Origin of the sequence: Mesorhizobium sp. LSHC412B00 (assembly GCF_000503035.1) — a bacterium.
Lineage (GTDB): Bacteria > Pseudomonadota > Alphaproteobacteria > Rhizobiales > Rhizobiaceae > Mesorhizobium.
This window is the reverse complement of the sequence record NZ_AYWB01000002.1, coordinates 399,263-455,428: the sequence shown is the minus strand read 5'-3', so window position 1 is coordinate 455,428 and position 56,166 is coordinate 399,263. Positions and strand designations below refer to the sequence as shown.

Here is a 56,166-nt window from a genome sequence, read left to right as displayed (position 1 = left end):
AAATCTTGTCGACGCCGGCCTGCACCATGCGCCGTACCAGATACTCGCTCACGGCGCAGGGACGCTCGGTCTGTCCATCGATCCGGCTACCGACCGGCAGCAGCTCTTTCGAGAAGCCGAGCGGCTGAATGCGGCTGCCGCGCCCGGCAGCGGGTACGATGCCCAACATCAGACCGCTTCCCTCATCGGTTCGCCGGGAGATCTTTGAAAGGCATCGTTCAGGATGCGATCCAGTTCCGCCGCGCGCCGTGCGGAAGTGTGTTCGCCCAAGACCCGGTCGCGGGCACGCCTTCGAATGCCGTCGAGCTCGCGCTCCGGCAATCGCAATGCGGCGACCACATCATCGGTGTCATGCGCCAACAAGATTTCGCGGCCGGGTTCGAAAAATTCGGCCAGGCCCGGCCATGCATCGGTGACGATGGCAGCCCCACACGCGGCCGCTTCGAAGAGCCGTCCCGACGGGCACCAGCCCTTTTGCGCCATCGCCTCCCGGGTGACGTTCAATGTAAGGCGAGATGATGAGAAGAAAGCCGGATGATCGGCGGGCGGAAGATGCCTGACAAAGAAGATATTGTCGCTCCATGGGAATTCCTGCGGATATTGCGCGCCGCCAATGATGAAGCGGTGGTCAGGCAGGCGCGCGGCCGGGCGGACCAGCAGCTTTTCGACGCCGGCCTGGCGATCCGCCGCGTAGGTTCCGAGATAGGACAGATCACCGGCGAATTCCGCCCGCTTCTCTGCCGGCCGGTGTTGGTCGGGATCGACATGCCCATAGAGCGGCACCACGTGACGCGCGCCCAAAACCGACTTAAGCGCCTCGATCGCAGAGCCGCCGGTGTAACTCAAAACGAGGTCGAAATCGGCGAGACCCTCAGGTCCGAAATAGGGCGGACGCTCGCCTTGCTCGATGCGGGCAAGCGTGACCGGAGTGTCGAGATCGTAGAAGACACGCAATCCGCGACCTGTCTGCTGCGCCAGCCGCGAGGCCTCCACGGCGTCGGCACAGTAGGAGGTGACGACGACGACATCCGCTTGCTTCATTGCCCGCTCCGCAACGCGACGGATGTCCTCCCAGTCCGGATAAATGACGACGTTGCCGCCATCGAGCCGATCGAGATCACGCGTCCCGGCATAGTAGGGGGTATCGCGTTCGAAGAAGGTGATGGACCATCCCAGCCGACCCAGGGCGCGGATCAGTCCCCGCCAGAGCGTGGCATGGCCGTTGCCCCATGATGATGTAACGGTGAGACCGAAAATGACCATCTGCATCCGGAAAGTCCTCGTCAGGCAGCTTCGTTCATTCGCAGGAGCTTGGAGCCCCAGTCACCCGACACGATCGTCGTGATCGAGGCTGGATCGATGTCGAAGCGGAAGCAGTCGCCGACCGGCAAGCCAAGCACCTTGCAGACGGCGGCTTTGATCACGTCGGCGTGGCTGACCAGGGCGACACACTGATTCGGATGCCGCTCGCGCACTGCGTTCATCAGTGCGACGATCCGCTCCTGGACATCCAGCATGGTCTCGCCGCTCGGTGTCCTGGCCTCCTGCCGCTGGTCGTTCCACGCCCGCCAACCGGCATCTCCATTCAACTCGTCGAAAGTCTTTCCCGACCAATCGCCGAAATCGATCTCGTCGAGTTCGGCGCAGATCGCGATTTCACCGACGCCGCAGGCAAGCGCGATCGGCACGGCCGTCTCTTGCGTACGCTCACGCGGGCTGCACAAGATGGCTTCAATTGGCTCCCGGGCCATGCGGCCACCAAGATGCGCGGCCTGCGCCTTCCCAGCCTCGCCAAGGCAAACGCCATCCATCCGTCCTGCAAGATAGGAGCCGACATTGTCGTGCGCTGCATGACGGATCAAAAAGAACGTTGTCGTCATTCCGCGGCATCCAGCAAAGGCTCGTCCTTGCCGGCGATGAAAGCGAGCGTGCGCTGCCGCGCTTCGGCGTCGGTGAACTGTTCGGGAGGCGACTTCATGAAATAGCTGCAGGGACCGGTCAGTGCTCCCGCTATGCCGCGATCGAGCGCAAGCTTGGCGCAGCGTATCGCATCGATCACCACGCCGGCTGAATTTGGAGAATCCCAGACTTCCAGCTTGAGCTCGGCGTTGAGCGGCACGCCGCCGAAGGTCGTCCCTTCCACCCGGATATAGGCCCATTTGCGATCGGTCAGCCACGGTACGTGGTCGCTGGGTCCGACATGAATATTGCCCGGCTCCAGGGGAACATCGAACTGGCTGGCCACGGACTGGGTCTTGGAAATTTTCTTTGATTCCAGCCGCTCGCGTTCCAGCATGTTGAGGAAGTCGGTGTTGCCGCCGAAATTCAGCTGATAAGTGCGATCGATGCGCACGCCGCGCTCGCGGAAGAGATTGGCCAGCAGGCGGTGAACGATGGTCGCCCCGACCTGGCTCTTGATATCATCGCCGACCAGCGGCAGCCCTCGCTGCTCGAAGCGCCGGCGCCATTCCGGACGTGAGGCGATGAAAACGGGTATGCAGTTGACGAAGGCGCAGCCGGCCTCAAGCGCGCATTCGGCGTAGAAGCGCGTCGCCTCCTCGGAGCCCACCGGCAGGTAAGAGACCAGCACGTCGGCGCCGCTGTTGCGCAGGATTTCGCTGACGTCGGCAACCGGCTCCGGCGCCTCCTCGATTTCGTCGCGCAAGTATTTTCCGATGCCGTCAAGTGTCGGTCCGCGCTCGACGCGAACGCCGTTTGCCGCCGCATCGGCAAAGCGGAACGTGTTGTTCGGGGCGGCGTAGATTGCTTCAGCGACGTCGAGGCCAACCTTGCTCCTGGCGACGTCGAATGCGCAGACAATCTCGATGTCGTCGACATGGTAACCGCCGAGGTCGGCATGCATCAGCCCTGGGATTGGTTCGTTGCTTTTTGCGTGACGATAATAGGAGAGGCCCTGCACCAGGGAGGATGCGCAATTGCCGACCCCGACGATACCGACACGAACCTTTTTCGATCCCACGAAACTGCCGCCCTATGCTGTTCAAAGGTAAGTTCCTGCCGCCGAACCACCAGCGTGCCGGAATGTTCCTTGGCCTGCCGAAAAATTGCGCAAGACAGCATGGATCGAAGCAGCGCTCGCTGCGTTGCCGCAAGGCAAAGCATTGGAAAACCGATCGATGATCGTTTATGGCGACCAGAAGCGGAGGCAGAGCGCAGAACGGCTTCGCGAAGCTGCCAGCGAGATTGCTCAAAGTCTGGACCGCATGGCTCATGGCATCCGACGCCATGCCGCGTTGGTCGGCCTATTCATCAGCGTATCGGAACTGGTTCGCGCGCTTGCCGATGTCGATTTCGAGAACAGGGGCATCGACATCTTTTCGCCGCGGCAACAGCAAGGCGCCAGATTGCTGGTTGGTCTTGCGGCAGAGGTGGCGAAGTCGTGGCGAAGCGGTTTCGCCGTGGGCGGTGGCATCGAGCCGGGACTTCTCCAACTGCTGGACGGGTTGGATTGCGAGGCTGAGGTTCTGACCGGTTCTGCCGAGGGTTACGCGCATTACGCGCTTTATCCCGAAAGCTATATGGGAGCGGCGCAGGAGTCAGGTCTCGATGCGAACACATGCGTGATCGGCATCCGCAGCATCGGCCTGGGGCTTGCCGCCATAGTGGCTGCCGCGATTGGCGCGCCGGCGCCGTTCAGCGTTCGTCCGGTCGGCCATCCTTTCCGCAGGCACATCAATGCCGATCCGCGCTCGATCGCTTCCTGGAAGAACAATCCATCGGCACGCTTCGCCGTTGTAGACGAAGGTCCCGGTCTGTCCGGCAGTTCGATGCACGCCGTCGTCGCGTGGCTGCGGGAACTGGGTATTGGTATGGACCGCATTCACCTGTTTCCCAGCCATCCTGGCAACCCGGGCATCGAAGCGTCACGGGAGGCCAGGGAGACATGGTCGCGCTGTCCGAAACATGTGGCGACGGCGCTCGAATGCACCTTCCCCGAAAGCTCGAACATTCCCACGCTTAGCGAATGGGTGGCCGAGGCGGTCGGCAGCCCCGAATTACGCCTGACCGAACTGTCTGGTGGCGAATGGAGGAGCGTCCACTACGTCGACGAAAAGCATTGGCCGCCGAGCCCGCGCGGCATCGAGCGGCGTAAATTCCTGGCGTCCGCGGGGTGTGGTCGCTGGCTCGTCAAATTCGCCGGCCTCGGCGAAACCGGACGGCGTAAGAGACGAGCCGCGGAAATGTTGGGGAAAGCCGGGTTCGGATCGCAAGTGGTCGGGCTTTGCCACGGCTTTCTGGTCGAACGGTGGATTGACGGCACCACGATGGACCAGGCGCCGCTGCCAAGAGGAAGGCTGGTCGCGGAGTTGGCGCGCTATCTAACCTGGCGGGCGCTCAATCTCCGAACCTGCGAACCGGGTGCATCATTGCTCGCACTCACGGAAATGGCTGTTTCCAATACATCTGAAGCCCTGGGCGAGAACCGAGCGGCGACGTTGCGCGGCTGGCTCTCGAAAAAAACCCCTGCGCATGTTCTGCAGCCGGTGGAAATCGACGGAAAGCTTCACGCGTGGGAGTTTCTCGTTTGTGCCGACGGCTCGGTGGTCAAGACAGATGCCGTCGACCATTGCCGGGCACACGATTTGATTGGCTGCCAGCCGATAGAGTGGGACATTGCCGGCGCCCGTGTCGAATATGGACTGTCCGACAGCGATGTGACGACATTGGTCGAGGGGATGGGGCTCGATATTGACAATGGCCACATCGATTTTTTCGAACCCTGCTATTTGGCGTTCCAAATCGGGCTCTGGAGCACGGCTGCGCAATCCGAAAATGGCCAGGAAAAAGCAAGGCTGGCCGCGACCGCAGACCGATACAGGGCGGGGCTGATACGGTTCCTGGACGACTCTCAGGTGTAGCGTTTCGATCAATCCAGCCTTCGTAGCATGTCTGCTTCCTGCTCGAGAATAGCGGCCACTTCCTCGCGCTGCAGATGCGTCATCATCAGGCTGACGCAGCACTCGAGATAGGTGATCGAGGAGCGCCGCAGATAGGCAGCCGCCTCGCGTTCGGCAATCTTGTCGACATCCTTCGCGGGTCGCTTGGGTTGCATGAGGATGATCCTCCGTATCGGGTCCCTCCCGCCAAACTACAAGGTTGGATGGATGTTCCGCACGATCTCCGGGCAGGTCCGGCCGCGGCCCACGTCATGCAGGAAGGTTCTGCAGCCCGCCTGCGGGTCTCCTTTTGGCAAGGCCTGTCATCTGATCGCCCATGCCGGTGCCTTCGAGCGCCGCGAAATAATCGATCGTCAGCTTGAGCCCTTCGTTGAGCGGCACTCTCGGCGACCAGCCGAGCAGCGTTTTCGCACGCGAAATATCAGGCTGCCTGCGCCGAGGATCGTCTTGCGGCAGGGGCAGAAATTTCAGATCCGACTTGGTGCCGGTCATCGCCTTCACCAATGCCGCCAGTCGCACGATGGTGAATTCTCCGGGATTGCCCAGATTGACCGGCTTGCCCGGATTGGGGTCGATGTTCATCAGGCGCATCAATCCATCAATCAAGTCGGAGACATAGCAGAAGGATCGCGTTTGCTGGCCGTCGCCGAATATCGTCAGCGGACGCTTCTCGAGCGCCTGCATGATCAAATTCGAGACGATGCGACCGTCGGCCGGATCCATTCTCGGACCGTAGGTGTTGAAGATGCGCGCGACGCGGACGTCGGCCTTGCCGGCCCTTAGATAGTCGAAGCAAAGCGTTTCGGCGGTGCGCTTTCCCTCGTCGTAGCAGGCGCGTGGGCCGGTGCAGTTCACATGACCGACATAATCCTCCCTTTGCGGGTGTTGTTCCGGATCGCCATACACTTCGCTCGTCGAGGCCTGCAGCAGTCGCGCGTCATTGCGGACAGCGAGTTCGAGCAGGTTGAGGGTTCCGATCACGCAGGTACGCGTGGTGTGTATCGGGTCGGCCTGATAACGCGGCGGTGAGGCGGCGCAGGCCAGGTTGAAGATGTGATCCACGGGCTCGCCGAGATCCAATGGCCGGCAGATGTCCTGCTCGATCAATCGGAAACCCGGCCGGTCCATGATCGAGATGATGTTTTCCATGCGCCCGGTCAGAAAATTGTCGACGCAGATCACGCGCCAGCCGTTGCGGAGCAATACTTCGCAAAGATGCGAACCGAGGAAACCCGCGCCGCCGGCAACAAGCACCGTCTTTGCCCTGTGCGCCTTTCTTGTCTGTCGCATCGCTGTTTTCTCCTGTCTGCCGTTCATGCTGCACTTCCAATGTCGAGATCGAGGGCCGTCGCCCTTGGTTGGGTCAGCGCCGCCACGAATTCGCGAGCCCTGGCCCCACCGGTGTGGGAAGCGAGGACGAGTTTGCGAGCCCGGCCGGCCATGGCCAGGCGTGCGCGCTCGGACTCGCCAACGAGGATATCGATGACTTCGTCCGTCTCCGCGGCGGTGTGGATCGCCGATGCGGGAAAGAAGCTGTCGAGCCCTGGCCAGTGGTCGCTGACGATGGGCGTGCCGCAAGCCGCCGCTTCGAACAGGCGCACGCTGGGCGACCATCCTGCGGTGATCATGGAACTGCGTGTGACATTCAGCGTGTAGCGCTGACGGCTATAGAACGCGGCGTGATCGGCTGGCGGCAAATGTTCGATGCGTTCGACATTGTCCGGCCAGATGATGTCGGATGGATATTGGGAGCCGGCCACGACGAAACGGAGGTTCGGCATATGCCGTGCGGGCTCGAGCAGCAGAGCGTTCAGCGTTGTCTGCCGGTCCATGCTGTAGGTGCCGAGATAGCCGAGATCCCAGCGGATCGGATCTCCTGTCGGGTGATGCCGTTCTGGATCGACCGAACAATAGAGAGGTTCGGCATGACGCGCGCCGAAGTCTTGCGCCAGATGGTTGAGCGTTGGTCCGCCAGTGAAGGAGAAATAGACATCGAAATACGGAATTTGCCGCGAACTCAGATAATCGCAATCGTCGGCTGAAAGCTTGGCCAGGGTCACCGGGGTGTCGATGTCGTAAAAGCAGAGCTGCCCCTTGCAAAGCGAGGCGACGATGTCGATGACCTGGCGTCCTTCTGGAACAAAGGATCCGATGACGATGATGTCGGCCTGCTCCAGGCACTGTGCGTAGTCGCGTTGCAGCTCCGCAGTGGTTTCGTAGTAGCGCAAGGCGCAGAACTCCGGATCGCGCAGATCGCGGTGATTGGCGTACCAGGGCACGTTGCGCTCCAGAAAAGTCACCCGGTGACCGAGTCCGTGCAAGCCTTTCAAAAGACCCCGGAAAGTCGTGGCGTGGCCGTTTCCCCAGGATGAGGACAGCGACAGGCCGAGAAAGACGATGTCCAGTTTCTTGGTCATTCCGCTGCCTCCACGGCCCCGTGCTCGAAATGACGTTTGAAGACGGCATCCGCCACATCCGCCCGAAGCGCGTAGGTATGGTCCGCCAGCACGCGGTGAAGTGCGGCTTGGCCGATTGCCTTGGCCCGCCCGGGGGTCAGCGAGCGCATTATTTCGGCGACATCGCCGCCGTCACGCGCGACCAGGATCTCCTCGCCTGGTTTCAGGAACAGTTCCACGCCCAGCCATGCATCCGTGATGAGACAGGCGCCCGCGCCGGCCGCCTCGAACACTCGCGTGGCCGGTGAAAAACCGTTGGCGGCCATGCTGTCGCGGCTGATGTTCAACACGGCTTTTGGGGTGACATTGAAGGCGTTGTGATCGCGGGTGCCGACATGGCCGAGCCAGCCTACATTGGTGGGGAGCGGCTTGTCGCCCCAACCCGAGCCTCCGAGCAGGAAACGCTGTTTCGGCAGCTGGCTGGCGGGATCGAGGAAAAACGATTCGACACGCGCTTCACGGTCCGGCAGCCGGTTTCCGAGGAACGCCAGGTCGCAGGCAAAACGCGCTTTGCTGGCGACCGGATGGTGCGTTTCGGGATCGAGCGCATTGTAGATGGGCACGCACTCCTTGGCGCCCATGGCACGATAGGCCCAGACAACGGGATCGCCGCCACCATAGGTCAGCACGAGGTCGATCTCCTGCAGTGCACGATGGAGCGGGTGGTCCGGCTCGTCGCGCAACTGGGCAAGCGTGGCTGGCGCATCCACGTCCCAGAATACGACAAGCGCGTCGCTGCGGGCGTGGTCGAGAACGGCGCGAAGCAGCGCCTCGTCTTCGAAACCGACGCCACTCGCCTTGACGACGATGTCGGCGCCGGCGGCACGTGCCGCGACCTGCATCAGCGCATGCTGGGTCGCCTCGTAAACGACGACAGTGCACCAGTCGGGAGCTTCGATGTCGCGGTTCTTCTGCCGGTCGTAGACATCGGGTTCGTAGAACGTGATCTCGTAACCCAATTGCGAAAGTGCCTTGAGCAAACCGCGATAGTACGTCGCGGCACCGTTCCAGTAGGACGACAAAAGGCTCGATCCATAGAATGCGATCTTCATGCGACGGCTTCCTTTGCGGCTGTCGGGACGGCGGTGTGTCGGTTCGCGCATTGCGTGAGCACGCCGAGCAACTCGTCGACGCGGTGGCGGCAGGTGTGCCGCGAGCGGATGGTCTCGAGACCCGAGGTCACCAGGGAGGCCGCAAAGTCCTCGTCGGACAACACCGTCCGAAGCTGTTGCCGCATTTGCGAGCCATTCTCGGCAAACAGGAAGTCGACACCGGGCCTGAAAAGCTGCTCGACATCGGACCATGGCGCTGAAATCAGCGGAATGCCGCAGGCGAGTGCCTCGAACATGCGGATCGTCGGGATTCCGGGCAACCTCTCGCGATAGGGGCGCCGTGGAACGTGAACGGTGACACGATGCGCGGCGAAGGCCTTCGGCACGTCGGCATTGGCGATCCACCCCTCATAGCGCAGTCCTGCGGTGGCCAGATCCGCAAGTGCGGTCTTGGGGTAGCGTACGCCGTGAACAGCGGCATCAAGGCCGAGATCGTGCACCGGCTCGATCAGAAACTCCTTGAGTTCGGCGGTCCGCTCATCATCGCCCCAGTTGCCGATCCAGACCAGATCGGAGGTGGGGTGGATCTCCGGGTGCGGCTTGAACAGGCGATCGTCCGCCGCTTCATGCCAAGTGAAGACGCGCTTGCCCCAGCCGGCGCGCAGATAGCTCTCGCGCAAGGTTTCGCCAAAGGCGAGAACGCCGTCATAGTGCTCCAGCCGGAGCGCCGAGAGTGCCTCGGTCGCAGACACGGCCCGGTGGTGGGTGTCGTGAAAAAGAAGGATGAAGTTGCCGCCGGCGGCCCGGGCACGGCCAATACGTGCGACAAGCTCCGGATCCGTCCACTCATGAACGATCACAACGTCGGCCTCGGCAATCCAGGCTTCGTGATCAAATCCGGCGTCGTAGGTCACCGGCATCAGTTCGGGAAAATCCTTGCGGAAGCGTTCGATGGCGAACGACCCCTTCTCAGCCAGCAGATTCGACCGGCTCCAGCCATTCGCCGGCTCCAGCGCAATAGTCTGATGCCGGCGCTGGACCAGCTCTCGCATGACGCCGCGCAGGAAATGGGCATTGCCATGGTTCCAGTCGGAAACGACCGAGTGGGTGTAGAACACAAAGCGCATGATCAGCGCTCCGCCATCGCTAAGGCCGCTTTGTCGTAGACGCCGCGCATAGCCGCTGTCTGCTTTGTCAGCCTAAACCTGCGGCTGCGTCGGATGGCTGCCTGGCCAAGCTCTCGCCGGAGCTCGGCATCGCTGGAGAGACGGTTGAGGCAGGCAGCGAGATCGTGCGGATCGCGCGCGTCAAAGAATATCGCGGCCCCGTCCCATAGTTCGCGATAGGTGGCGATATCGGAAAGCACCAGGGGCGTAGCCGACATGGCGGCTTCCAGCGCGGCCAGGCCGAATGGCTCGTAGAGCGATGGCGATACGAAAATACCCGCGCGAGCCATCAACGAACGCACCTCATCGGACGGCACTGCTCCCAGAGGAACAGCATGGCTGAAGCTGACATGCTCGCCGTTTGGGCCGTTCGTCGAACCGGCGGCAAACAGAGGCCATCGCGTCAGGGACGCCGCCTGATCGACCACCGCCGCATTTTTGCCCTCGTCCCACCAGCGGGCAGCGGCGAAGACGAGCGGTTGATGCTTTTCGGCCTTCGGCAGAGGACGGGCACCATTTCTGACCACACTCAAGCGCGCGATCGGGCCGTAGCAGGTCTCTAGCATGTCGGCGTGGCTGCGGCTCGGCGCGATGACCGCGTCGGCCCGATCCATGCCGCGTCTGTTGCGCTCCTTCTGCCAGGCCCATGCGCCATCCGCCGCCTGTCCTCTGACCGCATGGAACCAGGTCGTCACGCAGGAATGGGAGACCACCACGACCGGGCATGGCGCGTCGAATCCCGCTGCCTGCGAAGGCGCGTTGAAATGGACAAGGTCGATGGCGTGGTCGCGCATGGGCGCATGCAACTCCCGCGGCAGCGCGTCGAGATCACCGCCGTTGCGGGTCATCCAATCCGGCGGCGTGTTCAGCCAGATCAGCTTCGCGAAAGCCTCCGCCTCGTCGGCCTGCTGCCTGGACGGTGGCGGACCGAGGCCGGCAAGCACCACGCTATCGCCGCCGTTGACAAGTTCCCTGGCCAGGTCGAGCGCATAGCGCCACACGCCGCCCACGGCGTCGACCGTCATCAGGATGCGCCGCGAGCGCGGCGTCAGTGTCCGCAACATGTCGCCTCCAGTTCCGCCAGCGGACGCGGGCGCCTTTCCTGGATGTCGCTGAACTTCTGGAATGATGCGAGATAGTGATCATGGGCGCGCTCCCAGGCGAGGTCGTCGGGTTCGCCCCAAAGCTCGCGATAGCTTGGCGAACTCGGATATGGATAAAGCGGTACGGGTTCATTGGCCCACACGCCGTTGTCGATGAGGTGCGTTCGCCAGTAGTCCACAAGGGCAGGGTCATCCTCGACGACGCCGATCAGATTGGCCTGTACGAACGGAACGTGACGCCTGGCATTGACGAGCAGCGCGGCAAGTTCCTCGGTACCCAGCCGGCAGCGCTTCGCCAGCATCGCACGACCTTCCACGGTCAGGCTTTCGAGGCCGGCCTCGATGGAGACGCAGCCGGCCGCACCAAGCAGTTCCAGCAGCTCGGGCTTCCAAAGGTCGATGCGGGTCTGCACACCGAACTTCACGTCGCGATGGATCAACGCTTCCAGCAGCGCTTTTTGCGGCAGGAAGATTTCATCGATGAAATAAATGTAGCCGACCCCCTGGGCAATCAGCCCATCGATTTCCGCTATGACAGCCTCGTGGTTTCGGCGGCGATAGGCATCGCGGAAATCGATCTTGGCGCAGAAGCTGCAATTGTAGGGGCAGCCGCGCGATGCTTCGACCTCCGCGCCGAACCCAACCTGCTTGTCATCGAACCTGTGATGGTGATGCGAATGGGCTGCGATCCAGTCTGATGGCCATTGGAGTGGCGGATGATCGACAAACGAGCTGGCGTGGACGCCGCCGTTCAAAACCACCTTGGCGTCGCGCAGGTAAGCGGTCGAGGGGACCGCGCTCCAGTCGTCGCGCCGGGCAAGTTCCGCGACGATTTCCTCGCATTCGCCGCGCACAACAATGTCGACGCCAAGCTTGCGCAAGGTTGGCGCGGGCGTAGCCGAGCCATGCGGCCCGACCGCGACTGTGCGTCCACCGCGCCCGGCGAGACGGTTGAGGAAATCGGCCGGCACGCGCAACTCGGGTGGTGCGCAGCGCCAGAACAGATAAGTCGGGGCGGTACTGACGACCGTCATTGCAGGCGCGAAATCAGCCACACGCTCGGAGAGGTCCGAGTTGTCGAGCTTCTGCAATTGCCCATCCAGCATCAACACCTCATGGCCGGCTGTTTCGAGGAGGGATTTCGAATAGCCGAGTTCCAGCGGGAGATGTGGTTGGCGGCAGCCGAAATAAATGCTGTCGTCATAGGTCCAGAACGGGTTTACCAGGGCAATTTTCATGCGACGTACCTCACGACTTCGGGGCGAGGCTGGAGCCGGTGTTGTTGCAGCCAGTCTGCGAGATCGCGAATGCCTTCGCGCCATGAAACACGAGCTTTCCAGCCAAGCATCGCTTTGATCTTGCGGGTGTCGGCGACGAAGAAGGGCTGATCGCCGGTGCGTTCGTCATCATGGCGGATCGAAAGCTCATGGCCGGTCAAGCTACGGATCTCGCTCAACAGCATGCGCAGGCTGATCGCATTATCGGGGCCGCCGCCAAGATTGAATGCCTGGCCTTTGGTCGTCTCGATACGATCGAGCGTGGCCCTGTAGGCGGCGACCGCATCGGAGACATGCAGTATATCGCGCACTTGTCTGCCGTCGCCGTAAATGGTGATTGGACGTCCCGTCAGCGCACTCAGCAGGAAGTGCGCGACCCAGCCTTGATCCTCGGTTCCGAACTGGCGCGGCCCGTAGATGCAGCTCATCCGCAGCACCGCCGTGGGCATGCCGTAGGATTTGGCATAGTCGAGCACATATTGGTCCGCCGCGCCTTTGGAGCAGCCATAGGGCGTGCAGAAATCCAGGCCGTGGGTCTCGTCGATGCCATTCGCTTGGATGATGCCGTCGCAAGGCAGGTAACGATCGCCGTCCTCGCGCACCGCGACGTCGGGCAGGCTGCCATAGACCTTGTTGGTGCTGGCGAAGACCACCGGAACAAACTCACTGCTCAGCCGCGCCGCCTCGAGGACATTGAACGTTCCTCGAAGGTTGATGTCGAAATCCTCGTCCGGTTGGACCAGGCTCGTTGTGACGGCGGTTTGCGCGGCCAGGTGGAAGATCGCCTTGGAACTCTTCAGAACGGGCGCAAGCGCGTTGGCGTCGCGCACGTCAATCGTTTCGACCATGAGGCGGCTTCCGTGTTTCTGCGCCAGCCATTCAAGGTTCTGTTCGACGCCGGGGCGGCTGAGATTGTCGATCACCAGCACCGGCTCGCCATCCGACAACAGGCTGTCGGCCAGGTTCGATCCTATGAAGCCGCTGCCGCCGACAATGGCGACGGGCGCGTCGCGTCGATTGCGCGTATTCATGACACCAGCCCACGTTCTTCAAGCTCGCGTTTCATGTCGGCGCCGCGGTCGATGGCGGACGAGTTGCGCACCCAGGAAACGAAATCGGCGAGCGAATTCTCCAGTTGTTGCCTCGGCTCGAAACCGAGCAGCTCACGGGCCTTGGAAATATCGGCGAAGCAGTTGCGGATATCCCCGGAGCGCGCCTTGCCGAGCAACTCTGGCGAGCGGTCCGGCGTTCCCATGGCCTCGGCAAGTACCCGCGCGACGTCGCTGATAGCATAGGCTCGGCCGCTGCCGATGTTGATGACGTGACCCCTTGCCTGGCGTTGCTGCAGCGCAAGACGAAAGGCGCGGGCGACGTCATCCACATGGACGAAATCGCGTTTCTGTTCGCCATCCTCGAAGATCATTGGACGTTGGCCGTTGGCGAGACGCGAAGCAAAATTGGCCAACACGCCGGTATAGGGGTTCGATAACGCCTGGCCGGCGCCGAAGACGTTGAACAGGCGCAGCGCGACCGCATCGATGCCATAGGCTTCGCCGAAGATCAGCACGGCGCGTTCCTGGGCGTATTTCGTCAGTGCATAGATAGAGGCGAGATCGACCGGCTTTTCCTCGTCCGTCGGCAGGGGGGAGAGGGGTTCGCCTTCCGGCGACAGCGGATTCCACTGTCCGTTTTTGATGTCGCTCGCCTTGCGCCGGGCATTGTCGATGCGCCGGCCGTCCGATGTAGCATAGAGGCCCTCGCCATAGACACTCATCGATGAGGCGACGACAATGCGCTCGACCGGGTGTTTGATCAGCGCCTCAAGCAGCGTCGCGGTGCCGAGATCGTTGGTGCCGACATAGCGCGCGATCTCGTACATCGACTGTCCGACGCCGACTTCCGCGGCTAGATGAATGACCGCGTCAACGCCTTCCAGCGCCTTGGCGACCGCCTCCCGGTCCCGAATGTCGCCCTTGATCAGCTCGGCCCCGGCGGGAAGGGCGACTGTTTCGCCTGCGTGCACCTGCTCCAGCAGCACATCCAAAATGCGAACCGAATAATCCTGCTCGATGAGTTCCTGGGCGACATGCCGGCCGATGAAGCCGCAGCCCCCTGTAACCAATATCCGTTTCACGACCACTCCTCAGACAGGTAATCTTGGCGACCCGAACTTTTCGGCAAAAGGTTTGTTCCCTTGGCTTCAACAAAGTTCCTTTGGCCGGCTTCGTTCGGAAGCAGCCACATCGCGCTCGCCGCGCCGTGCCGGAACATTGCCGCCCTTGTGCTGTTAGGACGCCGGCAGCCCCGACGATGCCCGATGTTGGCAACGCCGATGATCAAAGGAGATTTCAATGTCCCAGTCGCAAACGACCACCAATCACGACGAAATCCGCAAATGGGCGGAGGAGCGGGATGGACGGCCGGCAGTGGTTCGCACCAAAGGCGCGGGCGGCATCCTGCGGATCGACTTCGGCAAACCCGAGGAAGCATTCGAGCCGGTCGAATGGGATGAGTTCTTCCGCATATTCGACGAGAACGATCTGGCCTTTCTTTACCAGTCCAAGACTGGTGACGGACAAACCAGCCGTTTCAACAAGTTCGTCGAGCGCAACCAGAAGGGCGAATGACGCACTTCGAGCCGGCCGATTTGCCTGACCTGGTTCTCGGGCAAATTTTTCTGGATGCGGTGGAACAATAGGGGCTCCGATCCTTCCGTCGCTGAACCACAGCCGCAGCAAGGATCGAAGGCCTTGGCCCTGAGCGCAGGAGGCGGCGGGGCTGGATAGGCGTCAAAAGCCGGAAACCCGCTACTCGTCCTGCCGTGAAACCAAAACGCCGCTCATCAGTCGTCCTGCTGCCTGCGGTGGCGGTGTTTTTCGATTTCCTCGGGCTCTTCATCGTCGATCCGCGTGATGTTCGAGGCATTGTGGTCTGATCGCAGGATCTCATCCAGTTTGGCGTGAATGGCCTGAGTGTCGCGGTGCTCGGCACGCTGGATGAACAGCGTCATGGCCCACGTAAACAAGGTAGCCGCTCCATGCCAGTCCAGGGTCTGTCGCTCGAAGATCATCCAAAGGATTGCGTAGACCAACAGGATCAGGAATGCCGCGGGGCGGGAGGTTAATGTGCCGATTGAGGTAAGCACGCCGGTGACGGGATGATTGGCCATGCGAAAGAACTCGCGGCAGTGACCGTGGTTCCCGACCGCAGTGCATCGCGCCGGCACGAGCCAGCTAGGCGCGACGGATGAATTCACGGCGCAGTGCTTGCCGATCGCAGCTACAACGATGACCACTCGATTGCCGGGCGCGCAATCATCAGCCAGAAAATGGCGAGCACGGCGCCGAAAGCTGGGAAGCCGAAGACAAACCAGCGTCTGAACAGCTGATGGTAGCGCTCGGGAGGAGGTTGGTTGGAGAGTGCGGCCTGTGTGGCTAGATTTCGCATCTCGATCTGCATCCACACGACAGGCAGCCAGAACAGGCCCGTTAAGATGTAGAGCAGGATCGAGAGAACGATCCATCCTTCGGACAGCGAATACCCCGCAACCCTAGCGAGGCCCAGTCCGGTCAGAGGTTGTGCGACAACGGCCGTAGCCGTGAACAGGAAATCAGCCAGCACGACAATTCGGGCGATGGCTGCGATCGTCGCGGCATTCCCGGTCCGGTGTGCCAAAAGCATGAAAAAAGCAATGCCGGCACCAGTTCCGAGCAGCACAGCAGCGCCGATCACGTGCAGGTATTTAAGCACGAAGTACATCATCAGCGTTCCTCCAGAATGGCCAGCGCTGCAAAATGCAGAACGAGGATCGGGAGGATTTTGATCAGCGGCCCGAGTGGCTCAAGCCAAAGATCCGGCCGCAGAATGCTCCCAGCGGTCGCATAGAAAAGCGATACCGCGATTGCGCCGAAAAGACCAAGCCGGCTGGTTGGGCGCCAGGCGACAAGCGCCCCGACGGCGATGTCAGCCAGCGCGCCGGCGACTACCGCCGGTTCGGCCAAGGGGCCGGCAGCAGTGCCAATCAGCAAGTCAACTCCGCTGCGCCAGCCGGCGGTGAGGGAAATGATGCCGGTCATGATCCAGAAGAGCGGCAAGACGACAAAGAGCGCCGGCTTGACGAAGTAAAGACCGGCGAACCATCGCTCCTGCACGGTCGCAGGATTTAGACGCAGTGCAGATGTAAGACCTGATGGTTGAATGCCGGTCGCCGTCATCCACGGCTGGGGATCGCCGACAGCGCCACGGGCAATCTCTTTTGCTGCATTGCTGCGCATGGGCGGGCGCCAGCCCAGCTGAGCCGCGGCATCCCCGAACCTGTACAAGATAGCTGCGGCCCAATTCGGCAAGATGAACTCCCGAGCACTGCTCCATCCGAACCAGCGGCGATAGCGACCCACGACCTCGCTCATCGAAAGTGCCTCGGGCCCAGCCAGGTCCAGCGTGAGGTGCGATGGGCTGCCGGGTTTGAGGAAGAACAGGACGGTGGAGATGACGTCATCGAGTTGGACGACTTGGAGATGGCCCGTGTCGGGCATCAACGGCAAGAGCGGCAACGCCGCGAGGCCGCGAAACAGTGCACTTGCGCCGAAGGCCGGCCTTCCCAGCACTACGGAGGGGCGCAGGATGACCCAGCTAAGGCTACGTGCCATCAGTGCTTCATCGCCGGCGAGCTTGCTGGCGGAAAAGGCGGACGGCTGCTGGCGATCGACCCCGATGGCAGAAAAGTGAATCACCTTGTTCACACCTGCTTGCTCACACGCGGTGAAGAGAGCCGAGGCGCCGGTAGAATGGACATGCCGGGTGTTTTCCCGGGCACTATCCTGGAGGACGCCGGCACAGTTTACGACGGCGTCCACACCGGCGAGATAGGGGATCCAGTCCTGAGGTCGCAAGGCCCGCGCCATATCCCGGGAAACGGTTTGGATCTCCGGGTGGACGCCAGTGTCTGCGTGGTGAAGCACGCGGACCACTTCATGACTCTCGCCGGCCAGGCGCGCGCAAAGCGCGGCTCCAATCAGACCTGACGCGCCGGTGACGAGAATTTTCATTCCTTCCTCCAGCCGTTCGCCAGCGCGTGCCCGTCCATCAACCCAGCGGCTGCGCCTGGGAGAACTCTAGCAAAGCCGAAGCCGGTAGTCTCACGCCGGGTGGAACAGGTTCCGGGCATCAACGCAGCCAAAGGTGAGCCGGTACGGTGCGTTCGCATCTGCAGGTCAACTTCGCCGGAAGTTCGTCGCCGGCTCGGCGCAATCGCGGAGGTCGTTATGAATGTGAGTTGCAGCCTTGGCGGCGTCTCCGAACGCAACAGCAATTTGATTGAGCCCCTCGGCCACGTCGCCAATGGCATAGAGTCCTGGCGTTGAAGTCTCAAGGTGTCGGTTGACCAGGACATAGCCTTCTGCGTCACAGTTAGCCCCCAGAGCAACCGCGAGTTCGGAGCGTACGTCGCTGCCCATCGAAGGGTACACCACATCGATGTTGCGCATCGGGGCGCCCTCGGCCATGACGACATCGAACCCGGTTCGTCGAGGGATCAGGTCATCGACCGCGTCCCAGATTTCAACTCCGCCTGCCAAGGCGGCGCCGCGGGCAGCTTCGGAAACATCATCCTGGTTATTGGCGAGCAAGGCGACCTGACTGCCATATCCCTTCAGGAACAGAGCCTCCCTGACGGCGAGATGCTCCGGACCAACAACGCCGATGCGGCTACCCCGGGCCTCATATGCATCGCAAACCGGGCACAGTCTGACAATGCCGGTTGCGATCGCCTCCTCCAGTCTTTCAATGGGAGGTGCCTTGTCCACAATGCCCGTTGCCAGAATCACGCGCCTTGCTTGGACAATCCCGCAGGTGGTCGTCAGAACAAAAAACCCCTCGCGTTTTTCGGCGTGGCCTACGCAACCATGGACAAGGCTCGCGCCGTATAGCTGTGCCTGGGCTCGTAGGCGGCCGAGCAGTTCTTCCCCGCTGATGCCGTCGGGGAAGCCGGGACAGTTGCGGGATTTTGGGATGAGCTTGGCACGCGCATGCCCCGCGTCGAGCGAGATCACCGAACGCAGAAACCTGGCTAAATACATGGCTGCAGCGAGCCCCGCGGGGCCGCCGCCGACGATGGCAACGTCAAAAACTAGTGCGCCCGAAAAGCTTGGTTCGCCCGAAAAGCTTGGCATCGGGCCTAACTTCAACTCAACGAGCTTGTTCCACAGGGTCGAAATGGACGCAATCAGGATGCACACTGCACAATAAGAGTGAACTCCAATCGAGTCGTGAAGAGAAAGGCCACTGCCTCATCAAGCCTGCAAAAACCTCGTGGCTCCCAACGCTGTGAGTACAGCACCACTGGGAAAGTGAACGCATCATGGAACTTCGGCTCACCGTCGCGCTTAGTTTGGCGAAAGGGTGGTCTGAGATGAGCGCGACCAGAGAGTTTTTTCAAAACTGGCTACAGGAGAATGTCGGCACACTTCCTGGTCGAGAGGAAGTCAGCGTCGCGGTGCTCGCTCAGCAATTCGAGCAGGATGCCGAGGTGGCTGGTTATGGGCGTGAAGTAAGGGAGGACGAACTCGGAAACATCGAAGATGCTATCGTGCAAGCGATCGAGAACGCCGGGTCCGGGGTGCAGAGCCCGAGCTCCGAAAAGAGCGATCCGGCACCTGTAATGGACGCGTTGGAGGTCGATGATGCCAAGAGCGGACCGTAGCCCCTGACACCTTCTTCTGTTCGCCTGAACAAGCCCCCGGACTGCCGTACGAGCCGAAAAACGGACCTTAGGTGCTTTCCCGTTAGTTCCATGCACCATCGAGGAACATTCCTGCCGCCACCGCGTTAGGAAAGTTCCTTCACACCCGGTGCGCCCGTGCTGACTGCTACCCTTCCAGGCGAATGGCTGACCCGGCATGATCAGGGTCACATCTCGCGGCGGGCCGCTCTTGCGGGTATTTGTTGCTGGCTATTGGGTGCTTCCGCTGAAGCCGCGCCACAGCCATCGCCGCTCGTGCGATTTGGCGTGCTGGGATTTGGCACCGCCGCCTGGGAAGTTGACGTCATGCGGCGACATGCGTTGGACGCTGTGCACGGCGTATCAATCGAGGCTCAGCGGCTTGCCGGGACCGAAGTCGGTAAGACCGCATTGCTGGCGGGCAGCGTCGACGTCATCGTTTCGGACTGGGTGTGGGTCATGCGCCAGCGCAGCGAAGGCGCTGATCTGGTATTCTATCCCTATTCTCGTGCCGTCGGCGCGCTGGAACTGCCGCAAGGCTCGTCCATTCGAACTCTTGCGGACCTCAAGGGCAAAAGGCTGGGGATCGCAGGTGGTCCGCTGGACAAAAGCTGGATCCTGTTGCGCGCGCTCGGCCTCCGTCAGGTGAAGCGCGATCTTGCTGAAGAGGTGGAGCCAGTGTTCGGCGCGCCGCCTTTGTTGGAGCAGGAATTTCTGGCGGGGCGACTGGATGCACTGCTGACGTTCTGGAATTTCGCCGCTCGTCTCGAGTCAGAGGGGGCAAGGCCTCTGCTCAGTGTCGCGCAAATCCTGCAGGGGCTTGGCGTATCCGTGGACTTGCCGATGCTCGGCTACGTCTTCCATGAAAGCTGGGCGCGGGCCAACCCGATAGCCCTCGCGCGATTCACGAGCGCGACCGCGGCAGCGAAGTCGCTGCTCGAGTCTTCGGACGACGAGTGGCGGGTGCTCGCGCCTCAATTGGGCACGGACGATCCTCACCTACAGGCGGCGTTACGCGCCGCCTATCGAGCCGGAATCCCTCGTCGTTTCGGCAAAGACGAACGTGATGGCGCGGCCCGGTTGTTTGCAATCCTGGCCAAATTGGGCGGCGAGGATCTGGTCGGCAAGGCGACGAGCCTCGATCCTGGTGTCTTCCGGGCCATACCGGCTTGAGCTCGCGCCAATGACCGATGTCCCAGCGTTCCCCATCACAATGCAGCGTTGGCAATCGGCTGCGGCATTGCTGACCATGGTGCTCGTCTGGCAGATTGCATCATGGATCGCCGCCGATCGGCTGTTTCCTGGTCCGGTCCAGGTTGTTTCGGTTCTCCTGCACGAAGCGGTTCGGGGCGAGCTGCCATACCATTTGGGCATCTCGCTTGCGCGCGTCGTGGCAAGCCTCGGGTCGGCAATACTCATCGGCGCGGCCCTTGGCTACGCGGCAGGCCGCTCGCACAGAGCCGACATATGGATGAGGCCTTGGATCGTCTTACTCCTCAACATGCCGGCGCTGATCACGGTCATTCTAATTTATATCTGGCTTGGTCTTGCCGAGACCGCGCTTGTCCTTGCGGTCGCGCTCAACAAGATCCCCAATGTCGTGGTGACTATTCGTGAAGGCGCCAGCCGGCTGGACAAGGACTTTGCCGAAATGGCTGAGCTCTATCGCTTCGGGCGTGCTGCAAAGCTGCAGCATGTCGTGCTGCCGCAATTGGCGCCGTTCTTTCTCGTCACCCTGCGCAGCGGGCTGGCATTGACGTGGAAGATCGTGTTGCTCGCCGAACTGCTCGGCCGCTCCAACGGCGTCGGGTTCCAGCTACAGGTCTATTTTCAGAACTTCGACGTCACCCACATCCTTGCCTATGCGATCAGCTTCGGCGTTGTGATGCTTGCCATAGAGTATGGACTGCTTGTGCCGTTGGAACGTCGTTTGTTCGCCTGGCGACGCTGATGCTGAGGATCAGGATCGAGGACAAGACTTTCCCCGGTGACGACGGCCAGCGCCGGACGATCTTTCGCGCGCTGTCGCTTGATATAGCCGACGGACAGGTCTGCGTCCTGACCGGCCCTTCCGGTGTCGGCAAGTCGACGCTGCTGTCGATCGTTTCGGGCGTCGACCGCGAATTTCGCGGCAGCGTGAGCGGACGACCGCTTCCGATAGGCATGCTGTTCCAGACACCGAGGCTGCTGCCCTGGCTCACCGCCTTGCGCAATGTAGAGATGGCCATCCCGGATCGCGCGCCCGATGCGGCCCGGTGGCTTGCCGCTGTCGGCCTGAAAGGCAATGAGAAGAGCTATCCGCAGCGACTCTCGGGCGGCATGGCGCGGCGCGTAGCGCTTGCCCGGGCGCTCGCCGTGGAGCCTGCGCTCCTGCTCCTCGACGAGCCATTCGCTTCACTCGACGAGGCGACCGCGCAAGCCATGCGCCGCCTGCTGCAGGATTGTTTCGCCAGTCGGCGGACTACCACGCTGCTGGTTACGCATGATCTCGCATATGCCTCGTCGCTGGGGGATCGGGTTATTGTTCTGGAGGGATCGCCTGCGCGCATCGTGCGCGATGTCGCAATCTCTGGTGGCGATGAAGCGGGATCGTCGCGGTTTGGGCTGGGGGCGACACAATGAGACTGTTGCTGGGCCTTCTCTTTCTTTTGCTGATCACAGGCCCTGGCGCCACCGAGCAACAGACGATGGTGATCGGGTATATCGGCCAGGAGCGCAAACCGGCTCTGCCCCTTGGACCCCTTGATGAAACCGTCACCGATGACGGCCTGCAAGGCGCACGGCTCGGCATTGCCGACGACGAAAGCACCGGCCGGTTTCTTGGGCAGAAATTTCGGCTGGAGGAAAGAATATTGAAACCAACCGAAACGCCGGACGACGCGGTAAGACAATTCGCCGATGCCGGCATCGCCTTTGTCGTCGCCGATCTCGACGCCAGTCAGCTTCTACAGGCCAGTGCCGCGCCCGGTGCCGAGCAGATGACGTTGCTCAACAGCCGGGCGCCGGACGACGTGCTTCGCCAACAGGACTGCCGTGGGAACGTGCTGCACACGATCCCGAGCCGCGCCATGCTCGCCGACGGGCTGGCGCAATATCTCGCCTGGAAGCGCTGGCAGCGTTGGTTCCTGCTTGTGGGGCCGCATCCGCAGGATCAGGCGATGGCTGCGGCCTTTCGACGGGCGGCGGCTCGCTTCGGAGCCGAGATCACGATCGACCAGCCGTGGACATTCAGGCCCGCCAACGGACGTGCCGATACAGGGCATGTCACGCTGCAGACCGAAATACCCGCGGTCACGCAGGTCAGCGACTATGATGTGCTCGTGGTCGCCGACGAGGCGGATGAATTCGGCGCCTATCTGGAGGGCCGCACTGCGCTGCCGAGAATCGTCGCCGGCACGCAAGGGCTGGTCACCACAGGCTGGAGCGCTGTCAGCGAGGAATGGGGCGCCACGCAACTGCAGGACCGTTTCCACAGGCAGGCAGGGCGCTGGATGTTGCCCAGCGACTACGCGGCCTGGCTCGCTGTGCGCAGTATCGGCGAAGCGGCGACGCGCCTGCACAGTCTCGATCCCGCGGCAATCGGCAGATATATACGCGGCGACGCGTTTCTTCTCGCTGGCTTCAAGGGGCAGGGGCTTAGTTTCCGTCCCTGGGACGGACAGATGCGCCAGCCCATTTTGATCGCCGGGCCTCGCCTCTTGATTTCCAGCTCACCGCAACCGGGCTTCCTGCATCAGCGCACGCCGCTCGACACGCTGGGCATCGACCTGGAGGAGAGCACATGCAAGTTCTGATGACGCTGTTGTTGGCGGCGTTCGCTCTTGCTGCTCCCGCCGCCGCCGAGACCATCTACGTTTCCAATGAGCAGGACAATACCGTCGCGGTCGTCGACGGCGTGACAATGACTTTGCTGGCGACGATCGATGTCGGCCGCCGTCCGCGCGGGCTGGCACTGTCGATCGACAACAAGATGCTGTTCGTCGCGGAAGGCGACGACAACCGCATCGACGTGGTCGACGTCGCGAAGCGGCGGGTCGTCGGCGAATTGCCTTCGGGAGCCGATCCGGAATTCTTCGCAGTCCATCCCGATGGCAAGCGGCTGTTCGTCGCCAACGAGAATGACAATCTGGTGTCGGTGGTGGACATCGCCGCGGCCAAGGTCATCGGCACCGTGGATGTCGGCGTCGAACCGGAAGGAATGGCGGCCAGCGCCGACGGCCGCTATGTCGCCTGCACTTCGGAGACCACCAGCATGGTGCATCTGATCGACGCAGGCACGCTTGAACTCGTCGACAATCTGCTGGTCGATACCCGGCCGCGCGCGGCTTTATTCTCGCCGGACGGTAAGCAATTCTGGGTGTCCTCGGAGATCCGGGGCACCGTCACCGTCTTCGACACGGCAACGCGCGTGCAGACCGGCAAAGTCGAGTTCGAGGTGCCGGGTATACGACGCGAGGGTGTGCAGGCGGTCGGCATGGCGACGTCCCGCGATGGCACGACCGTCTATGTGGCGCTCGGCCCCGCCAACAGGATTGCGGAAGTCGATGTTAAAACGCTGACGGTCCGTCGGCTCTACCTTGTTGGCCAACGACCCTGGCACGTTGCGCTCTCCGGCGACGAGAAGCGCCTGGTCAGCGCAAACGGGAATTCCGGCGATATTTCGTTTATCGATCTGGAAAACCAGGAGGTGGTGAAATCGCTGCCGGTGGGGCGGGGACCGTGGGGCGTCGTGATCGGGCCATGAACGCCTTGTCGGTCGAGAATCTGGGCCATAGTTTCGGAAACCGGCGGGTTCTCGACGGCGTCTCTTTCTCTGTGGCCCAAGGCAGGATGTGCATCTTGCTAGGCCGCAATGGCGCCGGCAAGACGACGTTGTTCTCGCTGATCACCGGTCTTTATCACGCCCGCTCCGGCTCGGTGCATGTCTTCGACCAGGCGATGGATGTCAACCCGTCCGCCGCGTTGGCGCAGATGGGGGTCGTCTTCCAGTTGCCGACCCTCGACCTCGATCTGACGGCCGGCGAGAACCTGCGTTACCACGCGGCCTTGCATGGGCTTAGCCAGGCCTTGAGCAAGGAGCGCTCCATCCACGAACTCGGCCGGCTGGACGTGCTGGACAGGATCGACGATCCTGCCCGAGCGCTTTCCGGGGGGCAGCGTCGCCGTGTCGAGATAGCACGCGCTCTGATGCATAGCCCACGCCTTTTGCTGCTGGATGAGCCGACCACCGGGCTCGACGTGCCGGGCCGCCGCGCGCTCGAGCGGCACGTGCGGGAGCTTTGCCGCGAGCGCGGCATTGCCGTTCTGTGGGCAACACATTTTCTGGAAGAACTAACGGCGAATGACGATGTGGTGGTGCTGCATCGAGGCACAATGCGGTGGGCCGGCCGCGCCGATCGGCTGGCTACCGATCTCGGTGTAGCGAGCACGGGCGAGGCCTTCGCGTCGCTGACGGAGTCCGAATGAAAACGTCTCACGCGGTGCGCGCGCTCAACGGCATCCTGCGCAGGGAGATGCTGCGCACGTTGCGGCAACGCGGCCGGCTGCTCTCGGCGATGGTACGGCCGCTGGTCTGGCTGGCAATCTTTGCCGCTGGCTTCCGCTCCGTTCTCGGTCTGTCGATCACGCCACCCTACCAGACCTATGTTCTCTATGACGTGTATGTGGTGCCCGGGCTAGCGGCCATGATGCTGCTCTTCCATGCCATGGCGAGTTCGCTGGCCATGGTCTACGATCGCGAGATGGGCAGCATGCGCTTGTTGCTGACCGCACCATTGCCGCGCTGGTACCTGCTTGCGGCGCGCCTGCTGGCCAGCGTGATCGTCGGCGTGCCGCTGGTCTATTTGTTTCTGTTGATCGCGCGTTTCTGGGATGTGCGGCCGCCCGTTCTCGGCTACGTCGCGGTATTTCCGGCGCTCGTGCTGGCGGGCCTGATGCTTGGCGCGTTCGGACTGCTTGTCTCCTCGGTTTCGACACAGATGGAGAACTTTGCCGGTGTCATGAATTTCGTCATCTTTCCGGTGTTCTTTGCCTCGACGGCGCTCTATCCGCTGTGGCGGCTTGCCGAGGCGGGACCGGTGCTGGCAACAATCGCCGCCTGGAACCCGTTCAGCTCGGCGGTCGAGCTGATACGCTTCGCGCTCTATCTGCGGTTCGATCCTGTCGCGGCGGTTGTGGTCCTTGGCTGCCTCATCGCCTTCTTCCTCGCGGCGGTCATCGGCTATGACCCCGGCCGCGGCTTGTGGTCCCGGCGCGGCGGCGAGGGATGAATTACTTCAACGCGTAGAGATAAGCGGCGATGTCCCGCGCCTGTTGCTCGGTGATCCTCGTCGACGGCATGGCCGTGTGCCGATTGACTTCCCTCGCCGAGCGTATCCAGCGGACCATGTTCTCCGGATTGTTTGCCAGCAGGCCACCGATAAAGACCCTGTCGGCAAGGCCACCGTCCAGGCGGGGTCCGACCTGGCCTTGCGCACCCGGCACGCCGGGTATCGTATGGCAGCCGGAGCAGCCATTCGCCGTCATGATTGGAATGGCGCGAGCGCCTACGCCCCCGGTCGCCGCATCCGACTCGTGCCGGACGCGCTCGCGCCGGTCGGACCACAAAGTCGCGGCTGCGACAGCCGCGGTCAGCAGCAGGATTGCGGCAAGGGCGCCCCCGATCAGCCTAACCAGGTCGGAACGCATGTGTTGCCTCCCTGGTTGCGCTGCTGCTTATCCAGAGGCCGGCGAGCAGCAAGGCGGCGCCGCCATAGATCAAGCCGGCCGGAGCCCACATTACCAATCCGGCGAGCTGCTGGTCCTCGATCGCGGTCAGTGCCCACAATGCCGCGCCGGCGCCATTCTCCGGATACCAGAGTTTGGGCGACATCAGCAGCAGGACACCGAGCAGGCCGGTATGAAGCGAGGTGAAGAAAAGATGCATGACGGAGTTGCCATAGGTCTGCTGCCGACCGGGGCGCGGTAGGAGCGCCCACCAGAACAGCAAGGCTGTGCCGAGGAAGCTCGCATGCTGGGCATAATGAAGAAAGCCCTGCTGGAGCGCTGCCTGGAACAACGCCGGAATGTGCCAGATCCAGATGGCGACGCCGTGAATGATCGTCGCGTTGAGGGGGCGGATCACCAGGGCCCAAACCGATTGCAGCGTCTTTGCGCGCGTGAGCTTGCCCGTTCCGCGGCGAAGTGCGGCCGGCAAGGACCAGAGCAGGACTGCGCCTGGGCAAGCGGCGACAAGGAGGGGCGCCGCCACCGCCATCAGCAGTTCATGCTCGATCATATGGGCGGCAAACACCCGCTCGCCGAGCGCATGGATGGGGCTGACCAGTGCTGCCGTCAGCACGCCCCAACCGGCGGCGAAAAACAACGCCTGCCGCATCCGCTCGGGACGGCCTCGGTTGCTGCGGCGCCACAACCGAGTCGCTCCGATGGTATAAAGGAAGGCAATCGCGGCCAGCGGAAACGTGATGGGAAATGCGAGCGTCCATCCGGCCTCGGGCGCGCCGGCGCCGTAGCAGATCGAGGTCGAGAAGAACGCGTCGAAGCTCATCGCAGGCACTCGTCGAGAATGAGAGCCGCGCTGCCTTGCATGATGATGACGAGGGCAAACAGCAATGCCGCAAGCATGCCGAGATCGGCGACGAACTGCTCGGTGCTGCGCGTGCGCTCAGGCTTGAAGGCGGCGCCGCCCTGCCGCTTCGCCCGCCATGACAAGGCACCGCCGAGCAGCGAAAGCACGGCGAGCACCAGTGCCACGGGAAGCACCACCGGCACCTGGCGGTTGCACTGCCATGGTACGAGTGCGTAGTTCAGCTGCGTCGAGATTGCCCAAGCCATCGGCCCCGACAGAAGACCACCCCAGGACGTTCCCATTTTCAACGCACGCATCAGCCTAGCCTCGGCATCCAGTAGATGAGCAGATAGATCGGGATCCAGGTCAGCACCACGAAATCCCAATAGAAGACATTATCGCCGACATCGCCGAAGCGCCGGCCGCTATAGCCATGGCGTGTGAACATCAGCACCGTCAAAACGATGGTGTCGCCGACATCGGTGATCAAGTGTGTGGTGTGCAGCCCGAGCAGCACCCAGAGCATCGAGCCATAGGCGTTCGTGTCCCAGTAGATGTTCAGCGCCGGGAATTCGAACCAGCGCACGACAAGCGGGGCCAGACCGAGCAGCGACATCACCACCAGCCCGATCCGGACCGGTACGATCGCGCATTGCTTGGCATGGCCGTGGAGGATGTGATTCGGCACCACGCTGATGATAAACAGGATGGTGACGATCGTTCCGGGCCAATGGTTGGGGTGCGGGGCGCTTAGACGCCAGTTGGGCCACAAAGTGGCGAGATAGAGATAAGCGCCGGCGGCCAACGCAAAGCCCATGCCTTCCAGCGCCATGAAGCCGAGCGTTCCCCACCAAGTCGGGCTGCGCGGACCATGTCCAAAGGTTGGGAGGTCCGAAAGATCCAAGCTGGGACGCTCACTCATCCCTCATCCTCCGGGTCGTCCTTGGGCCAGAACCAGCCGATCAAGGTGATGGCGATCGGCGCGGCGCCCCAGACGATCGCCCAGGGCGTGAAGATCGAATAGACAAACGTACCGCCGACGGCGATTGCCGCCAGCAGCGGCCAGATCGACGGTGTCGCCGATTTCTCGCGAATGTCGGGGTGGGCTTCCGCCACGGTTGAGATCAATAGCTCACGGACATCGACGCGGAGTCCGGTCGCCACAGGCATCGCCTCCCGTTCGGCCCAGAGCGGCTCGACATGTGTGACAATCGGTATCCGCGCGAAATTATAGCTTGGCGGCGGCGAAGACGTCGCCCATTCGAGCGTACCGGCATCCCAGGGATTGTTTCCGGCCAGCGCGCCCTTCAACGCGCCGTGTACAAGATTGAAAGTGAACAGTACGAAGCTGAGGAAAAAGAGCACCGCGCCAGCGCTGATGAACAGGTTGATGTTGCCCCAGCCAAGCTCGGCCGGATAGGTGTAGACCCTTCGTGGCATGCCCCAGAGCCCGACGAGATGCATTGGAAAAAAAGCCGCGTTGAAGCCGATGAAAGCCAGCCAGAAATGCCAGCGCCCGAGACGCTCGCTCATCATGCGGCCGCTGATCTTGGGGAACCAGAAATAGGCCGCGCCCAGCAGCGGGAAGACCGAACCGCCGATCAGCACGTAATGGAAATGGGCGACGACGAAATAAGTGTCGTGCACCTGGAGGTCCAGCGGCACCGAAGCGAGCATGACGCCGGTGAGGCCGCCGATGACGAAGATGAAAAAGAAGCCGAACACGAACAGCAGCGGCGTGCGGATCACCGGCCTGCCGTCCCACAAGGTCGCCAGCCAGCAGAAGATCTGAACGCCATTGGGGATGGCGATCAGCATGCTCGACGCGGTGAAGAAGCTGGCGCCGAGCTTGGGTAGCCCCGTCGCGAACATGTGATGGACCCAGAGGCCGAACGAAAGGAAACCGACGGCGATCAGCGACAAGACCAGCCCGAGATGCCCGAACACGGGACGCCGGGCGAAGACCGGGATGATCGCGGAGACCATGCCCGTCGCCGGCAGGAAGATGATGTAGACCTCCGGATGACCAAAGAACCAGAACAGATGCTGGAAGAGCAGTGCGTCGCCGCCCTCGGCGGGGTTGAAGATATGTGTGCCGACCAGCCGGTCGAGGATCAGGAAGGTCGAGGTGATCATCACCGCGGGCATGGCGAAGACGACGACGAAGGAGGTAACCAGCATTGCCCAGACGTAGAGCGGAATCCTGTCCAGCGACATGCCGGGGGCTCGCTGCTTGAACACGGTGACGATGGTTGCCACCGCGACGGCCAGTGAGGAAACTTCTGTATAAGTGATCATCTGGGCCCAGACGTCGGCCCGCTTGCCCGGCGCGAATTCGGGGCCTGACAGCGGCACATAAGCAAACCAGCCGACGTCGGGCGCCATGTTGAGCGCGAAAGACACCCAGGCGAATATGCCGCCCGAAACATAGATCCAGTAGCTGAACGCATTCAGGCGGGGAAAGGCGATGTTGCGGCTGCCGACCATCAGCGGGACGAGATAGATGCCGGTCGCCTGCACGATGGGCACGGCGAACAGGAACATCATGGTCACACCATGCATCGTGAACAGCTGGTTGTAGAGGTCCGGGCCGATCAGACCGCGCTGCGGCCCTGAGAGCTGGATGCGCATGGCGACAGCGTTGAGCCCGCCCAGGCACAGAAACACGAAGGCGGTGATCAGATAGCGCCGTGCGACGACCTTGTGGTCGACGCTCGACAGCGCGCCGATGATGCCGGGGGGCGTGCGCCATGTCCGCGCCAGCCAGCGATCCAGGCTGGCATCGTCCATGCCGGTGTCGCGCGGTCCGTCATGCTCGGGTGCGACGTCGCCTGTGGCGGGCGTTTCGCGCGGCAGGTCGCGTTCGCTTGTGAGATCCGCGCTGCTCATTTAAGCGCCTCGAGATAGGCGACCATGGCGTTGAGTTCGTCGCCGCTGAGCTCCACCACCGGCATGTGGGATCCGGGCTTGATGCCCTGTGGGTCGGCTATCCAGGCGGCGAGATTGCCGCGGCTCATTGTCAATGTCCCGGCGGCAAGCGTCTGCCGGCTGGCTATATGGGTGAGGTCAGGGGCGACCGTTCCTCCGGCAGGCGTGCCGCCTATTCTGTGACACATCACGCAAGGGCGCTTCAGAAACAGATCCTGGCCGGCCTTGGCTTCGTCCCCCGTCGGAGTAGCGGCCGGCTGCAACTGGTCGTTCCACCAGGCGTCGAACTTCGCACGCGGCTCGGCGATGATGAAGGTGCCCATGTTTGCGTGCTGCGCCCCGCAGAACTCGGCGCATTGACCTCGGTAAACACCAGGCTTGTCGGCCTTGAGGTCGAGCACGTTCATGTGGCCGGGAATGAGGTCGAGCTTGCCCGAAAGGCTCGGGATCCAGAAGGAATGGATGACGTCGGTCGAGGTCAGAAGAAGCCGCACCGGCTCTCCGGCGGGGATATGGATCTCGTTCGCCGTGGTCAGGATGCGGCTTGGCGTGGCATCCTCATAGCGCACCTCCCACCACCATTGATGGCCGGTGACCCGAATGGTCAGTGCGGCATCCGAGCCGATCGCGGCGAGCGTCCTGTTGGCGAAGAAGCTCAGCAAGGTCAGTCCGATCAGGACAATGGCGGTCAACCCGACGGCGGTCATCACCGCGCGCAGCTTCCGGTCGTCGGCGTCGGCCTTGATCGCGAGCGGCTCCGCCTGCGCGCGCGACCGCATCATCAAGGGCACGACGAGGGCGATCATCACCAGCACCCACACCACGGCGCAGAGCGCGGTGAAGAACCAGATCAGCCATGCCAGTTCGCTCGCCGCGGGACCTTTCGGGTCGAGGGCGGATTGCCAGCCCGCGCATCCCTGGAGCAACAGAGCGCCGGCGGTGGCGAACGCCATCGAGACGAGACGTTTCACGGCGACTTCCCCAGCGTGGTCGCGTCGGGCATGCGGTTTTCCGACGGATGCGCCATCATGTCGTCATTGCGTTGCGGCGCGGCGGAAGACGGCGCGTTGCCGCTCAGCGAGCGCACGAAAGCCGCAAGCTCCCAGATCTGGTCGTCGGGAATCTTGTCGCGGAAGCTCGGCATGCCGTTTGGCCGACCGTCGCGGATCGTGGCATGGATGCTTTCGATCGAGCTGCCATAGAGCCACTTCTGGTCCATCAGGGCCGGCCCCATGCCGCCGCCGCCATTGGCGTGGCATCCCGAACAGTTGAACCAGCCGAAAAGCCGTTTCCCTTCGCTCATGTGGAAGGCGTTGGCCTCGAAGCTCGCCGCCTTGTTGTCGCTGGCGGGGGGCCGCTGTCCGCCGGGCTCCAGCGTGGTCACAGGCGTCGGCTGCTCGCCCGATCCGAGCGCCGATTGCGGGCGCGTGTCACGTTCCTCGCGCTGGCAGGCAGCGAGCGCAAGGATTGGAAACAGGAGCATGGCCACAGCGGCTCTCATCGCACCGGGCTCCCCGGGGGATCGAGGCGGGGCACGCCATATTGTGACAGCAAGGCGTCTATCTCGCCCTTGTGCCTGGACAGGGCGCCATTGACATCGCCGCGCAGCGCATCGTCTTCGCGGCGGACGCCCATCGAGATGTCGTAGATCATCGGCAGTTGCGGTCCGTCGATGCGGGGCGCAACCGGCGTTATGCGGAGCGGCACCTTCTGCCTGGCGGCGAAGTAGCCGGCGAGGGGGCCCCAGACCACGGCAAGGTCGATCTCGCCACTCGCCACCGCTTCGACGATGCGCGCCGGCGGGTTGGGGGCGGAATAATCGCCATAGACCGGATAGCCAACGAGGTGCCCGACGATACCGCGGCGGCCAAGCGCCTGGACCGGAGGCGAATTGGCGCCATCGTCGCCGATGAGCTGAACACCGATCCGCATGTCGCGCAGCCGCGGATCATTGAACGATGCTACGTCGGGGCCGTCCCTGCGGGTGACGAAGACATAGGACGATCGGTAGTAGGGCGTGGTGGTGCGCAGCATTTCGAGGTTGCTCGGCGTGCCCGGCACGAGATCGCACAGGCCCGCCTTCAGCGTGTTGCGGATGAAGCCGCGACGCTGCGCCCACCAGGTATAGGTCAGCTTGGCGCCGAGATCGGACGCAACGATTTCGGCGATCCTGTTCTCGAAGCCCTGACCTGCCGCGTTGGAGAACGGCATGTTGTTCGGATCGGCACAGACCCTCAACTCACGTGCGTCGGCTGTGGCCGTCAAGAACACGAAGGCGATGGCGGCCATGCCGATCACCAGCCGTTGACACGCCTTTCGCGCCGGACCTACGGTCAAGTACAATCCATCAAGGCAGCCGGAACACATAAAGCGTGCCTCCCGAGGTTGTCGCGTTCTTCAGATCCTTCATGGCATTGACGAAACCGAGCGCGGCGGTGGCGTCACGCGGGTCAAGATCGCCCGATACAATGGCGCCGGCCCAGCCGCCGACGCCTGAGAGGATGGCGACATATTGGTGCCCGTCGGGACCGCGATAGGTGATGGGCTGGCCGATGATCCCGGACGAGGTCTTGAACTGCCAAAGCAGGTCTCCGGTCTTGGCGCTGACCGCCTTGAACCAGCCTTCCATCGTGCCATAGAACACAACGTCGCCGGCGGTCACTACCGCGCCGCTCCACACCGGGAAATTCTCCTTGAGGCTCCAGGCGGGTTTCTCCGCGGCGATGTCCCAGGCGGTGAAGGCGCCGCGATTACCGCCAGGCCCTGGTATCATGCGGACGTTCATGCCCACATAGGGCGTGCCGGCGATGTAGTTCACCTCGACGCCTTCTTCATCCATGCACAGATTGTTGTGCGGGATGTAGAGCAGGCCGGTCTTCGGCGAGAACGCGGAAGGCTGCCAGTCCTTGAGGCCCGACGCCGTCGGACAGATATCGCGAACGACCTTGCCGGTGCCGGTCTTCTTGTCCGGGTTTACGATCAGCCGACCGGTTTTCAGATCCACACCTTTGCTGGAGTTGACCGGACCAAACGGTTTTGCCGACAGCACCTCGCCGGTTGTCCGGTCGAGGATGTAGAGATAGCCGTTGCGCTCCGGCCGGATCAGCACCTTGCGCGGCTTGCCCTGCCAGGTCATGTCGAGCAGGATCTGCTCGTTGATGCCGTCATAATCGTGGAGGTCGTGCGGGCTCCACTGATAGAACCATTTCGCCGCGCCGGTGTCGGGATCGCGCGCGAAAATGCCAGACGTCCACTTGTTGTCGCCCGGCCGCAAATCCGGATTCCATGGTCCGGGATTGCCGGTGCCGTGGAAGATCAGGTTCAGATCGGGATCATAGGAAATCCAGCCCCACATGTTGCCGCCGCCGATCTTCCAGGCTTCCGGCGGCCACGTCGTGACGCCAAGATCCTTGCCTTTGTCCATGTCGTAGTGCGGCTTGAAGTCCGGTCCGATCAGCACGTCCTTGTCCGGCCCGGTGCTATAGGCGATCCAGACGACATGACCGTCGCCGGCGTCGAGCGCCTTTACCCAGCCGCGAACGCCCATCTCGCCGCCGGAATTGCCGACCAGCACTTTGCCCTTCACCACAAGCGGCGCCATGGTGATGGTCTCGCCGATGTTGATGTTGCCGATATGAGTGTTCCAGATCGGCTTGCCCGTGTTCGCATCAAGGGCAATCGTGTGGCCGTCCAGCGTATTGAAAAAGATGCGCCCGTCGGCGAATGCCACCCCGCGGTTGACGACGTCGCAGCAGGCCACTCCCTGTGCCGCCGGCTCGGGATTGGGTTCGTACTTCCACTTCATCGGGGCGCCGGGCTTGGAGAGATCGAGCGCATAGACGAAATTGGGAAAGGGCGTCACGATATACATGGTGTTGCCGACGACCAGCGGCGCTGCTTCCTGGCCCTTGTTCACGCCTGTCGAGAACGTGAACGCGACGTGCAGGTTCTTGACGTTGCCTTCATTGATCTCGGAGAGTTCGCTGAAGCGCGTCGACGCGTAGTTCTTGGCCGGCATCGTCCATTGGCCGTCATCGGGTGGCGAAGCTGCGGCTGGCGGTACGATCGCTGGTGTTTTAGGAGGCTCGGACGCAGCGCCCAGAAGCAGCAGGCAGGCGAGCAGCGTCACCACAAGGATAGCGCCAAAGGAATTCCCGGCTGCCAATTTGCGGGTACGTCGTTCTACGTCAACGCGCGTTAATGCCAACTGCGGCATAGCTTTCATTTATTGATCGAGCCTCCCACGCCGGCGCCGAGTTCGGCGGCGATGTCGGCCTCCGTTCCGGCACAAAGCGGATGGCCCCAGCCCGAAGCGCTTTTGCCGCCGGGGTCCAGATCGTAGACAATGGCATCCTTGCGATTTGGATTGACGCCTGCCGGGACCTTGTCGAAGCCGAGCGCCGCGCGGATACGCCAGGCGACATTGTGATCGGCGCATGAGGAGTCGCCTGAAACGCCGAGGCCGCCGACAATGCTCTTGCCGTCGTAGAGGGCAAGCCCGCCGCCAAACACCACGACGCCTCCGATCGGCTTGCCGACGAGCGGGTCGCCGGCGCTTCCGAACGTTTTGGGATCGCCCGTATAGGCCGCGGCCGGGTTGACGGGATTGGTCTCCTGCAGGCCAAATAGCGGCCCGCCCGGCTGCACCCCCGCATAGAGATTGGCCGTAGAGAGGGCCATCTGAGCCAGGCTGAGACCGTTGGCCGTGTTGGCTTTCTCCGCTGCTATGAGCCGACTTCCCGGCCATTGCGAGTCGGGGGTGGGGCCGCTGAACGCAATCGCGCAGACAGTGCCGTCACGGGCAACGATGGCTGCCCATTCGTTGGTTTCAAAGCCGCCATTGGCTGGTCCGCCGCTTGCCTTCACGTTTGCTTTGAGGGCTGCAAGCAGCTTATCGTGATCGGCCGGACAGGGCTCCTGCGCCATGGCATCGTGCCCGTGGAACAGGCCACCCATCAGCAACAGCAGGCCAAAAAGAGGTACGAAAAGCTGCGAGCGATACATTGTCCTGGCATTCGTTTACATAACAAGGACCACCCCGGCAGACCGCAGAATGCGAGGATACGTCCAGTGCGTCAGTGCCTAACTCGCGTAATGCTTCTATGTTCCTGCTTTGCATAAAATTCGTGCAGTTGGATTTGGGTGCAGGTGTTCAATCAAAGCATGGGACCTGGATACCCGTGGCCACAGGCCAAGCGGTGAGGCAACGCGGCTGATCCAGGAAAATGCGATCGGGATGGCGCAGACGCACCCGCCCTGACAAACGCTGTTGCCTTGTCACGGCGTTCGACGATGGATGATCTCTTCAATAAGTTTCGCGTCGGCTTCGTACTCCGCGGCCCGCGCAGCCATTTGGCTGGCCAGGCTGTGTCTTTCCCGCGCGGCTTCGCGTTTTGCCGTACGTTTCGCCAACTCAGCCCGCTGCTGGTGCGCTCTTAAAAGGCTCCAAAGAGCCTGTTCCGCATCGTCAGCCTGGGCCTGCATCAAAACGTCTGCCCCGAACGCATGTCCGGTGTGGCAGCGGTAACGGGTAATCGGCCCGTCTTCTATCTCCCATAGGGGGCCATGACATTCGGGGCAGACAAATGTCGAGGGGGCGCCAAGCTGGCCTTCGGTCAGTTCCATTGTGCTGTGCTCCTGAGCTGCAATCGCTGCCTCAAGGCGGATGCCGGACGGGATTTCTGGTGTCGGTCCTGCGATTTCGGAAGCAAGCCTGTGCAACAGGCCAGCCATTTCGGACAGAGGGACGCAATGGTCGATTTCCACATTCTGCAAGGCGCTCAGCGGCATGTCGGGTACTGCAGCGTCGCCGGGGTCCTGGACTACGCTGACGCCTCCGCACATCTTGATTGCGTGCAGGCCGGCGGTGCCGTCGGAGAGGCTGCCTGTGAGCACGACGCCGATCACGCTGCCGCCAAAGCTGCAGGCCGCCGATCGAAACAGGGGGTCGATGGCGGGGCGCGCCAGGTTCTCGCGCGGCCCGCGCCGCAGCAGCATATGATCGTCATGTAACAGAAGGTGAGCTCCGGGCGGTGCAACGAAGATGTGCCCGTTTTTAACCTTCATGCCGTTGGAGGCATTTGCAACGGGCATGTTGGCAGCGCGACCGAGAATGTCGCCGAGGTAACTCGTGGGACCAACGTGCTGTACGACGAGGAGAGCCGCCGGGATGTCCGGCGAAAGGTCGCGGACAAGTCTCTTCAGCGCGTCGACGCCGCCGGCCGATGCTCCGATTGTCACGATGCACCGGTTCTCGCAACCGTCGGGACGGACCTTGTCCGGCTGGCCCGCACGCTCCGAATCTGATCGTGGTGCGGCGGTGGCCATGGTTGCTTCACCCACATTCAGCACAGATGTCGATGCGAGCGCTCCGGCCAGTCCGCTGCTGGTCGGGCGCCCTGCCTTCGTCGGTGTTAGCTTCCGGCCGCATCGCGGAACATAGATGCCCGCGTCGGCTCTGTACTAACGCCTACGTGCGCGTTTGACAGCAGCCTCTGCCACGGCCGGGGCCTCCTGAATGCTTGCCGCGCCGCCGAAATCGGCGTTCTTGGTACGGCCAGCTCCCGGGCCCGCTCCTAGATCAGCGCCTGTTGTCGGATCGGAAGCCGGATCGGAAAGCGTACGGTCGGCCATCCTGGCCACCACCTTCAGGTCTTTGGCCCCCAGCTTGACAGTTGCCAGGCCGTCTCCGCCGTCGACGGGCATCACCTCTTCAAGGTCATCGATCCGATCCCACTCTTCGCCGGAATTCCATGGGCCAGCGACATCTCCGTCGCCTTGAGAGGTGTTGACATACATGCTGGCGTACTTCTCTACGCCTGGGAGCTTGCCGGAAGGGAAATTGTTTTCGATCGCGTAGAGTGCTTTCTCGAACGACTTCTGGTGCGCGATCTCGCGGGTCATCAGGAAGCCGAGCGCGTCCTTGATTCCCGGGTCGTCGGTGATGTTGATGAGGCGTTCGTAAACGATCTTGGCGCGGGCTTCGGCGGCGATATTCGACCGCAAATCCACCGTAGGTTCACCGCGCGAGTCGACATAGGCCGCGGTCCAGGGAACGCCGGCTGAGTCGCACAGCGCGGGAGCGCCGCCGAACAGAATTGATTCCTTGGCTGTTGTGCCGCTGGCGCCGATCATCAGGTAAAGGTCCGCTTCCTTCATTTGGCCCTCGGCCAGCTGTGCCTTGAGCCCCTTGTTGAGCATGGTGACGATTGATCCCACCACTTCGAGATGGCTGAGTTCTTCGGTCGCAATATCGAGCAACATGTCGCGACGGCCAAGATCGTCCTCGCCAAGCCCTTGCGTGAAATAGCGCATGGCCGCTGCAAGCTCGCCATCGGCGCCGCCGAACTGTTCCATGATCATGCAGGCCAGGCGAGGATTCGGCTCCGAGACGCGAACGGTGTATTGCAGGCGCTTGTTGTGCATGAACATGGACATCTCTCCGGTTAGATCATCCGAACATCCCGGCAAGTTGATTGTTCCATCCGGCCATCGGCCAGCGAGCATTTTTACGGTAACTTCAGTGTTGAGCATCGCAGCGAGCCAGAGGCGGCATTTATTTCTCCGACCGGTGACCGGCGGCAACGAGATTTCGATCGTGCTGCGCCATCACAGCAATGAGCAAGGCCGCGGATGGGCAAGAGGTAGACAAAATCTGGAGGGATACTGGCTCGGAAAAGTGAAGCCGGGCCATATTAATACGATGTCGGTGTCGACACCTTCGGCCCGTTTCGCCGCACACCTTACGCGGCAAACGCCGGGTTCGGTCACACGGCGAGCGTCGCGGGCTGTTGCCCGTTCACTTTCGATCCAGCACCTTCCGGACTTTCTCTGCCAATTCGTCGATCGTGTAGGGCTTGGTCAAAAGTTCGGTTCCGAAATCGAGCGTGCCGTTGTGGACAATCGCATTTCGTGTGTAGCCGGTGGTGTAGAGCACTTTTAGCGACGGGTGCATTGTCTTGACCTGATCCACCAGCTCCCGGCCCGACATCTCCGGCATCACCACGTCGGTGAACAGAAGCGACGGCACTTGCCCGCTTTCGACGGCCACCAGCGCTTCGCGTGGACCTTGCATTTCCAGCACGGAGTAGCCCAGTTCCCGCAGCGCTTCCGCGGCCATCAGCCGGACGCGATCTTCATCCTCGACAACCATGATGATCTCGTCTGCACAGCCGGGGTGCTCGCCTGCCACGACGTCGATTTGGCTGTCGAGCACGCCATGGTGCGAGCGCGGCAAATATATTTTCAAGGTGGTTCCGATGCCCTGCTCGGAATAGATCTTCACACTGCCGCCGGACTGGCGAACAAACCCATAGACTTGGCTGAGTCCCAGCCCGGTGCCTTTGCCGACCCCCTTGGTGGTGAAGAACGGATCGAAGGCTCTTGCGACAACATCAGCAGTCATGCCCGTTCCTGTATCGGTGACCGCTATCATCACATACTGGCCGGAGGGGATCGCGTTCTCCCTGGCATAGCGATCGTCGACGTGGGCGTTTGATGTCTCGATCGTCAGCTTGCCGCCAGCAGGCATGGCATCCCTTGCGTTGACGCAAAGGTTGAGCAGCGCGCTTTCCAATTGCCCTGCGTCGGCCTCGACATGCCATAGGCCCGCAGCGAGCACGGTCTCGATCTGAATGGTCTCGCCAAGCGTCCGGTTCAGCAATTCGCTCATACCGGAGACGAGGCGATTTGGATTCAGCCGCTTCGGCGCCAGTGGTTGCTGGCGGGAAAAGGCGAGCAGTCGCCTGGTAAGTTCTGCGGCACGTTGTGCTCCATCGATCGCGCCGGTTACGAATTGGTGGACGTTGGTATCGCCGTTTCTGAGCTTGCGCTGCACAAGGTTCAGGCCGCCGATGATGACGGCCAGCATATTGTTGAAGTCGTGCGCGATGCCACCGGTGAGCTGTCCGACAGCTTCCATCTTCTGGGCTTGGCGCAGGTGCTCTTCTGCTCTGGCGCGTTCCGCAACTTCATCTTTGACACGTTGTTCGAGCGTGCCGTTGAGTGTCTGCAGCGCCTTGAACAGCCGGGAGTTGTCGATGGCCGTCGCGGCATGGCCGGCAAGCCCCAGCAAGGCCGCTTCTTGCTGTTCGGCGAACACGCCGGTCTCTGAATGACCAAGGAAGAGGCCGCCCAGGACCTCGCCCGAACGCGAGACGACCGGCACGGCGAGATAGGAACGCACCGGCAGATGGCCCTCCGGCATTCCCTTGCGGGGCCAGTTCTTTCCGTAACGCGGATCGGTGAGGATATCGTCGGAACGCACCACGCTTGTGCCGCGGAAAGTGGGCTCGAACACCGCGGTGTTGCGCGGCATGGGAAAGTTTTCGAAAGCAGAACGAGGTGCCCCCGAAAGGGCGTAGAGCACATAGCTGTCGCCCTTGTCGTCGATCACATTGTAGAAGAAAGCTCCGAATTGTGCGCCCGACAGCACGACGCCGGCATCGGTTACCGTCTGGACAATTCGCTCCACGTCAAGCTCGGCCGCCACGGCTGCCGCAGTAGCGTTCATCAACTGAAGCTGATGCTCCACCCGCTTTCGCGCGGTGACATCAACCACGGTGCCGATGAAGCGGATCGCACGGCCGGACTGGAAAAGCGCTTCCCCGGTTGCGGCAATCCAGCGCTCCTTGCCATCCCGAAGGCCGATCGTCCGGTATTCGATGTCGTAGCGGGAGGGGGTGCCCGGCGCGAGCGACTGGCGTACGGCCTCGTCGGCCCGTGCGCGATCTTCCGGGTGGAGGCCCGCCAGGAAGGCGCTTTCATATGTCACCTCCGCGTCCGGCGGCAAACCAAAAAGGGCTTTGCACCGGTCGTCCCAACGCAGCACTCCGCTGATGGGATCGTAATCCCAGGTGCCAATAGCGGCCGCGTCGGTGGCAAGCCTCAGCCTCTCCTCGCTGGCCCGTGCCGCCTGTTCCGAGCGAACGCGCTCGATGTGAGCCCAGGACCGCTCCGTCACCTCGGTCAGCAAGGACAGTTCGCGTTGCGACCAGACGCGGCGCTGCTTGTCGTGGATGGCCATCAGGGCAGTCAGTCGGCCTTGTTTGACCAAAGGCATACAGATGGTTGCCGTTATCCCGATATCCTGAAAGGTCTTCGCTTCCTCGGGAGCAATTTCCTCAAGGTTGTTGTTGATGATAAGCGGCTTGTTGGCGCTGAGGTTGGTGACAGCCAGGCGACCAAAATCGGCAAGACTGTAATATCCCCTGATGCTGGGCGAGCCAGGTGCGCTCCAATCGCCGCGGATGGTGAAATGGTCTTGGTCCTGCTCCATGTCGGCATAGGCGCAAATCGAGACGCCAAGATGTTCGCCGAGGAGCCGAGTGGTGATCTGCATGACAGCATCGGCGTCGGCCGCGAGGGCTATCTCCCTGCCGAGGCGGTCGAGAAAAGCAAGGCGTTCGGCGTTCTCACGCAGGGCCAGTTCGGCGCGAAGGCGTTCTATCGCCGTACGCGTCCGGTCCGCGACTGCCGAAATGAGGGCTACTTCCTCCGTCGCCCAGCGTCTGGGCGCGGAGTGGTTCAGGTATAACAGCGCCACCAGCCCGCCATGCTCGGTGACGGGCATGTTGATGACGGATTGGGCGCTGATGGCTTTGAGTGCCTCCGCATGGCCGCTGGTTCGCGGATCTGTCTCGGCGTTTTCAAAGACAACGGTTTCGCCTCGCTTCAAATCCTCGATATACGAGCCGTAGTTCCTGAAATTCAGCGTCCCAGCCAGGCTTTTGATGCCTGGCGCGTTCCAGTCCCTGTCGATGGTGATCGTTTCTTTCTCTAGATCGATCGTGCCGTATCCGGCTCGGCTGATGCCAAAATGGTTCCCCAGCAGTTCCGCGGCTGCGTAGGCCAGTTCTGCGGGATCCGTAATCTCGCGGATACGGTCGCCCAGCGCTGCCAAAAGCTCGAAGCGCTGCAGTTCAGATCGCGGATTGCTTGAAGTGGCCCCCATTTCGCCCCCGTTTTGCCCGGACTTAAATGCAGTCTGCGGCCAAGAGTTCCCGCAGGACGGCAGTTTCTTGGCGGGCCGGTCAGCCGAACACGCCGCACCGGTCATAAGTTAATGACAGCTTGGCGCGCTGTGGCGGATAAGGGGGAAACCAGCGGGCACTTGACGAGCTCCCGCTGGCTGGGTGCCCGAACCGCACTTCACTCGTTTGGAGACGTTTTGATGCTTGACCGACCCATTCTTACGAATACGGACGCTCTCTATCCAGACGACCTGAAAACGCTTCGGTCGGTTTTCGACGCGCTGTGTGAGGAATTTGAGATTTCGTCGGACACTACCGCGGCAGAATCCATCGCGAGAGAGCTGGTCAGACTTTTCCAGACCGGGATGACGGAAGCGGCCATGCTGATCATTGCCGTGCGCGCACGTTGGCAGGGTGATTGGAAAATGGGAGGCAGCAGCGCTGCCCAGGCTTAACGGTCCCAACTCCATGGAGGCCTACTTTAGCCGCTTGAGCCGGTTGTACAGCGTTGTCTTGTCTGGCGGAACAAGCTTTCGCCCCGAGAGTTGGGGTCGGCAGATGGTTTCCAACAGGCACGGGCATGGCGTTCGACAGAGATGGACCGAAACTCGCGACCGGGTTGCTCGCGGCCTCGTTGGCGGCGCTGGCGGCATACAACGCCATCCGCGCCAAACGTGCGATTGCCGGCCGGGCATGCGGACGTGTGATGGAGATCGATGGTGTGCGCCTGCATTTTATCGAAGCCGGAACCGGCATGCCGCTGCTTCTCCTGCATGGCAATGGATCCATGGCGGAGGATTTCAAGTCGAGCGGCATCTTCGATGAGGCGGCAAAGACCTATCGGGTGCTTGCATTTGATCGTCCCGGTTTTGGGCGAAGCTCACGGCCGCGCGGCCGGCGTTGGTCCGCTCGCGACCAAGCCGACCTTATACATGCCGCCGCCTGCGGGCTGGGTATAGAGAAATACCTCGTGCTTGGACATTCCTGGGGAGCTTGGATCGCCCTCGAATTGGCGCGCAGGCATTCTCCGTCGGTCGCCGGCATCGTGCTGGTCTCGGGCTACTACTATCCGCCACCGCGGCTGGATCTTGCACTGGCCGCACTCCCTGCATTGCCTGTGATCGGCACCGCGTTTCGTCACACCTTGCTGCCGCCGCTTGTAAGGCTTGCTTGGCATTGGGCAATGGAGAAGATCTTTAAACCCGCCGTCGTCGCCGGCGACTTCGCCGCACTCGCCAAAGATGTCGCCAGCCGCCCTTCCCAATTGCGGGCGGTTTCTCTGGAGACAGCATCGATGCTGGCCGCGTCCTTGTTGGGAAAGGCCAACTATAAGGACATTGCCGTGCCCACCGGCATCATGGCGGGATCCGGGGACCGGTTGTTCGACGCGCAACGCGATGCACGACGCTTGCACGCGGAAGTCGGTGGGTCTCTCCTTGAGGTGGTTCCGGGCGCCGGCCATATGGTTCATCAGAGCGCCCCGCAGGCAGTGGTCGGCATGGTGCACACTATTGCAGGAGGGCACGCCTTGTCCCAAGGGGGCCGTCGGCAGCGACCCAAGTCTCGTGCCGTCGAGTTCAAGGCAGATCCGGCCTCGTGGGAGCCACCGGCGATAAGCGACGCCGCTTGCACGGAATGATCTCCAAACGGGGCTTTCAATGAGCGACCAACGTCCAGCCGACATGCAGTCGGTGCTCCACCAGAACATACAGGCCCTGGTGGAGCACAGGCGACAGCAAGAGGAGCACCAAGGCGTTCAAGCGTGGGTCGCCGGCGCCGTTTCGCGCTTCGCGGGAAGCATGACTTTCGTCTATCTGCACCTTGCAATTCTTGTCGTCTGGGTCCTCGCGAACCTTGGCGCGATACCAGCCGTCCCAGCTTGGGACCCGACTTTCGTGATCCTAGCCATGGTCGCCTCGGTTGAGGCAATCTTCCTGTCTACTTTCGTGCTGATCAATCAGAACAGAATGGCCGCACACAGCGAGCGGCGAGCCGAACTGGATTTGCAGATCAGCCTTCTGAACGAACATGAAACCACGCGGCTGATCGAGATGGTGGCTGCCTTGACGGCGCGTCTGAATATCTCGACCCCGGCCGACAAAGAGCTGCCGGAACTCGCCGAGAATGTGGATCCCCAAAAGGTGATGACGCAGATCCAGCAAGCTTCTGGAGATCAGGAGAACGCTTGATCAAAGCGACCTCGTTGGCAACGGTTAAGCGTCGGCTACAACATGTAATTCAGCCTCATTGTCCAAGGCTGTCGAAGCAGCTAAGCCGGTGTCGGCCTTTTCCAGGGTGGCTTCCCGACGTCACAAGTCCGCCGCGCAATCGAGGCAGCGTAGAGCTTCGATACCAACAGGCTGCTGCGCGTCAGATGGAACCAAGTTGACGCCGAACTCGTATTAGCGGTGGCGGCTTGGGGAGATTCCGGATGAGCGAAGGTGCTGTTCTGATCGTCGAAGATGAGACAATGATCCTGCTCGACCTCGAGTCAGCTTTGGAGGAGGCCGGCTTCCAGGTCGTCGGCACTCGGAGTGCCGCCGAGGCGCTGGCGGCTTTCGACCCCGATCCGACCAGGTTCAAGGCCGTGCTCACGGACATCCGTCTGGGAGCAGGACAGTCGGGGTGGGAGGTCGCTCGGCACTTGCGAAGGTCCAACTCGACCATCCCGGTTGTCTATATCAGTGGCGACAGCGCGGTACACTGGGGAGCGGAAGGCGTGCCCAACAGCATAATGATCACCAAGCCCTTTTTTCTGCCGCAGATCATAACTGCCGTTTCTCAACTTTTAAACGCGCAGCAAGGTGCAGAAACTCACCTCTAGGATTCGGACCGCGGCTCCACGAAAACCACGGAACATTCAATCGGCGCCGTCCGGCGTAAAGCGTTCGCGTCTGCTTGGGCCGGCGGCCTCAACCAGATGTCGACCTCAGCTCCTTTCCCTCGCCACCGGCTCGCATCCACTCGGGAGCCCTCCCGAAAGCAGGGGCGCTCATTGGTTGAGCTTTCGGTCGAGTTCGTCAAGCAATGACCGATGCTCGCTGGGCATGTCCGTATCTGTCGGCAGATCCAGCAACTGGCGAAGCTGGCGACGATTGGCGTCCGATGAAATCCACTGCCGTATGAGGCGGGCTATGACCTTTTGTTGTGCCTTGCCGATTTCTTCCATGTTAGAACCCGAGCTTGTCCGTTGGACGAACTCGGCGGCTCTTTGATGGTTCCCCGTCCTGTACACAAATCGAGGCGAATCGAGGCACAATCTATGGGTTAATGCATGTCGCTCAAAAGTGGCCCTGGTTTTGAGACAACGACATGCCAGTGGATGTTTGCAGTCTCAATCCGCGCGCCTAACGCTGAGCGCAGAGTGCAAATTTAAGCGATCGATTTTACCCGAAGCGAGAGGCTCAGCCGCAAAATCTTGGCGCCGTTTTCATCGCGCACTTCGATAAACAATTGCTGCCCGTCGACGCTCTTCAGTGACTCTCTCGTGAGGTCGACAAGGCCCTCGAATCCCGCGCGGCGGACCTCCTCGAGGCCAGCGCATTCGACACCTATTTCGTCCTCGAAGATGAGATCGCCATCGCCGCTGTCGAAGAAAAATCGTGCCATCGGAGAGCTTCCGTCACTGCTAATCTGCGGGGTTCCTTTGGTGCAGGTAGGTCGTGTCGAAATCTCCTGCGTGAGTGAGGCCAGCCCAGTCCAGTGCGTGAACTTTTGATCCCGAGGTGGCAATGAGGCCTCTGCGTCGTAGTTCCTGGAGCATCCGGTTGACGTGGACCGTGGACAAACCCAGTGCATCGCCAAGGGCCGCCTGTGTAATGGGAATATCCGCCACGTGATCCTCAATGCGCCCCATGGAGCGCAAACGAAAAATCAGTTCGCACAGGATGTGAGCCATGCGGGTGTATGCCTCTCGTCTTCCCACATTGATGACCCACTCCCTGTAAATCGCGGCATCTATCAACGTCGACCGCCAAAAAGCGGTTGCGATGCGAGGGTGCTGGTCGCAAACGGCACGCAGAGTGTCATGCCGCATGAAACCTATTCGGGCCGGCGTAAGGGTCGAGAAGTTACAATCCATGACCGACAGATGCAGCCCATGCAGATCAGGAATGTCGCCGGCGACGAAGAATGATGTGATTTGTCGCTTTCCTTCGCCCGTATGTTTGGTGGAACCGACCAAGCCATCAAGAACGATAAACGAGTAAACAGGACGGTCGCCCTCACGCACCAGATCGTGGTTGGCCGAATATTCCTTCTCCTGGATCGGAATGCCTTTCAGAACGCCGATGTCGGCCTCTCGAAGATCCGAGATGGTCTGAAGCTTGCGAATGAGTACATCCGAGGATGAGGTGGGGAACAAATTGACTACCTGGCTGATGTTGGTGATCGAACTATTATCCGCGCCAAAAGTTCCGATTGGCATGGGGACATATGCGCGGCGGCAGAAGGCGCCGTCGCGCGGCATGGTCCCATGCCTAGAGCGTTTTTGCAGCGTCGAGCATGGTTGAGGAACCCGGAATGATCGAAGCCACCAGTTTTTTAGGACAGCCATAGGTGGGCCAGGCAGGAATGCATTAACCTATGACATAGGCTCGGTTAGAAATTGTCCCGCTGGGCAGCCAGCCCCAGGAGTTCGCCGATCACGGCGCAGCTTTGACGCTGTCGCTCCGCCCTTTCAAGGGCTGCACCCGCAGCCCGTCCTGGAACTCTTTGATGCGCCGCCAGGAACGGGGTGGCTCCGCTGACGTTGTCTCAGTGGCAAGGTGAGATTTCAGTGAACAGGCATATTTCGCGGACGGATGTCGAACAAATCGATCACACGGATGACAGCGGGTTTGCGATAGGGCACGGCGGACCGCCATCCTCAGCAATCGCGGTAGCGCTGGCCCGTGGCCTGGAGACCAGTCGGGACAAGCACATCGTCCATATAGCTCCCTCGGAACGCAGTGCCGAGGAGATCGCCGGCGCCTTGCGTCAGTTCCTGCCTGACGCGGATATCATCTTGCTGCCGTCCTGGGATTGCCTGCCCTACGACAGGGTGTGGCCCACACGCGCCAATATGGGGCGAAGGCTTCGTGCGTTGCGTGAGATCGCAACGAAGCCGGATCGCCCGCGCATCGCTGTAATGTCGCTCGAAGCCATTCTGCAGCGGGTGCCGCCTGCTCCCGTCATCGCTGGCGGTTTCACAATTCTGGAGGTAGGCCAAAAGCTCGACGGTGACGATTTCAGAACCAGGTCCGAAGCCATTGGCTATGTCGTCGACGAGAGGGTCGACGAACCGGGTGAGATAGCCTTTCGGGGCGATCTCATCGATATTTTCCCTGCTGGCGCGGATGGCCCCGTTCGCATCATCGTTGGTCCCGATGCCTGCATCGGCCAGCTCAAGACCTACGACCCGCTCAGTCAGCTCAGCAATCAGGTTCGAGACTCGGTTACGGTCGGACCGGCATCCGAGTTGATCTTTAAAGCTGGTGAGCATCCTGAGCTGACAGCGATGCGCGCGACGTCGATGGAAGAGCGCCTGGTCGCATCGTATGGCGCTATGCCATCCGTCTTCGATGCGGCTTCCAGCGCCTCGATCTCCTTCCTTGAAGGGACCGACGGGCAGGCGCTCGGCAGAATTCTGGATCTGGTCGAGGATGCACGTCGTGCCAGGCAGGAGGCAGCCGGAACGAAAAAACCTTTGCCGGGACGATTTTACCTATCCCGTGAAGAGTGGGACGCTGCTCTGCTTAACCGCTGTTGCGTGAGACTTGCCGTTTCTGCCGTGGGAGTTCCCAAATTCTTCCGCCAGGCCCGACCCGGGCATGATTTCGCGGAATTCGTCACAAGGCAGACGAGCGCCGGAGTCAGAGTAGTGTTCACCGGCGATGCCTCTGAATTGCAGCGAGCAGATCGCCTGCTCGATAGGAGACTAGGCCGGCGGGCAGAGGAAGCGGCCGACTTGCCGCAAATCCTTTCGGCCGCAAGGGGCTCTCTTCTCAAGGCTGAATTCGTCCTCGACGAAGGGTTTGTCGACGCGCAATCCAATATCGCCGTGGTGGCCGCATCCGACCTGTTTGGGCCCGCGTTAAAGGCGAGCGGGAGCGCGACCACGGGCATACTCGAACCCGAGTTGCGCATTGGCGATGTCGTCGTCCATGAAGACCATGGCCTGGGCGTGCTCGCCGCGGTCGAACAGGTCGAGTTGGCTGGCCAGCAACAGGATGTCGTCAGACTGGAATATCATGGCGGGGCTTCCTTGCTGGTTCCGGTCGACGACTTTGGACGAATATGGCGCTACGGCTCGGAACCGGAGGCAGTGTCGCTTGATCGCCTCAAAGGCGAGGGCTGGCCGAAGCGACGCGAAGCTGCGTTGCGCGAGATCGACAGGCTGGCCAAAGGCCTCTTGAGTCTTGCCAAAATCAGGTCCAGCCAGCCTGCCGAGATCATAAAGCCCTCCCGCACGGACTTGGCCCGTTTTGCGGCGAGATTTCCCTATACGGAGACGCCCGACCAAGCGGCCGCCATCCGCGCTGTGCTCGATGATCTTTCGTCGGGAAGAACAATGAACCGGCTCGTCTGCGGCGATGTCGGCTTCGGCAAGACAGAGGTCGCCCTGCGTGCTTGCGCCGCCGCCGCTCTCTGCGGGAAGCAGGTTGCTATCATAGCACCGACAACAGTGTTGGCACGACAGCACTATGAGACGTTCAGCCGCCGCTTCGCAGGAACGGGCCTGCAGGTCGCCCACCTTTCAAGAATGGTCGGGGCAGCGGACGCGAGAGCGGCAAAAGAGGGTCTGCGGAGCGGCCAGGTTGCGGTCGTTGTGGGTACTCAGGCCCTGGCGTCCAGGAGCGTCACCTTCGCCAATCTTGGACTGCTGGTGATCGACGAGGAGCACCGGTTCGGGGTCAAGTTGAAGCGGGCCCTGCGGACCATGACGCCTCGCCTCCATACGCTGAGCATGACCGCCACACCGATACCCCGGACGTTGCAATCGGCGTTGTCAGGCATCCAGGACGTCAGCGTTCTAAACTCTCCGCCCGCCAAAAGACGTCCCGTTCGCACGATCTTGGCAGCTTTCGATCCAGCATCGGTGCGCGCGGCCCTCCTGCGTGAATTTCACCGGGGTGGACAGAGCTTCTTCGTGGTCCCGCGGATCGAGGATATTGCCCCGGCCTGTGACCAGCTGAACAGACTGGTGCCGGAACTCGGGGTCAAGACGGCGCATGGTGAAATGAAGGGGAGACAGCTGGACGAAGTCATGGTCGGATTCGCCGAAGGTGATGGCGACATTTTGTTGAGCACCGACATCATCGAGAGCGGCCTCGATGTGCCGCGGGCCAACACCATCATCGTTTGGCGCCCCGACCGGTTCGGTCTGGCGCAGTTGCACCAGCTGCGGGGCCGGGTCGGAAGGGGCGCGGTGCAGGCCGTAGCGTTTCTTCTGACCCAACCTGGCGTTGAACTGGCCGACGGTACCAGGGCCCGGCTTTCGACGATGCTTGCGCTCGATCGGCTCGGCTCCGGCCTGGCAATCAGTCAAAGAGACCTCGACCTGCGTGGCGCCGGAGATCTTTTCGGCGAAGACCAGGCCGGGCATATGAAGCTGATCGGAGTGGGCTTGTACGAGCACTTGCTGGAGCGGGCGGTCTCGGCGGCTGGCGGAGGGCCCGACTTCGGCAAGCAACTTGCCGAGATCAATGGCTCGGGAAAGGGGGCTTTTCCCGAGAGCTATGTCGACGAGCCTACGGTGCGCGTTGGCCTCTATGCGCGGCTCTCCCGCATCCGTTCGGAGCCGGACCTCGATACATTCAGCGAAGAGCTCGAGGACCGCTTTGGAGACATGCCTGGCGAAGTAGCCCTTTTGCTGGAATTTACCAGGTTGCGAATAGCAGCGTCGGAATTGGGCGTCGGCAAAGTCGATGTGGGTCCCGAGGCCATCGCGATCACCCCTCGGAACAAGCCGTCGGCGTCCCAATGGCGGAACAGCAAGGCGTTGGGCCTGGACTACCGGAACGGCCGCCTGATTTTCAGGCCGATCCAGCCCGGCGTCTCAGGCATCGATGCGGTTCGCTTAGCGCTTGATGCCATACGTGCAGCTCAGCCAAAGCACGAGATCTGACGAGCCTTTTGTCTCCTGGGGCCATCGGTGCGAATGGTGCACTGTGGGCGGCCGTGCGTTCGCAGGGCAGCGTTCAAGGCATGGTTCCGGCTTGATGGGGTGTCATGGCAGCCATGTTTTCATTCAGGTGGGCCATGATCCAGATAGAGCCCAGAACCACCAGCGCGACGATCAGCACGCCGAAGGCCAGGGCCAGGATGTTGTTGGTGTTGTCCGGCCCGGTGGTCAGGTGCAGAAAGAAGACAAGATGCACGCCCATCTGCGCAACAGCGAGCACCACCAGGGCCGAGATGACCGCGGGCTGGTAAATCAGATCGGTTCGCGCCGCCAGGAATGACGCGATCGTGAGCAGGATGGCCAGCCCGAAGCCGAGCACATAGCCCGAGAGGCCCCCAGCCGTTTCGTGCTCGCTTATGTGTTCCTCGCCCGGCGCTGAATCGCGGCGGTCCTGCAACTCGCCGGTCTTGCTCTCGAACTCGGTCATGACGATGCTCCCAGCAGATAGACCAGGGTGAAGATGGCAACCCAGATGATGTCGAGGGCGTGCCAGAAGAGCCCGAAGCAGTGGAGCCGCCGCAAAATGTCGGGCCGAAAGCCCTTGACCCACAGCTGCGCCATCATCGTTCCCAGCCAGAGCAGGCCGAGACCGACATGGGCACCGTGGCAGCCAACGAGCGCAAAGAAGGCAGAAAGAAATGCGCTGCGCGAGGGGCCTGCCTGCTCGCCGATCATTGCCGCGAACTCCTGTAGTTCCAGGAACAGGAACGCTGCCCCGAGCAACCCCGTGACGAGAAGCCAGAACTGCGTGGCAGCCATTGATCTGCGACGGGTGGCGAGTGTTGCCACGCCGCCGGTGAAGCTCGAAGTGAGCAGAAGGCCCGTCTGGACCGCAACCCGTGTCGGTTCGAACAGATCCTTGCCTGTCGGTCCGCCGGCGGTTGCCTTGGCGAGCACGGCGTAGGCGGCGAAAAATGCCGAGAACATGATGATGTCGGACAGGAGAAAGATCCAAAAGCCGTAGGTCACCGTGACGAACTTTGAGGCCGGGCCGCCTTCTCCGTGGCCCGTCGCAGAGCGCACCGCATGCCGACCGGTGTGATTAAGCCGATACGGGTCCCGTGCCTGGGTGCCGGCGCTGATGTCGCCGGAGAATGCGTGATCGCTCATGCCGGGCGCTCCCACCCGCGCAGCCAGGCAAACTGGGCTGCCTTGTGGTCATGATCGATGCGGGCGACCTCGTCGACAGGGATCTCGTAGTCTCCATGATCGCGCCAGGCGAATACGACGAAGGTTGCGTAGGCGCCGATGAAGCCGACGATCGCCAGCCACCATATATGCCAGATCAGCGCGAAGCCGATCAGTGTGCTGAAGAAGGCGGTGACGAAGCCAGTCGGGCTGTTGCGAGGCATCTCGATCGGCTCATATGCCTTTTCCTCGTCCGCGCTCTGTTCGATCCCTCGTTGCTTGATGCTCCAGTAGGGTTCTTCGTCTTCCACGTGAGGCAGCCGTGCATAATTGAAGACAGGAGGAGGGGAAGATGTCGACCACTCCAGCGAACGCCCGTCCCACGGGTCGCCGGTTTCGTCGCGAAACTTGTCGCGATACCGGATCGAAACGAAAAGCTGTGTGATCTGCAGCGCCGCGCCGGCGATCATCACCACCACGCCGAAAGCGGCCACCACCAGCCACGGCGCCCAAAGGTCCATATCGATATGTTGCAGGCGCCGCGTCATGCCGAGCAGACCGACAATATAGAGCGGTACGAAGACCAGCATGTAGCCGGCCAAGGTGACCCAAAATGCCGCTTTTCCCCAGCCTTCGTGCAAACGGAAGCCGAACGCCTTGGGGAACCAGTAGGTGAAGCCGGCGAATGCTCCAAACAACACGCCCGAGATGATGACGTTATGGAAATGCGCGACGAGGAAAAGCGAATTGTGTAGCACGAAGTCGGCCGGCGGGACGGCAAGCAGCACACCAGTCATGCCGCCGACGGTGAAGGTGGTCACGAAAGCCAGTGCCCAAAGCATCGGCGTGTCGAAACGAACGCGCCCGCCATACATGGTGAAGAGCCAGTTGTAGATTTTCACACCGGTTCCCACGGCAATGACCGACGTGGCGATCCCGAAGGCGGCATTAACGTCCGCTCCGGCACCCATGGTGAAGAAGTGATGCAGCCAGACCATGAACGAGACGATGCAGATGAACATCGTGGCCGCGACCATCGAACGGTATCCGAACAGCGGCTTCGATGAAAAAGTCGAGAAAATCTCGGAGAAGATTCCGAAGGCGGGAAGCACCAGGATGTATACTTCAGGATGGCCCCACGCCCAGATCAGGTTGACGAACATCATCTGATTTCCACCGGCTTCGTTGGTGAAGAAGTGGAAGCCGAGATACCGGTCCAGCGTCAGCATTGCGAGCGTGGCGGTAAGGATCGGGAAGGCTGCGACAATGAGCAGGTTGGACGCGAGCGAGGTCCAGCAGAACATCGGCATTCGCAGATAGCCCATTCCCGGCGCCCGCATCTTGAGGATGGTCGTCACCAGGTTGACACCGGTGAGCAGCGTGCCGACGCCGGAGATCTGGATCGCCCACAGATAATAATCGACACCGACGCCCGGCGAGTAGGTGGTTTCCGACAAAGGGGCATAGGGCAGCCAGCCGGTGCGCGCGAACTCGCCGACCACAAGCGAGATGTTGACCAGCAGGGCTCCGGAAGCCGTCAGCCAGAAGCTGACGGAATTGAGCGTCGGAAAAGCGACATCGCGTACGCCAAGCTGCAGCGGCACGACGAAATTCATCAGGCCGATCATGAACGGCATCGCGGCGAAGAAGATCATGATCGTGCCGTGCGCGGAAAAGATCTGGTCGTAATGCTCCGGCGGGAGGTAGCCCGGCCCGTGAATCGCAAGCACCTGTTGTGTGCGCATCATGATAGCATCGACGAAGCCACGCAGAAGCATGAGCATCGCCAGCACAATGTACATTACGCCGATGCGCTTGTGGTCGACCGAGCTTATCCACTCGCTCCACAGATATGGCCAGTAGCCCTTCGCCGTTATCCAGCCAAGCACGGCGGCTGCTGCCAGAAAGACGCCAAGGGCTGCGCCGAGGGGGATGGGTTGATCGAAAGGAACGGCCGACCAGTCGAGCTTGCCCAGCATCGTCATTCTGCCCCTTGTGGATGATGGGTCATCGTTGCCGCCGCCGCGGGTAAAGCCCTTGGGCTCACCTGTGGCTCGCCGCTGGCTGCGCTCTCAGCAGGCCCCGGACCCGGTGGGAGCGTCTGCTGAACGACCGCTTCGAACAGCCCAGGCTGGACATGACCGAAGGAAGCCGGCGCCACATTTGTGCTTTGCCGGGCGAGTTCGCGATAGGCGTTGGCGTTGAGCACGCCGCCCCCGCCACGCAGCGATGACGCCCAGCGGGTGAAGGCATCGGCTGAAACCGCGCTCACACTGAAATTCATATCCGAGAAGCCGTCGCCGCTGAAGTGCGCCGACTGGCCGAAAAAGCTGCCCTCGCGGTCGGCCTGCAGATGCAATTCGGTCTGCATGCCGTTCATGACGTAGACCATGCTGCCAAGCTGGGGCACGAAGAACGTGTTCATCACGCTGGCCGAGGTCAACTTGAAACGCACTGGAACGCCGGCGGGGATAACCAGTTGATTGACAGCACCCACGCCCTGCTCGGGATAGAGGAACAGCCATTTCCAGTCGAGCGCCACCACCTGAATGTCGAGCGGCGGCTGGCTAGAAGGGATCGGTTTGCGCGGATCGAGTTGATACGATCCGTAGTAGATCAGCCCGCCAATGAACAGGATGGTGAGCGTCGGGATCGACCAGACGATCAACTCCACGCGTCCCGAATAGGTGAACTCCGGATTATAGCGGGCGTTGCTGTTCGAGGCGCGGAACTTCCAGGCGAATGCCAGAAGTGCAACAAGCGTGGGAACAACGATCACCAGCATCACCGCCAGCGAGTTCAAAAGGATCGTGCGATTGCCGACGCCAATTGGTCCTTGGGGATCGAGCACTCCCCCCGCGCAACCGGGCAAGAATGCGCCTCCGACGATCCAGAGCAGTTGGCGTGTCAACTTAGGGCTGGATGGCAACAACACCGGCTCTGCAATCTCTCTTTGAGGGAACGCGTGCTAGGGGCATGCGTTCATCGGGTTTCCATCTGAGCCTCCCCATGGCGCGAAACCTCGCGGCACTTCGCAGGGTGTCGCCCCCTGAGCGCGTGCCCCAACTGTCGCCGGCCGGGTTTGTTCCGCTGGACCGAGTTACTCTGTCCGATGGTCCCGCGTTGGCCAATCCACCATAATTTCAGAACGATGGCGGCTCGATTGGCCTAGCTATCGGCGACGCTGGCTCCCGCACGAATTTCAATTTCGGCGGGACGGCGAATACCCTGAATCGCTCAGCCAGGTTATCGAGAGCCTGCCGCATGCCCACTCCCGCAGCAGCCGCACCGTGTCCACTGATGACCATCTGGGGGCCCAAGGCAGCCAGATGCTTCACGGACCTTTCCGCTGCATCCCAGTCTGGCGTGAAATAGCGCGGCGGACCGTGCATCTCAAGATCCTGAATGGCGACTTCATAGACCGACTCCTGACCGGTGGTGATGAAAGCGTCTCCTACGATGAGCGAGCGGTCTTGCTCGCGCCAGAGCGAGATATGCCCAGGGGCATGTCCGGGTGTGTGCAGCCATTGCCATCCGGGCATTCCGGGGATCGATCCATCGGCGGGCAAGGGTTCCAAACGGCTGCCAAGATCGATTGGCCCGCGTGGAAAAAGCGGTGAAAGCAGCGCCATCAGTCCACCCCCAACCCAGGGATCCGGTGGCGGATAGGATGTGGTTCCGTCCAAATAGGGGTGCTCGAGTGGATGGGCGAAGACGGGCACGTCCCAGCCATTTGCGAGTTCTAGAACCGTTCCCACATGGTCGAAATGGCCATGGGTCAGGATGATTGCAGCCGGCCGTGCGTTGACGCCGAACCGCTTTTCCGCGACCGCAAGAATGCTGCTGCGAGACGTCGGCAACCCCGTATCGATCAGCACCCAGTTCCGATCTCCGCCGCCCGGTGCGCCGAAGAACACGACATTGACGATTGCTAGCCGCAAGTAACCCAGGTCCGGTGCGATGCTCCAAGCGCCGTCGCCACGATCCTCGCGCCTGGCGTGGTCGATCTCGGAAAGTCGAATCTGAACGGTCATGTGATCCCATGCCTCTGTTGTTGCCGAGCAGCCGCTCGAGTGGATGACGGCGGCTGTACATCGCCCCGAACTTGGGACGGGCCTCCTTGTTCCTCATTTGCACGCGGCGCCCGGACAGTTCACCACCGGAACAAAGGCTCTACCAATGGGTTCGGCACTACCCGGCCACGCAAGGACGAGCTGGACTGAGCAACGAACATGGGGCGCGCCCGACTGAATTCGGTATTTCGCCAACGCGGTTCCCGGTCCGGACAAGGCGGCCGAGTTCGAAGCCGATTGCCCAAAGGAGACTTCGAAAAATGAGCGAAGTGGGACGCCAGACGGAGGCCTCGGTTCCGGAAGCTTCGCGCTTCGCCAGTTTTTTCATGGCAGGCTTTGAATGCTCCTCGCACCGGCGCAAGGACGGCGTTCGCCTCGATCTTATTCGTGCGACCTCGCATAATTTGCATGCCCTGGGCGACTACCGCGGCTGCGCCGAACTCGGCCTTCGCACCATCCGCGACGGCCTGCGTTGGCATTTGATCGAAACCGCTCCCGGAACCTATGACTGGTCAAGTTGGGCGCCAATGGTCGAGGCAGCCCGATCGGCAGGTGTTCAGGTAATCTGGGACATCTTTCACTACGGATCTCCGGACCATGTCGATCAGGGCTCGCCGCATTTCATCGACGCCTATGCCTCGTTCGCGGCAGAAGCCGTCAAGGTACACCGTTCGATCACCGGAACATCGCCTCTGTTGTGTCCCATCAACGAAATCTCCTTTTTCGCATGGGCTGTTGAGGTCGGCTATTTCCCGCGTGTGGGGCCGAACAAACGTGGATGGTTCAAGCGGCACCTCGTGAAGGCCGCCATCGCGGGTGTTCGTGCAATGCGGGAGATCGATCCCGCCTGCAGATTTGTCTGGGCCGAGCCGCTTATCCATATCGCCCCTCGTGACCGGACCCGCAGCGAACGGCGCCGGGCCGAAAACGCCCGACAGGGGCAGTTCGAAGCTTACGACATGTTGCTGGGCCGCGTCGAACCTGAGTTGGGCGGGAGCGAAGATGTTGTCGATGTCGTGGGCTTGAATTTTTACCCGCACAATCAATGGTACGTAAACGGGCCGACGATTCCGATGGGACACCACGAGTACCGCGCCCTGTCGGAAATGTTGCTAGAAGTTGCTCATCGCTACGGTAAGCCGATGTTCATTGCGGAGACCGGTTCCGAGGGATCCGGCGGGCCGGCTTGGCTCCACTATGTCTGCGACGAGGTACGTTCCGCAATCAGTCTCGGAGCGCCGGTCGAGGGTATTTGCCTGTACCCGATAACGGCCTACCCGGGCTGGGACAATTCGCGACATGCCGAGGTTGGTTTGTTTTCCGTCATCCAGGCTGATGGCAGGCGACACCTGCGCAAACCCACAGCAGATGAACTGGCCCGTCAGCAAGCTCTTCTCGTGGCGGACACGACGCCTTGAAGAGGCCTCAAACGAGGGAGGGGCGGGCGAGCGTCTGTTTCGAAACGCCGCCCGCGCCGGTGCGGTGCATCAGCTTTTTGCAGTCGCCCCAGCCTCGCGCAGCCTGGCATATCGCATGGTAACGTCGCTCAGATTTTCCTTGAGCCAGTTGGCCATGGCTTCCTCTTCGTTCAGGTTCTGCTTGAGGGCCCTTTCAGCATCCTGGAAGCCCCCGGCGTCGGCCAGTACCAGCAGCGAATTGTAGGCAGCAATCTCGTAGTTCTCGAATGCGAAATTCGCCAGGCTGTTCTTGATGATCTCGTCGCCGGCCATCGAATGTCCAATGGCGGCCACGCTGCCAACCATCGACAAGGCAGTGTCCTTGAGGGTGGAGTGCTCCTCACCAAGGCCCTCCAGGACGGACTCGAGTCTCGTGATCTGGCCTTCGGTTTCCTGAATGTGCCGGCGCAAGCGATCGGCCACCTCCGGATAGTTCTCTATACGCTCGACCTGAGGCTTCATGATCGACAGCGCTTGATTTTCCATGGCGTGCGCGTTGCGCAAGCCGACGATAAATATCTCGCGGCTTTCCGAGTTGAAGTTTGTATCCATCGAGTTTCTCCTTCTGATACCCGCCCGATCTTCCGTCTTGGAAGAAACTATCTTCTCGGCTCGGCCAACAACGGCTCCTCCGTGCGCGCCCAGGCCGGGAGGCTTTTTTGGATGCGCGCGAAAGTGGCCAGAGCCTGTCCGACTACCTGGTCCATGTTGTAATAGCGGTAAGTTGCAAGCCGACCGACAAACCAGACGTCTGGGCAGCTTGCCGCGAGCGCTTCATAGCGCTTGTAGAGCACTTCGTTTTCGGGCCGGGGCACGGGATAGTACGGGTCCCCGATCTCCGTGGGGTATTCGTAGGTCAGGCTGGTCCGCGAACTCTGCTGGCCGGTCAGATGTTTGTACTCGGTAATGCGCGTGTAATCTTCCGTCTGGGGATAATTGACCACGGCAACCGGCTGAAATTGCTCGCAATCCAGTGTAACGTGCTCGAAACGAAGCGAACGGTACGGAAGGTGCCCGAGCTGCCAGCCGAAATATTCATCGATCGGGCCGGTATAAACCATGCGCCTGAACGGTATCTTCTCACGAATTTCACGGAAATCGGTCTGCAGCATGATCTTGATATTCGGATGGTCGAGCATGCGCTCGAACATCCGCGTGTACCCGCCGGCCGGCATTTTCTGGAAGCTG

The 56,166-nt window shown here is 61.7% G+C and carries 56 protein-coding genes (2 of these 56 only partly in view); 16 read left to right on the top strand and 40 right to left on the bottom strand.

The genetic code is table 11. The features are described from left to right. The 4 genes in view from X757_RS158220 to X757_RS158235 are tightly spaced (at most 14 nt apart) and all read right to left on the bottom strand, a layout consistent with a single transcriptional unit that may run on beyond the window. Positions 1-169 carry the 5' portion of a sugar phosphate nucleotidyltransferase gene (locus tag X757_RS158220; protein WP_023725532.1) on the bottom strand. The gene continues 635 nt to the left of window position 1, outside the view, so 169 of the gene's 804 nt are visible here — the first part of the coding sequence; it begins with the start codon at positions 167-169; its stop codon lies off the left edge, out of view. Further along, positions 169-1,269 carry a glycosyltransferase gene (locus tag X757_RS158225; protein WP_023714676.1) on the bottom strand — a complete coding sequence of 367 codons (1,101 nt, stop codon included), beginning with the start codon at positions 1,267-1,269 and terminating at the stop codon, positions 169-171. The genes X757_RS158220 and X757_RS158225 overlap by 1 nt, the downstream gene beginning before the upstream one ends. Positions 1,270-1,283: 14 nt before the next feature. Further along, on the bottom strand, positions 1,284-1,880 hold the full coding sequence (locus tag X757_RS158230) for a histidine phosphatase family protein (protein ID WP_023667978.1): 597 nt from the start codon (positions 1,878-1,880) through the stop codon (positions 1,284-1,286). Next, entirely contained in the window at positions 1,877-2,980 is a 1,104-nt protein-coding gene (locus X757_RS158235; protein WP_023681094.1) for an inositol-3-phosphate synthase, read from the bottom strand. The genes X757_RS158230 and X757_RS158235 overlap by 4 nt, the downstream gene beginning before the upstream one ends. 85 nt (positions 2,981-3,065) lie before the next feature. Between X757_RS158235 and X757_RS158240 the strand changes: the two genes are divergently transcribed. After that, positions 3,066-4,880 (top strand): hypothetical protein, encoded by a 1,815-nt coding sequence (locus tag X757_RS158240; protein WP_245275035.1) that lies wholly within the window; start codon positions 3,066-3,068, stop codon positions 4,878-4,880. An 8-nt stretch (positions 4,881-4,888) separates the two neighbouring features. Here the strand turns inward: X757_RS158240 and X757_RS158245 are convergent, their stop codons facing one another. The 9 genes from X757_RS158245 to X757_RS158285 all read right to left on the bottom strand — a co-directional run bounded on the left by X757_RS158245 (position 4,889) and on the right by X757_RS158285 (position 14,107). Continuing rightward, positions 4,889-5,074: a hypothetical protein gene (locus X757_RS158245; protein WP_023667982.1), complete on the bottom strand. Its 186-nt coding sequence runs from the start codon at positions 5,072-5,074 to the stop codon at positions 4,889-4,891. A 94-nt stretch (positions 5,075-5,168) separates the two neighbouring features. After that, the gene (locus X757_RS158250) at positions 5,169-6,209 is read right to left on the bottom strand and encodes a UDP-glucuronic acid decarboxylase family protein (protein WP_023725530.1); all 1,041 of its coding nucleotides are present in this window, start codon (positions 6,207-6,209) and stop codon (positions 5,169-5,171) included. A 23-nt stretch (positions 6,210-6,232) separates the two neighbouring features. After that, positions 6,233-7,336 (bottom strand): glycosyltransferase, encoded by a 1,104-nt coding sequence (locus X757_RS158255; protein ID WP_023725529.1) that lies wholly within the window; start codon positions 7,334-7,336, stop codon positions 6,233-6,235. Further along, positions 7,333-8,427 carry a glycosyltransferase gene (locus X757_RS158260; protein WP_023667985.1) on the bottom strand — a complete coding sequence of 365 codons (1,095 nt, stop codon included), beginning with the start codon at positions 8,425-8,427 and terminating at the stop codon, positions 7,333-7,335. Before X757_RS158260 ends, X757_RS158255 begins: the two co-directional genes overlap by 4 nt. Next, entirely contained in the window at positions 8,424-9,554 is a 1,131-nt protein-coding gene (locus X757_RS158265) for a glycosyltransferase (RefSeq protein WP_023681098.1), read from the bottom strand. The genes X757_RS158260 and X757_RS158265 overlap by 4 nt, the downstream gene beginning before the upstream one ends. A 2-nt stretch (positions 9,555-9,556) precedes the next feature. After that, a complete protein-coding gene (locus X757_RS158270; RefSeq protein ID WP_023725528.1) occupies positions 9,557-10,657 on the bottom strand; it encodes a glycosyltransferase family 4 protein in 1,101 nt (366 codons plus the stop codon). Continuing rightward, a complete protein-coding gene (locus tag X757_RS158275) occupies positions 10,642-11,934 on the bottom strand; it encodes a TIGR04295 family B12-binding domain-containing radical SAM protein (RefSeq protein WP_023725527.1) in 1,293 nt (430 codons plus the stop codon). The genes X757_RS158270 and X757_RS158275 overlap by 16 nt, the downstream gene beginning before the upstream one ends. Then, complete coding sequence (locus tag X757_RS158280) at positions 11,931-13,004, bottom strand: GDP-mannose 4,6-dehydratase (RefSeq protein ID WP_023696367.1); 1,074 nt, start codon at positions 13,002-13,004, stop codon at positions 11,931-11,933. The genes X757_RS158275 and X757_RS158280 overlap by 4 nt, the downstream gene beginning before the upstream one ends. Continuing rightward, the gene (locus X757_RS158285; protein WP_023681102.1) at positions 13,001-14,107 is read right to left on the bottom strand and encodes an NAD(P)-dependent oxidoreductase; all 1,107 of its coding nucleotides are present in this window, start codon (positions 14,105-14,107) and stop codon (positions 13,001-13,003) included. Before X757_RS158285 ends, X757_RS158280 begins: the two co-directional genes overlap by 4 nt. Positions 14,108-14,324: 217 nt before the next feature. Here X757_RS158285 and X757_RS158290 point away from each other — a divergent pair, with 217 nt between their 5' ends. Then, on the top strand, positions 14,325-14,600 hold the full coding sequence (locus X757_RS158290) for a hypothetical protein (RefSeq protein WP_023667991.1): 276 nt from the start codon (positions 14,325-14,327) through the stop codon (positions 14,598-14,600). Positions 14,601-14,815: 215 nt separating this feature from the next. Here the strand turns inward: X757_RS158290 and X757_RS158295 are convergent, their stop codons facing one another. The 4 genes from X757_RS158295 to X757_RS158310 form a co-directional block, all read right to left on the bottom strand. After that, the gene (locus X757_RS158295; RefSeq protein WP_023681103.1) at positions 14,816-15,142 is read right to left on the bottom strand and encodes a low affinity iron permease family protein; all 327 of its coding nucleotides are present in this window, start codon (positions 15,140-15,142) and stop codon (positions 14,816-14,818) included. A 110-nt stretch (positions 15,143-15,252) separates the two neighbouring features. Beyond that, on the bottom strand, positions 15,253-15,735 hold the full coding sequence (locus X757_RS158300; RefSeq protein WP_023687798.1) for a DUF2269 domain-containing protein: 483 nt from the start codon (positions 15,733-15,735) through the stop codon (positions 15,253-15,255). Further along, on the bottom strand, positions 15,735-17,021 hold the full coding sequence (locus X757_RS158305) for an SDR family oxidoreductase (protein WP_023725526.1): 1,287 nt from the start codon (positions 17,019-17,021) through the stop codon (positions 15,735-15,737). Before X757_RS158305 ends, X757_RS158300 begins: the two co-directional genes overlap by 1 nt. Positions 17,022-17,186: 165 nt before the next feature. After that, positions 17,187-18,143, bottom strand: coding sequence for an NAD(P)/FAD-dependent oxidoreductase (locus X757_RS158310; protein ID WP_031196940.1), 957 nt, complete (start codon positions 18,141-18,143; stop codon positions 17,187-17,189). Between the two features lie 188 nt (positions 18,144-18,331). Here X757_RS158310 and X757_RS158315 point away from each other — a divergent pair, with 188 nt between their 5' ends. The 8 genes from X757_RS158315 (at position 18,332) to X757_RS158350 (ending at position 24,960) form a co-directional block, all read left to right on the top strand. Continuing rightward, on the top strand, positions 18,332-18,673 hold the full coding sequence (locus tag X757_RS158315) for a DUF768 domain-containing protein (RefSeq protein ID WP_023696361.1): 342 nt from the start codon (positions 18,332-18,334) through the stop codon (positions 18,671-18,673). Positions 18,674-18,829: 156 nt separating this feature from the next. After that, a complete protein-coding gene (locus X757_RS158320; protein WP_031193032.1) occupies positions 18,830-19,864 on the top strand; it encodes an ABC transporter substrate-binding protein in 1,035 nt (344 codons plus the stop codon). 76 nt (positions 19,865-19,940) lie between these two features. After that, a complete protein-coding gene (locus X757_RS158325) occupies positions 19,941-20,642 on the top strand; it encodes an ABC transporter permease (RefSeq protein WP_245266097.1) in 702 nt (233 codons plus the stop codon). After that, a complete protein-coding gene (locus X757_RS158330; RefSeq protein ID WP_023829136.1) occupies positions 20,642-21,313 on the top strand; it encodes an ABC transporter ATP-binding protein in 672 nt (223 codons plus the stop codon). Before X757_RS158325 ends, X757_RS158330 begins: the two co-directional genes overlap by 1 nt. After that, positions 21,310-22,485, top strand: coding sequence for an ABC transporter substrate-binding protein (locus X757_RS158335; protein ID WP_023725523.1), 1,176 nt, complete (start codon positions 21,310-21,312; stop codon positions 22,483-22,485). Before X757_RS158330 ends, X757_RS158335 begins: the two co-directional genes overlap by 4 nt. Beyond that, positions 22,473-23,435, top strand: coding sequence for a PQQ-dependent catabolism-associated beta-propeller protein (locus tag X757_RS158340; RefSeq protein WP_023725522.1), 963 nt, complete (start codon positions 22,473-22,475; stop codon positions 23,433-23,435). Before X757_RS158335 ends, X757_RS158340 begins: the two co-directional genes overlap by 13 nt. Further along, entirely contained in the window at positions 23,432-24,157 is a 726-nt protein-coding gene (locus X757_RS158345) for an ABC transporter ATP-binding protein (RefSeq protein ID WP_023725521.1), read from the top strand. The genes X757_RS158340 and X757_RS158345 overlap by 4 nt, the downstream gene beginning before the upstream one ends. Further along, entirely contained in the window at positions 24,154-24,960 is an 807-nt protein-coding gene (locus X757_RS158350) for an ABC transporter permease (protein ID WP_023713344.1), read from the top strand. The genes X757_RS158345 and X757_RS158350 overlap by 4 nt, the downstream gene beginning before the upstream one ends. A 1-nt stretch (position 24,961) precedes the next feature. Here X757_RS158350 and X757_RS158355 read toward each other — a convergent pair whose 3' ends face one another. The 13 genes from X757_RS158355 to X757_RS158415 all read right to left on the bottom strand — a co-directional run bounded on the left by X757_RS158355 (position 24,962) and on the right by X757_RS158415 (position 40,137). Then, positions 24,962-25,378, bottom strand: coding sequence for a cytochrome c family protein (locus X757_RS158355; protein WP_023668005.1), 417 nt, complete (start codon positions 25,376-25,378; stop codon positions 24,962-24,964). After that, positions 25,359-26,237 (bottom strand): cytochrome c oxidase assembly protein, encoded by an 879-nt coding sequence (locus X757_RS158360; protein ID WP_023725520.1) that lies wholly within the window; start codon positions 26,235-26,237, stop codon positions 25,359-25,361. The genes X757_RS158355 and X757_RS158360 overlap by 20 nt, the downstream gene beginning before the upstream one ends. Next, the gene (locus tag X757_RS158365) at positions 26,234-26,575 is read right to left on the bottom strand and encodes a hypothetical protein (protein WP_023681115.1); all 342 of its coding nucleotides are present in this window, start codon (positions 26,573-26,575) and stop codon (positions 26,234-26,236) included. The genes X757_RS158360 and X757_RS158365 overlap by 4 nt, the downstream gene beginning before the upstream one ends. Then, positions 26,575-27,180: a cytochrome c oxidase subunit III gene (locus X757_RS158370; protein WP_023681116.1), complete on the bottom strand. Its 606-nt coding sequence runs from the start codon at positions 27,178-27,180 to the stop codon at positions 26,575-26,577. Before X757_RS158370 ends, X757_RS158365 begins: the two co-directional genes overlap by 1 nt. Beyond that, entirely contained in the window at positions 27,177-29,147 is a 1,971-nt protein-coding gene (gene ctaD / locus X757_RS158375) for a cytochrome c oxidase subunit I (RefSeq protein WP_023725519.1), read from the bottom strand. Before ctaD ends, X757_RS158370 begins: the two co-directional genes overlap by 4 nt. Then, complete coding sequence (coxB, locus tag X757_RS158380) at positions 29,144-30,157, bottom strand: cytochrome c oxidase subunit II (RefSeq protein ID WP_023725518.1); 1,014 nt, start codon at positions 30,155-30,157, stop codon at positions 29,144-29,146. The genes ctaD and coxB overlap by 4 nt, the downstream gene beginning before the upstream one ends. Further along, positions 30,154-30,687 (bottom strand): c-type cytochrome, encoded by a 534-nt coding sequence (locus tag X757_RS158385; protein ID WP_023725517.1) that lies wholly within the window; start codon positions 30,685-30,687, stop codon positions 30,154-30,156. The genes coxB and X757_RS158385 overlap by 4 nt, the downstream gene beginning before the upstream one ends. Then, positions 30,684-31,475, bottom strand: coding sequence for a substrate-binding domain-containing protein (locus X757_RS158390; RefSeq protein ID WP_245275042.1), 792 nt, complete (start codon positions 31,473-31,475; stop codon positions 30,684-30,686). The genes X757_RS158385 and X757_RS158390 overlap by 4 nt, the downstream gene beginning before the upstream one ends. 58 nt (positions 31,476-31,533) lie before the next feature. Next, positions 31,534-33,411 (bottom strand): methanol/ethanol family PQQ-dependent dehydrogenase, encoded by a 1,878-nt coding sequence (locus X757_RS158395; protein WP_023725515.1) that lies wholly within the window; start codon positions 33,409-33,411, stop codon positions 31,534-31,536. Next, positions 33,408-34,190: a heme-binding protein gene (locus tag X757_RS158400; protein ID WP_031251125.1), complete on the bottom strand. Its 783-nt coding sequence runs from the start codon at positions 34,188-34,190 to the stop codon at positions 33,408-33,410. Before X757_RS158400 ends, X757_RS158395 begins: the two co-directional genes overlap by 4 nt. A 273-nt stretch (positions 34,191-34,463) precedes the next feature. After that, positions 34,464-35,513 (bottom strand): chemotaxis protein CheB, encoded by a 1,050-nt coding sequence (locus tag X757_RS158405; protein WP_023681123.1) that lies wholly within the window; start codon positions 35,511-35,513, stop codon positions 34,464-34,466. A 135-nt stretch (positions 35,514-35,648) separates the two neighbouring features. Beyond that, positions 35,649-36,617, bottom strand: coding sequence for a manganese catalase family protein (locus tag X757_RS158410; RefSeq protein WP_023691426.1), 969 nt, complete (start codon positions 36,615-36,617; stop codon positions 35,649-35,651). A 367-nt stretch (positions 36,618-36,984) separates the two neighbouring features. Then, on the bottom strand, positions 36,985-40,137 hold the full coding sequence (locus tag X757_RS158415; RefSeq protein WP_023725513.1) for a GAF domain-containing protein: 3,153 nt from the start codon (positions 40,135-40,137) through the stop codon (positions 36,985-36,987). Positions 40,138-40,356: 219 nt separating this feature from the next. On the opposite strand from X757_RS158415, the gene X757_RS158420 reads away from it, so the two are divergent. From X757_RS158420 to X757_RS158435, 4 genes are all read left to right on the top strand, one after another. Continuing rightward, complete coding sequence (locus tag X757_RS158420) at positions 40,357-40,611, top strand: hypothetical protein (protein ID WP_023681126.1); 255 nt, start codon at positions 40,357-40,359, stop codon at positions 40,609-40,611. Between the two features lie 125 nt (positions 40,612-40,736). Then, positions 40,737-41,795 (top strand): alpha/beta fold hydrolase, encoded by a 1,059-nt coding sequence (locus X757_RS158425; RefSeq protein ID WP_023714653.1) that lies wholly within the window; start codon positions 40,737-40,739, stop codon positions 41,793-41,795. Between the two features lie 19 nt (positions 41,796-41,814). Continuing rightward, the gene (locus X757_RS158430; RefSeq protein ID WP_023681128.1) at positions 41,815-42,345 is read left to right on the top strand and encodes a DUF1003 domain-containing protein; all 531 of its coding nucleotides are present in this window, start codon (positions 41,815-41,817) and stop codon (positions 42,343-42,345) included. Positions 42,346-42,587: 242 nt separating this feature from the next. Further along, a complete protein-coding gene (locus X757_RS158435) occupies positions 42,588-42,980 on the top strand; it encodes a response regulator (RefSeq protein ID WP_023691423.1) in 393 nt (130 codons plus the stop codon). Between the two features lie 168 nt (positions 42,981-43,148). Here the strand turns inward: X757_RS158435 and X757_RS1000000167790 are convergent, their stop codons facing one another. The 3 genes from X757_RS1000000167790 to X757_RS158445 form a co-directional block, all read right to left on the bottom strand. After that, complete coding sequence (locus X757_RS1000000167790; protein WP_023725512.1) at positions 43,149-43,325, bottom strand: hypothetical protein; 177 nt, start codon at positions 43,323-43,325, stop codon at positions 43,149-43,151. Between the two features lie 203 nt (positions 43,326-43,528). Further along, the gene (locus X757_RS158440; RefSeq protein ID WP_023725511.1) at positions 43,529-43,765 is read right to left on the bottom strand and encodes a hypothetical protein; all 237 of its coding nucleotides are present in this window, start codon (positions 43,763-43,765) and stop codon (positions 43,529-43,531) included. 19 nt (positions 43,766-43,784) lie between these two features. Further along, a complete protein-coding gene (locus X757_RS158445) occupies positions 43,785-44,624 on the bottom strand; it encodes a Crp/Fnr family transcriptional regulator (RefSeq protein WP_245275033.1) in 840 nt (279 codons plus the stop codon). Positions 44,625-44,933: 309 nt separating this feature from the next. On the opposite strand from X757_RS158445, the gene X757_RS158450 reads away from it, so the two are divergent. Further along, positions 44,934-48,263: a DEAD/DEAH box helicase gene (locus tag X757_RS158450; RefSeq protein WP_023725509.1), complete on the top strand. Its 3,330-nt coding sequence runs from the start codon at positions 44,934-44,936 to the stop codon at positions 48,261-48,263. A 73-nt stretch (positions 48,264-48,336) separates the two neighbouring features. On the opposite strand, the gene cyoD is transcribed toward X757_RS158450, so the two are convergent. From cyoD to X757_RS158470, 5 genes are all read right to left on the bottom strand, one after another. Next, on the bottom strand, positions 48,337-48,747 hold the full coding sequence (gene cyoD / locus X757_RS158455) for a cytochrome o ubiquinol oxidase subunit IV (RefSeq protein ID WP_023668026.1): 411 nt from the start codon (positions 48,745-48,747) through the stop codon (positions 48,337-48,339). Next, complete coding sequence (locus tag X757_RS158460; protein ID WP_023681134.1) at positions 48,744-49,430, bottom strand: cytochrome (ubi)quinol oxidase subunit III; 687 nt, start codon at positions 49,428-49,430, stop codon at positions 48,744-48,746. The genes cyoD and X757_RS158460 overlap by 4 nt, the downstream gene beginning before the upstream one ends. Beyond that, a complete protein-coding gene (gene cyoB, locus X757_RS158465; protein WP_023725508.1) occupies positions 49,427-51,427 on the bottom strand; it encodes a cytochrome o ubiquinol oxidase subunit I in 2,001 nt (666 codons plus the stop codon). The genes X757_RS158460 and cyoB overlap by 4 nt, the downstream gene beginning before the upstream one ends. Before the next feature lie 2 nt (positions 51,428-51,429). Next, positions 51,430-52,359: a ubiquinol oxidase subunit II gene (gene cyoA, locus X757_RS23115; RefSeq protein WP_245260110.1), complete on the bottom strand. Its 930-nt coding sequence runs from the start codon at positions 52,357-52,359 to the stop codon at positions 51,430-51,432. Between the two features lie 232 nt (positions 52,360-52,591). Continuing rightward, positions 52,592-53,482, bottom strand: a complete 891-nt coding sequence (locus X757_RS158470; RefSeq protein WP_023725507.1) for an MBL fold metallo-hydrolase — start codon at positions 53,480-53,482, stop codon at positions 52,592-52,594. A gap of 299 nt (positions 53,483-53,781) precedes the next feature. Between X757_RS158470 and X757_RS158475 the strand changes: the two genes are divergently transcribed. Then, positions 53,782-54,939, top strand: a complete 1,158-nt coding sequence (locus X757_RS158475) for a hypothetical protein (protein WP_023725506.1) — start codon at positions 53,782-53,784, stop codon at positions 54,937-54,939. Between the two features lie 69 nt (positions 54,940-55,008). Here the strand turns inward: X757_RS158475 and X757_RS158480 are convergent, their stop codons facing one another. Together X757_RS158480 and glf are read right to left on the bottom strand one after the other, a co-directional pair. Beyond that, the gene (locus tag X757_RS158480; protein ID WP_023687824.1) at positions 55,009-55,530 is read right to left on the bottom strand and encodes a ferritin-like domain-containing protein; all 522 of its coding nucleotides are present in this window, start codon (positions 55,528-55,530) and stop codon (positions 55,009-55,011) included. A 47-nt stretch (positions 55,531-55,577) separates the two neighbouring features. After that, positions 55,578-56,166: the 3' portion of a UDP-galactopyranose mutase gene (glf, locus tag X757_RS158485; RefSeq protein WP_023725505.1), read on the bottom strand. It continues 554 nt past the right edge of the window; only the last 589 of its 1,143 coding nucleotides appear in the window; its start codon lies beyond the right edge, outside the window; it ends in the stop codon at positions 55,578-55,580.

Excerpts from the sequence above, each read along its gene's own strand:
- X757_RS158225 (WP_023714676.1), bottom strand. The coding sequence starts at position 1,269 with ATGCAGATGGTCATTTTCGGTCTCACCGTTACATCATCATGGGGCAAC.
- X757_RS158230 (WP_023667978.1), bottom strand. The coding sequence starts at position 1,880 with ATGACGACAACGTTCTTTTTGATCCGTCATGCAGCGCACGACAATGTC.
- X757_RS158245 (WP_023667982.1), bottom strand. The coding sequence starts at position 5,074 with ATGCAACCCAAGCGACCCGCGAAGGATGTCGACAAGATTGCCGAACGC.
- X757_RS158250 (WP_023725530.1), bottom strand. The coding sequence starts at position 6,209 with ATGCGACAGACAAGAAAGGCGCACAGGGCAAAGACGGTGCTTGTTGCC.
- X757_RS158255 (WP_023725529.1), bottom strand. The coding sequence starts at position 7,336 with ATGACCAAGAAACTGGACATCGTCTTTCTCGGCCTGTCGCTGTCCTCA.
- X757_RS158260 (WP_023667985.1), bottom strand. The coding sequence starts at position 8,427 with ATGAAGATCGCATTCTATGGATCGAGCCTTTTGTCGTCCTACTGGAAC.
- X757_RS158265 (WP_023681098.1), bottom strand. The coding sequence starts at position 9,554 with ATGCGCTTTGTGTTCTACACCCACTCGGTCGTTTCCGACTGGAACCAT.
- X757_RS158270 (WP_023725528.1), bottom strand. The coding sequence starts at position 10,657 with ATGTTGCGGACACTGACGCCGCGCTCGCGGCGCATCCTGATGACGGTC.
- X757_RS158275 (WP_023725527.1), bottom strand. The coding sequence starts at position 11,934 with ATGAAAATTGCCCTGGTAAACCCGTTCTGGACCTATGACGACAGCATT.
- X757_RS158280 (WP_023696367.1), bottom strand. The coding sequence starts at position 13,004 with ATGAATACGCGCAATCGACGCGACGCGCCCGTCGCCATTGTCGGCGGC.
- X757_RS158290 (WP_023667991.1), top strand. The coding sequence starts at position 14,325 with ATGTCCCAGTCGCAAACGACCACCAATCACGACGAAATCCGCAAATGG.
- X757_RS158295 (WP_023681103.1), bottom strand. The coding sequence starts at position 15,142 with ATGGCCAATCATCCCGTCACCGGCGTGCTTACCTCAATCGGCACATTA.
- X757_RS158300 (WP_023687798.1), bottom strand. The coding sequence starts at position 15,735 with ATGATGTACTTCGTGCTTAAATACCTGCACGTGATCGGCGCTGCTGTG.
- X757_RS158305 (WP_023725526.1), bottom strand. The coding sequence starts at position 17,021 with ATGAAAATTCTCGTCACCGGCGCGTCAGGTCTGATTGGAGCCGCGCTT.
- X757_RS158310 (WP_031196940.1), bottom strand. The coding sequence starts at position 18,143 with ATGCCAAGCTTTTCGGGCGAACCAAGCTTTTCGGGCGCACTAGTTTTT.
- X757_RS158315 (WP_023696361.1), top strand. The coding sequence starts at position 18,332 with ATGGAACTTCGGCTCACCGTCGCGCTTAGTTTGGCGAAAGGGTGGTCT.
- X757_RS158325 (WP_245266097.1), top strand. The coding sequence starts at position 19,941 with ATGGTGCTCGTCTGGCAGATTGCATCATGGATCGCCGCCGATCGGCTG.
- X757_RS158330 (WP_023829136.1), top strand. The coding sequence starts at position 20,642 with ATGCTGAGGATCAGGATCGAGGACAAGACTTTCCCCGGTGACGACGGC.
- X757_RS158335 (WP_023725523.1), top strand. The coding sequence starts at position 21,310 with ATGAGACTGTTGCTGGGCCTTCTCTTTCTTTTGCTGATCACAGGCCCT.
- X757_RS158340 (WP_023725522.1), top strand. The coding sequence starts at position 22,473 with ATGCAAGTTCTGATGACGCTGTTGTTGGCGGCGTTCGCTCTTGCTGCT.
- X757_RS158345 (WP_023725521.1), top strand. The coding sequence starts at position 23,432 with ATGAACGCCTTGTCGGTCGAGAATCTGGGCCATAGTTTCGGAAACCGG.
- X757_RS158350 (WP_023713344.1), top strand. The coding sequence starts at position 24,154 with ATGAAAACGTCTCACGCGGTGCGCGCGCTCAACGGCATCCTGCGCAGG.
- X757_RS158355 (WP_023668005.1), bottom strand. The coding sequence starts at position 25,378 with ATGCGTTCCGACCTGGTTAGGCTGATCGGGGGCGCCCTTGCCGCAATC.
- X757_RS158360 (WP_023725520.1), bottom strand. The coding sequence starts at position 26,237 with ATGAGCTTCGACGCGTTCTTCTCGACCTCGATCTGCTACGGCGCCGGC.
- X757_RS158365 (WP_023681115.1), bottom strand. The coding sequence starts at position 26,575 with ATGCGTGCGTTGAAAATGGGAACGTCCTGGGGTGGTCTTCTGTCGGGG.
- X757_RS158370 (WP_023681116.1), bottom strand. The coding sequence starts at position 27,180 with ATGAGTGAGCGTCCCAGCTTGGATCTTTCGGACCTCCCAACCTTTGGA.
- ctaD (WP_023725519.1), bottom strand. The coding sequence starts at position 29,147 with ATGAGCAGCGCGGATCTCACAAGCGAACGCGACCTGCCGCGCGAAACG.
- X757_RS158385 (WP_023725517.1), bottom strand. The coding sequence starts at position 30,687 with ATGAGAGCCGCTGTGGCCATGCTCCTGTTTCCAATCCTTGCGCTCGCT.
- X757_RS158390 (WP_245275042.1), bottom strand. The coding sequence starts at position 31,475 with ATGGCCGCCATCGCCTTCGTGTTCTTGACGGCCACAGCCGACGCACGT.
- X757_RS158395 (WP_023725515.1), bottom strand. The coding sequence starts at position 33,411 with ATGAAAGCTATGCCGCAGTTGGCATTAACGCGCGTTGACGTAGAACGA.
- X757_RS158400 (WP_031251125.1), bottom strand. The coding sequence starts at position 34,190 with ATGTATCGCTCGCAGCTTTTCGTACCTCTTTTTGGCCTGCTGTTGCTG.
- X757_RS158405 (WP_023681123.1), bottom strand. The coding sequence starts at position 35,513 with ATGGCCACCGCCGCACCACGATCAGATTCGGAGCGTGCGGGCCAGCCG.
- X757_RS158410 (WP_023691426.1), bottom strand. The coding sequence starts at position 36,617 with ATGTTCATGCACAACAAGCGCCTGCAATACACCGTTCGCGTCTCGGAG.
- X757_RS158415 (WP_023725513.1), bottom strand. The coding sequence starts at position 40,137 with ATGGGGGCCACTTCAAGCAATCCGCGATCTGAACTGCAGCGCTTCGAG.
- X757_RS158420 (WP_023681126.1), top strand. The coding sequence starts at position 40,357 with ATGCTTGACCGACCCATTCTTACGAATACGGACGCTCTCTATCCAGAC.
- X757_RS158425 (WP_023714653.1), top strand. The coding sequence starts at position 40,737 with ATGGCGTTCGACAGAGATGGACCGAAACTCGCGACCGGGTTGCTCGCG.
- X757_RS158430 (WP_023681128.1), top strand. The coding sequence starts at position 41,815 with ATGAGCGACCAACGTCCAGCCGACATGCAGTCGGTGCTCCACCAGAAC.
- X757_RS158435 (WP_023691423.1), top strand. The coding sequence starts at position 42,588 with ATGAGCGAAGGTGCTGTTCTGATCGTCGAAGATGAGACAATGATCCTG.
- X757_RS1000000167790 (WP_023725512.1), bottom strand. The coding sequence starts at position 43,325 with ATGGAAGAAATCGGCAAGGCACAACAAAAGGTCATAGCCCGCCTCATA.
- X757_RS158440 (WP_023725511.1), bottom strand. The coding sequence starts at position 43,765 with ATGGCACGATTTTTCTTCGACAGCGGCGATGGCGATCTCATCTTCGAG.
- X757_RS158445 (WP_245275033.1), bottom strand. The coding sequence starts at position 44,624 with ATGCCGCGCGACGGCGCCTTCTGCCGCCGCGCATATGTCCCCATGCCA.
- cyoD (WP_023668026.1), bottom strand. The coding sequence starts at position 48,747 with ATGACCGAGTTCGAGAGCAAGACCGGCGAGTTGCAGGACCGCCGCGAT.
- X757_RS158460 (WP_023681134.1), bottom strand. The coding sequence starts at position 49,430 with ATGAGCGATCACGCATTCTCCGGCGACATCAGCGCCGGCACCCAGGCA.
- cyoB (WP_023725508.1), bottom strand. The coding sequence starts at position 51,427 with ATGCTGGGCAAGCTCGACTGGTCGGCCGTTCCTTTCGATCAACCCATC.
- X757_RS158470 (WP_023725507.1), bottom strand. The coding sequence starts at position 53,482 with ATGACCGTTCAGATTCGACTTTCCGAGATCGACCACGCCAGGCGCGAG.
- X757_RS158475 (WP_023725506.1), top strand. The coding sequence starts at position 53,782 with ATGAGCGAAGTGGGACGCCAGACGGAGGCCTCGGTTCCGGAAGCTTCG.
- X757_RS158480 (WP_023687824.1), bottom strand. The coding sequence starts at position 55,530 with ATGGATACAAACTTCAACTCGGAAAGCCGCGAGATATTTATCGTCGGC.